This window comes from Maridesulfovibrio sp., from assembly GCF_965230075.1.
Lineage (GTDB): Bacteria > Desulfobacterota > Desulfovibrionia > Desulfovibrionales > Desulfovibrionaceae > Maridesulfovibrio.
Window position 1 is genome coordinate 1553652 of the sequence record NZ_OZ245945.1, and the last position, 57293, is coordinate 1610944.

A 57293-nucleotide genomic window follows, 5' to 3' on the forward strand; every position below is an offset into this window, starting at 1 on the left:
CCAGAATGGTTCTTGGGGATTTTGCATTCGAAGATCGTCCGCTTGAGTTTGTCAGTGCCCATTCCGGGGAAGAGTCATTAGATATACTCAAGTCTAATCCTGATTTTGCAGTGGTTCTGCTTGACGTTGTTATGGAGACAAATACAGCAGGACTTGATGTTGCGCGCAGGATCAGGAGTGACCTTAATAATCAGTTTATCAGGATTATTCTGCGTACCGGGCAGCCCGGATTTGCCCCGGAGCACAAGGTCATTACTGAGTTGGACATTAACGATTATTGGCAGAAGGCGGAGCTGACCTCCAGAAGGCTGACCACTTCCATGACCACAGCTCTGCGTTCCTACCGCGACTTGCGTAAGATTGAGCTGAATCGTGAAAGTCTGGCGCAGATGGCTAAGTCTGTGGCTCACCAAATCCGTAACCGGACCATGACTATTAACGGTTTTGCAAACCTTGCCTCCCGTAAGCTGGGACCGCATTCCGAGGCTATGGAGTATCTTGAAACCATCTCCCATGAGACTGCCAGGTTGGAAGATATTGTTAACAGTGTATCTGAATTTGCAGCGATAGACCGTTGTGATCACTGCAGTGCAGATATTAAGGAGGTTGGAGAAAAGGCGGTTGATGTTTGTAAGGGAATCGCAGATGAACTTGGCAGGGATGTCCATTTTGATATTGATTTTGTAGAGCAGGATATAGATTCTCGTCCTGATTTACTCTCGAAGGTTATGGTTGAGCTTGTTTCTAATGCTGTTGTTTTTGCGGATGCGCAGCAGCCCCGTGTCAGTATCGAGGTGAGTGTTGAGGGTGATGTTTGCAAGCTCAGAGTTTCTGATAACGGGAAGTGTATTTCAAGTGAGGATTTACCTTATATTTTCGATCCCTTTTTTACGACTCGCCCCGAAGCTGTCGGAATGGGATTAAGTATTGTAAATAGAATTGCCAGTGGTTATAACTGGGGCATAGATGTTTCCTGTTCGGACGAAGGGGGGGCTGTTTTTACGGTGGAAATCCCCTTGTGATATTCAAGCGAGGTCAGTGTATGGTAGATGGTTCTAATCCGGTTGATAATGATGAGCTTCTCTTTGCCGATGAGACTCCTGAAGAAGTAGGAGCAGTGAAAGGAAAGAGCTGGAAGATTCTTATTGTTGATGACGAAGATGACGTTCATAGCACAACCCGTCTCGTTCTTGATGATTTTTCCTTTGAAGGCGCCGGACTCGAATTCTTGAGTGCGTATTCCGCCGAAGAGGCGGTTTCCGTACTGGAGGAGCATCCTGATGTAGCGGTAATTCTTCTTGATGTGGTTATGGAAACCAACCATGCCGGATTGGAGTTGGTCAGAACCATCCGCGAAAAAATGAAGAATACTCTGGTCCGTATCATTCTGCGCACCGGGCAACCCGGACAGGCTCCGGAACGGCAGGTCATTATTGAATATGATATTAATGACTATAAGCATAAGGCTGAGCTGACAGCCCAGCGTCTGTTTACTTCTGTCCTTTCATCACTTCGGTCTTACAGGGATCTTCAGGTTATTGAGCAGAACCGCAAGGGTTTGAAGCATATTATTGAAGCCTCCGGAAGTCTTTTTCAACAGCAGTCGGTGGGACGCCTTGCGCAGGGTGTGCTCACTCAGGTTATCTCTTTGATCGGTTTGCGGGATTCGGTTTATCTGGAGGGGGACGGTGTAGCGGTTTCCAGTCCGGATAAAGAAAACATGAGGATCATTGCCTCAACTGGGAAGTATGCTGTTTGTAATTCGTCAATTGAAGAATGCAGCGTTATTTCTGAACAGACTAAGGAAGAGCTGGAAATGGTGCGTGAGAAGGGATGTGGCTGTTTTACAAATAATGACTACATCGGTTACCTGCCAACCCACCAGAAAGGTTCGCATCTTCTTTATGTGGAAAACTGTGGAAGTGAATTCAGTGAGCAGGACGAGGATTTACTTAAGATTTTTTCTGATAACGTAGGCGTAGCTTTTGATAATATCTATTTGAATCAGGAAATTCTGGATACACAAAAGGAAATTGTGCGTATGCTGGGCGAAGTTGTAGAATTTCGCTCAAAGGAAACCGCTTTTCATGTTATCCGGGTATCAGAGATAGCCAGAATTCTTGGTATGGCTGTCGGCCTTGATGCTGTTCAGGTCGATGAACTTTACTATGCCTCTCCCATGCATGATGTCGGTAAAATCGGTATTCCTGACTCCATCCTGCTTAAGCCCGGAAAGCTTAGTGCGGAAGAAATGGAAATTATGCGCAGCCATACCGAAATTGGCTATAATATACTTCGGGCCAGCAATCGAAAATTGCTGAAGGCTGCGGCTACCATTGCCCATGAACACCATGAATACTGGGATGGAACAGGTTATCCTCAAGGCTTAAAGGGTGATGAAATCAGTATAGCTGGACGTATTATCTGCATTACTGATGTCTTTGATGCTTTGTGCAGTGACCGTATTTACAAGCAGGCGTGGGAAGTTGAAAGGGCCTTGGAATTTCTCAAATCGAAACGGGAAACCATGTTTGATCCCGGATTGGTGGATCTTTTCTTTGAGAATCTAGATAAAATTATGGCGATCAGGGAAAAGTATAAAGACGAATTTTAGGTAATAAAAAAGGGGAGCCAAGCGGCTCCCCTTTTTTTGGGGTTATTTCTTTTTCTTCCAAGAATTTTCTTGGCCTTTAGCAAGGCGCCTGATGTTGTCCCGGTGGGTCCAGAACAAAAGTACGGTCATACCGCAAGCAAGCGGGACCATGCCGATGGAGCCTGTTACCAGGCTAAAGAAAGGCAGGGCCACTGCAAAGGTGAGAGAGCCCATGGATACGAATCCGGAAAGGGCGATTACAGCCAGCAGGAAGACGATGGAATAAATGGTTGCTACCGGGGCCAGCGCCAGAAATACGCCGATAGTGGTTGCAACAGCTTTACCGCCTTTCATATCAAGAAAGATGGAGAATACGTGACCGAGCACTGCTGCTGCGGCTACGAGAGAGATGAAAATCCAGTTATGGCTGTACTGGCAGGCCATGAGAACGGGAACAAAGCCCTTGGCAACATCAAGAATAAGTGCAGCCACGCCATATTTGAATCCGCAGAGGCGGGCCACGTTAGTGGCTCCGGTGCTTTTGCTGCCCTCGGTGCGGATATCGCAGTTACAGCAAATTTTACCGATGAAAAGTCCGAAGGGAATTGATCCCAGAAAATAGGCGAAAACCAGCCAGAATATCCAGAGCATGCGCTAACTCCTTTAAGTCTTTTTCCGTTTCAGGTCTGCCGGTGGTCCATCCCGTTGCTTTTCCCCATTGCGGGATGGTCCGGGCTACCTGTAAGTTTCCGTTTGATGACAGTTCTTAAAGCTTCGTGCTGCCTTAAAAACCGAAATTACATATATGCTAATTCCAGCCAAAATAACAACCGGAAATAAGCGTTACCTCTCTTTGAAATTTATTCTTCCATGGCTTCAACAACCCGCAGTTCGTTGGTCAGCGGATCGATTTTGTTAAAGCGAATCTGAAATCCTTGTCCGGGATAAAGCTTGTCTCCAAGCATAGGCCGGGGAACCCTGACATTGATCTGGATTTCAGGCATGGCCAGCGTGGCAAGAGGGCCGTTGTCGTCTACCACAACCGCATGGTGCCAGCCTTTCCGGTTCTGGGCCAGATAGAGCAGCTTCCAGTAACGGGGTCTGAATCTCTGGATCTTAATGACCGACTGCAAACGAAGTTGCAGGTTTTCCGCAAGTGATTTCAGCTCGTCGGCATCCCATTTGGGTTGGTCTTCAACAAGATAATGGCAAAGCTGAGCCATGTTGATGAAGTCCGCATAGCGACGCAGGGGCGAAGTGATAGGGCTATATCCGCTCACAGCCAGCGTTGCGTGCTTTTTGGGGGTAGTATCCATCTGCGGGGGAACCATCTGACGCACCCGCATGTAAATTTCGTGAGGCTCAGTGACGATCCCGCTCAGATCGGATGGCAGGGCAATATCCTGTGTGCGGTAGAGCAGGGGAAAATCATTTTCTTCGGCGAATTTGCCCAAACCGGAGTTGGCAAGAATCATGAACTCACTGATGATCTGATCCGCACGGGTAGTCTTCTCTTTGGCAGACATGATTACCTTGGTCTGCTGCGGCCAGTTCTTAAGGGAAAGTTCCGGTTCAGGCCTGCGAATGACAATTGCTCCGTGCTTGATACGCTCCTGCAAAAGTTTTTCAGAAAGCTCAAAAGCAAGCGCCATTTCGTCATCGCTGCCTTCTTCAAGCATCTGTTCCACCGCAAGATAGGTGGAGTTGTCGGTGATTTTTACCCAGCCGTTGTGCGGTGTCACCGATTGCAGGATTCCGTGCTCATCAAGTTCAAAAGTGGTGATCAGTGCCGGGCGTACTTCCCCGGCAAAAAGGCTGAATGCACCGATACCGAGGGCTTCCGGCATCATATGGCTGGTGCCTTCAGGAAGGTAGACACTCGTTCCGCGGTTCATGACTGCCTGATCAAGAGCAGAGCCGAAATCCCAGTCCATACAGGGACGGGCGAGAGCTATGGTTAGGGTGTATCCGCCGTCTTCCCGTCTTTTGAGGTTGAACGCATCGTCAATGTCCTTGGTGGTGGCGGAGTCAATGCTGCGCATGGGCAGGGGGCAGGGATCGCCGGCCTTTGTCTCCACTGCCTTAACCAGCCTATCCACTTCGATGTTATGCTTAGCGGACCAGCTGTCATCGAAAATATATTCAGCTTCATCCAGCAGGTAGTTGTGGTGCGGATTGACTATTCCCCAGCCTTGAGCAAGCAAAAGTGGCAGGTGAGGGTGATCAGGCAGACCTTTACGCAGGGCTGACCACATTTTGTTGGACTTATCTTCGTTCAAACCGGAAATTCTGTCCATGAGAAAGGATTTCAAGCCTTCCTCAATATCGTCAGACATCGCTGGAATCTGGTCCTGTCTGATTTTTCCGCCGGATTCGCGGGCAGTCCATATTTTCTTGAACAAGTCCTGTCCGACACTCATGATTTCTTCATGCGCTTTTTCTTCGGCCTGCTGTTTCAGACGAAGTTCGACCTTTTCCTGAGTGTAGATGATGAATTCGGGCGGCTGAAATTTGAAATGGGTCTTGGCCGCAATCATGGCCCTGCCGAGGGCGGAAATCTGGTCGGCATCCGGGTTTTCCCAGAGAAGCCCGGCGAACCAGTTCAGCGGGGCTTTTTCAACTTCCCCCTGAGCGAGATCCCAGATTTCCATGGTATCAAGTCCGGCTTGGAGTTCGCCTCTTTTTTCCTGATGGGCGACCATGTGGTCGAGCATTTCCTGCCGGGAAGCCGAAGCGGAATATTGCGGTCCGATCCAGGGAAGCACCCGTGCTGCGGGCATCTTGGTTTCGCGTTTGTTAATGGTATAGAGCTTGAGCTTTCCGGATTGCTCTTCCATGACAAAAGCCAGCTGAGGCTGATTGCCATGCATGAATTCTACAATATTTCCGGGCGCTACGTAACGTCCTTCCTTGAATAGGGACATGTAAATCCTTCCGGGAACTGCTGTGTTTGCCGATACAGTAAACGTTTCCCGCATTCCGCCTGCTCGCTATCAAGCGGAAGTAATGTTCTAACTTGCTAAGTCTTAAAAAAAATAAACCCCGAATGTCTCACCAAGACATCCGGGCATTCTTAACATAAATGTTTAATTATTGAAATGGCAGGCATCACCCAAATTTTTACAGAATAATCTTCCGAAGCGGCGAAGCCTAATAAAAGTTTTTGGGATTCTTAAACCCTTTTTACAAAAAGGGTTTAAGGCCTCCGGCAGGACCGCCGGAGGCCTTCTTGTCTTAATGCTTAAAAGAACGCTGGCCGGTGAAGACCATTGCGACCTGAGGTGAGGCTTCGTTGGTAGCCTGAATCACTTCGTGGTCACGGATGGAACCGCCGGGCTGGGCGATAGCGGTGATGCCCTGAGCCATGCACAGGTCCACGCCGTCGCGGAAGGGGAAGAAGCCGTCGGAAACCAGTACGGAACCTTTGAGTCCGCCCTTGGCTTCAACTGCGGCCTGCTCGATTTCAGCAAGATCTTTTGCAGCCTGCTCATCTTTGAGCGCTTTGAGCTTGAGTTCGAAAAGGGACATCTGGAATTTTTCAAAGCAGAGTCCGTCAGCGTACTTGATGCGGGCTTTGGTTACTGCGAGCTCAACGCAGCCTACGCGGTCCTGTTCACCGGTACCGATGGCAGTGGTTACGCCGTCTTTGGCAAAAATTACGGAGTTGGAGGTCACACCTGCTTCAACTGCCCATGCGAAGAGCATGTCGTCCATTTCCTGTTTGGAAGGAGCGCGGGAGGAGAAGGTGGAACCGTCTTTCTCTGCGGTGGCGGGGATGAAATCTTCTGAATCGAGGATGCGGTTGCGGAAAGAAAACTGCACAACCATGCCGCCGTCCATGAGGGATTTTACATCAAGGAAAGGCTGGCCGAGCATTTTTTTCAGATCGGCAATGCCGGGAATCTGGAGAATGCGTAGGTTTTTGCGCTTCTTGAGGACTTCGAGGGTTCCTTCTTCAAAAGAAGGAGCCGCAACAACTTCGAAATATGCACTGTCGACAACTTCAGCCGCTTCCATGGTGAAGGGGCGGTTGACTACGATAGCTCCGCCGAAAGCTGCGATACGGTCAGCCTGAAAAGCATTGCGAAGTGCTACGCCAACGCCTTCTTCGGACCATGCCGCGCCGCAGGGGTTGTTATGCTTGAGGATAACAGCCGCAGGCTTGGCGGTGAGGTACTGCAGGATGTTCAGGGCGTTGTCCACATCGGTCAGGTTGGTCTTGCCGGGATGCTTACCAGCCTGAATCATGTGTTCTTCGGTGAGTGCGGAAACAAGTCCCTGTCCTTCGCCGCGAAATTTGATTCCGTCGTATTCAAGACCGCCGGATACCAGCTCGTAAAGGGCTGCGGGCTGGTCAGGGTTTTCGCCGTAACGAAGGCCCTTTGTTTCACCGTCGATTTCCCAGGTCCTTTTTTTGAAGGTCAGTTTCTGGTCGCCGAGGGTGACGGTCATATCAGCGGGAAAGGGGTCCTGCTGCAGGGTTTTGTACATTTTTTTAAGATCACTCATAGTTGTTCTCCGTGAGTTGTTGCCTTGTGGTATGCCGCTCATAGCACACCCTTTTCCGGTGGGCAATTTTGAATTGCGGTACCAGCGATCTTTTTGTAGGTTAATTTTGATCAAGTGCGCGGGAAATGCTCAATTTTTCTGAGTCCCGTCGCCAGCAGTATACTGGGAGAATATATGTCAGAAGGTTATATGGAAAAGGCCCTGTTGAAATTGGCAAAGCAGCTCAACGCCTACGATGAGGCTTCCCTTACGGAATTATGGAATAAGTATGAAGCTGAAGTGGCCAATTTCGAGCCCACCCGCAAGTGGGAAGAAGCCGCGGTAGTGTTCGGAATGATACAGGCTGTGCGGCTTAAAAACCAGCTTTTTAATTATCATTGGGCTCAGACAGCCGGTCCGGAATCCATGTCTCCGCGTCCGGATTTTATTCCCGGCAAAGGTGAGGATGAACTCTTTGGCTCAAAGCCTAAGGGCTCCGGCGGATCAATCGGAAGCGGTTCCGCTGGCAGTGGCAAGGGGAGCAAGGTAATCAGACTCCAGCCCCGGAAGGATAGCTAAACCGTTCATAATATAATAGTAGTAGCGAATGCTATCGACATAATCTACGGCTTCATACCCACGTGTGTAGCCGTATTTTGTTTTTGAATGATATTTCGGTCGGGTCAGCAACGGGAAGACCTGTTTGAGTGATCTCCATGTGCCCGGATGCTTGCTCGTATATTTGGCAATGTCGATGGCATCGTAAACATGCCCTAATCCCTGATTATAAGCCGCAAGGGTGAACAGCCAGCGGTCCCAACCATCTACATCACGGCTTTCCAGTTTATCCCAGATAAATCTTAAGTAACGTGCGCCGCCGTTAATGGCCTGTTGCGGGTCAAGCCTGCTTGTCAGTCCTAAAAGTTGAGCGGTGTCATTGGTCAGTTGCATGAGCCCGCGAACTCCGGTCTTGCTGCGTGCAAGGGGGTCAAAACGAGATTCCTGATACATGACCGCAGTGAGCAGCAGCGGGTCTATGTCATATTTTTTAGCGGCCTTGAGAATGTATTTGTGGTAACGGGGCAGTTTTTCCCTGATGTCTTTGCGTAATGAGTAAAGGTCATAAAAGTCTGTTTCTTCAGGGATGAAACCGAAATATTTTTCTTGCAAGTCTTCAAGGGTTCCGTTGGTGGTTACCAGATGCCAGTAGTCTTCTGATGTCTGCCCAAGGCCATGGACGTCCTTGCGTAAATACCATCTGTATTCCTGCTCATCTCCGAAGTAGTCTGTAATGCGCAGTTTATGCAGAAATGGCCTGATAGGTTTGAAGGCGCCGTATTCCACTAGATGGAAACGGACGTTTTTGTTCTCGTTGAATTTGAGCAGCGGGCCAAGGTGGGTTGAGTTGGTTCCGCTGAGCATCGTCGGTGAACAGTCCAGCTGTGTGCTGAGGTTGTTGAATGTCTCGATAAGTCCTGAGTGGGCGGGAACAAATACTTCCTGATCGCAGAGCTCAAAAGGGGTACGCAGTTCAAACCTGAGGACATGGTGCAACATGGCTGCAGGGCTTTTTTCGTATATCGGGCCTTTGAGTAAAGGGGTGGTTGTGGCGGTTAAATCCGGATTATATCCGGTTGCCAGCATAATGTCGGCCTTACCTTTGGTCAGGGCTTCAAAGGCTTTGTCGTGGGTGGGGTAGGCTTTGATATCAAGACCTGTCCCCGCGTATTCTACGAATTCATCCACTAGCTCACGTTCAAATCCGGAGCCCCATGGGGAAAGCTTGGGAAAAACGCGCTCAATGTCCACTGCGGCGACTCTGATAGTGCCGGGCAGGGGGATCTCATATTTTACTGAATAAATGTAATAAAAAAGGGAGAATAGCGCCAAGTACACAACAATATTGAATATATGTTGTGAAAAAAGTATCAAAATGCCCATTTTGGGGTCATTTAATTTACTTTGATGTATTGACATATCCCCGAAAGATTTTTTACGCATTAAAACCCGTCTGCCGTGCTTAGTGCTGGCGTACCCTTTTTAAAGAGGGTATCAAAAGCAGGTAAGCGGATCTTCTTGAGCGGCCTTAACGGATTTATTTTTGTGAACGACTGGTTCGTTCCTGTTAATATACGTCAGACGCAGTGCCGCTATCAAGTAATCAAATTACAGCAAGAATTCCATGCCTTAAGTCAAAGGCATGCGGAAATACTGTAGAAGGAGCACATTAGTAATGGCTAATACCGTAATCGTGGGAACCCAGTGGGGGGACGAAGGCAAGGGCAAAATCGTTGATATGCTCGCCGAACAAGCAGGTGCGATTGTACGTTTCCAAGGTGGAAACAACGCAGGTCACACCCTTGTTGTGGAAGGAGAGCAGTGTATCCTGCATCTCATCCCGTCCGGGGTTCTCCATCAGGGTAAAAAGTGCCTCATCGGTAACGGTGTAGTACTCGACCCCGAGGTTTTTCTCAAGGAGATTGACGGACTTGCCGAAAAAGGCGTGGACGTTTCTCCCGAGCGCTTGATGATCAGTAAGAAAACCCAGATCATCATGCCGTACCACAAGCTGATGGACAATTGCCGCGAATCTCTCAAATCCGCTGATAGCAAGATCGGTACAACCGGTCGTGGTATCGGCCCCTGCTACGAAGATAAAATGAACCGCTGCGGTATTCGTGCCGCCGATCTCGCTGATCCTGAACTGCTGCGCGAAAAAATCGTAGCCGGACTTCAGGAAAAGAACGTTCTTTTCGAAAAACTTTTCAATGTTGAAGCTCTTGACGCTGAAAAGGTATATAAGGAAATACTGCCCATCGCTGAAAGGGTGGCACCCTACCTTGCTGATGTATCATCCGTTATTCAGGATGTGAACAAAGAAGGTCAGGATGTGCTTTTCGAGGGCGCACAGGGTGTGCACCTTGATATCGACCACGGAACCTATCCGTTCGTTACCTCTTCCAATGTTGTTTCCGGTAACGCTGCTGCCGGTGCCGGATGCGGTCCTCGTCAGCTGGAACGTATCATCGGTATCTGTAAGGCATACACCACCCGCGTCGGTGCCGGCCCTTTCCCCACCGAATTGTTCGACGAAACCGGCGAAACCCTGCAGAAAAACGGCCATGAATTCGGTGCAACCACCGGACGTAAGCGCCGCTGCGGCTGGCTGGATATGGTTGTCCTGCGCGAAACCGCAAGACTCTGCGATCTCACCGAGTTCGCCCTGACCAAGCTGGACGTCCTTTCCGGTCTGAAAGAAATCGAAATCTGCGTTGCTTATGAGTACCGCGGTGAAAAAGTCGACTATCCCCCGCAGGAACAGAACGGCATGGCTCACGTCAAGCCCGTTTACGAATCCATGCCCGGTTGGGATGAAGATATCACCAAGGCTGCTTCTTACGATGAACTGCCCGAAGCCGCGCGTAACTACATTGCACGCATTGAAGAACTCTCCGGCGTAAAAGTCGGCATAGTCTCTGTCGGTCCCGACCGCGCTCAGACTATTGTAAGATAATATTAGTTACTTTTGTCTGGTGGAAGTAGATTTTTGCAAATCTCTACTTCCACCAGACTCTATCTTTTCAGAATATTTTATCAGGCTTCGCTGTCGGCACACCATGTTCACATCTATTCAAGAAACTGCTTCCAGACAGAGTCTGGTTCTGCCAAGGTTTGCCAAATTGGCTGCCAAGCCTCCTCAATGCTTGTTAATTGAGGGCGGCAGCGCTGACGAGCGCATGGACATGGCCCGCTACTGGGCTTGCGTGCTCAACTGCGAGAATGGTCAGGACCCGTGCGGTTCTTGCCAATCCTGCCAGCAGATCGCAGAGAATGCCTTTAATGACTTTCTGCTCATCGACCGCGAAGAGAATGACAGCGGCACCGGATTGAAGCAGGACATTTCTGTAGATTCAATTCGTGAATTACTTCCTGTCTGGGGACAGCCTCCTCATGGCGGTGGAACTCGTGTCACCGTGGTCCGCGAAGCGCAGCACCTTAACGGCAATTCTGCCAACGCGCTTTTAAAGACCCTTGAGGAACCTCGTCCGGGCAATGTTTTTGTTCTTACTGCACCACAGCGAGAACGGTTGCTTGAAACCCTTGTGTCCCGCAGTTGGGTTGTCACCCTTGCCTGGCCTACAGATCAGCAGAATTCCCCTGAAGTGGCTGATTGGGTCAATGCCATGCTTAAATTTTGGAGATCAGGTCAGGGCTGGTTTGCCCGTACTTCCGCCAAGGGAGCCTTGGATAAAGAAATGGGTTTGCAGGTAGTCATGGGCTGTCAGCGTGAACTTAAAAACGCGCTCGTGAATCCTCAAGCTACTTCCGCAGCTAATGCGCTCTACGGTTTGTTCGATCCCAAAGGTTTGCGCAGGCTTGACCTTGTGCTTGGAAAGGCGCAGGAGTCCCTCAATTACAACGTAAACCCGCCTCTGGTTCTTGACTGGGTCTGCACTGCTGCAATGCCTAAAAAGCGACGGTAGGATGGGGCTGTTTTTTTCTGTCATTTAGAAGTTTTCTAGTTTATTCACCTCTGGTAAGTACGGTTAATCAAGCTGGTAGTTGGGAGGAGATGAATATGGACTCTTCAATCCATTATGATCAATTACAACCGGGTGAAGAAGACCGTGCTTCGCAACTGATTTTCAAAGTTTTCGATGAAAAGGTTGCTCCGTGTTTTACGGAGGAAGGGTGTGTAGAGTTTAAGTCTTTTGCCACACCCGAAGCCTTACGTGAACGAGTTGGAGAAGGGGCGTTTATTCTTGCTGCGCGGGATGATACTAACCTTGTAGGGCTCGCTGAAATCCGCTCTTTTGAACATCTGTGTTTGCTTTTTGTTGATTCTGCAGAGCAGGGTAGAGGCATCGGCAAGGTTTTGGTTCAGATGGTAGTTGATCACTGCCGGAATGCTGGAACCAGTGAAATTACCGTCAATTCATCGCCCAATTCCCGGACCTTCTATGAAAATTGTGGCTTTACTGCACAAAATGAAGAGCAGCTTAAGAACGGCATTCGATTTGTGCCGATGAAGTATGTGCTTAAATCGGGAATGTAAACTTGTTTACAGCGATTGCAGAAAGCTTTCGGCATAACTTAGCTCAACATCCGTTTCCATGGCATAGCTGATCATTCTAGCGGAAGTTTTGGGAATGCGGACATCAGGAGAAATTCCGCCAATCCCATTTCGGCTATCCAATTGTACTTCTCTGTACTCATTGAGTGATTGTCCGTTTGGGAAATGTATTTCGAAATCTCCCGGCATTTTCGCTTTTCCCCCTGTCAATCCAAATGATCCGTTCGTTCCGTAAAAGCCGACTATGTATCCGTTGTCGAGGTTTTGTATGGTCATAGCAACCCCTTCAGCAGAACTGATGCTTTCTGGATTCACTAGGGCGACAATCGGTCCTCCGAAATAGGGTGTTTGGGGCGCAATATTCAGGGATATATCCCAACCGATTATGTAAGAGTCATCAGCGCTTGGGAGCAGGATCTCGCGTTGACCAGTGTAGGCATTGTAAATGTTCTGGTATTCATAAAAAAAATGTCTTTGTAAAAAAAAACTGAAATTCTGGCTGCTAATTCATCAGAACCTCCACCATTGCCCCGAAGATCGATTATTAATCCCGGAACATTTTTTTCAGTCAGAAACTCCATTGCTTCTTTAAATTTATTGTAAAGCTGATCCGTTGAGATTATCGGGCTTTCCAGCGTGCCAAGTTGTATATAGCCATATCCGCTGGATAGGACTTCATACTTGATGGGCTCAAAAGGATTTATTTTATTCCAAGGCGCTGTTTTTCTGAGGATCGTCCCATTGTCATAGGTGGCAGTTAATGCGGCTACGAATGCTCCTGTGCCGTCTGATTTCATGTATGTTACATTGCTGACAGCACCGACAGGATCAAGTGCCAGTGCTCGATATTGCTCAAGGGTTGTGTGTTCATTGGTCGCTATAGAAGCAGGTTCAGGACGCCATAGGGTGGATGTTTGTGTCACAGCTGTTGAGATGGGAACTCCATCCCATTGGGTAATTTCAGCACCTAAATCTATTCCTGCAATATCAGCAGGGCCACCTGTTGTAAGGACGTTAGCGATAACTTTGCCATCATCTAATCCAATAATACCAAGTCCGTACGTCCCGTTTGTGTTTTTCATGATGAGATCTATTTCATCTGGCTCCCAAGTAACATGTCCGTCTGGTGTGGACCTTGTATATTCAAGGAGTGCAGTGATATAATCATCTGCATTACCTCCTGCCTCAGCGAGAACAATTTTAGGGCGTATAGTGTTGTTCAAAGATACCCAGTCAATGTTTTTCCACTCCCCAAACGCATATTGTTGTTGCAGTAATTCATGAAGTGAATCGTACGCTTGAGTCCAGCTTAGGGCACTAAAGTCTTCTTTTTCAGGCTTAATAAATGGATGGTGGCTGTAGCTGTATCCGCTTCCGCATCCTGTATTACCATTAAATATAAAGATCGAGAGGATGGCAAATATCAACGATGAAGTGCTATTTCGATTCCCGTTTCCATAAATTAACTTTCTCGAAGTTGACTTATTAAGCCTTTTTCATTCTATAATATGGGATCGGTGGAGTTTTTCCGTTCTGATTGTCAACGAGTGGAGATGGTTATGGATATAGGCAGCAAAAATTTCTGGAGCAAGAATTCTGATACTGTCCTACGCGAGTTAAGTACTTGTGTTGACGGCTTAATTGAAGGGGAGGCTGCTCAGAGGCTTGATCGGTTTGGTCCCAACAGTTTAAAGGAACAGGCTTCTCATTCCTCTCTTTCTCTGTTTCTCGCCCAGTTTAAAAGTCCTATTGTCATTATTCTGATTGCCGCAGCTTTGCTTTCCGTCGCTCTTGGTGACAGCACCGATGCTATAATCATCATGGTAATCATTTTTGCCAGCGGGTTGCTCGGCTTCTGGCAGGAAAAAGGAGCAGCAGGTGCCGTTGAATCATTACTGGAAACCGTGGAAACCAAGGCCGATGTGCTGCGCGGAGGTCAACACCTTCAGGTTCCCGTGGATGAGATTGTTCCGGGAGATATTATCAAACTCCATGCCGGGAAGGGGATTCCCGGTGATTGTCGTATCCTTGAATCCCGTGACCTGTTTGTCAATGAAGCTGCCCTTACCGGTGAAACTTTCCCGGTGGAAAAGGATGCTAAAGATTGTGAGTATGATACCCCTCTTTCCGGGAGGACCAATACCTTGTTTATGGGCACACATGTTGTGAGCGGCAAAGGGAAAGCGGTGGTTGTTTCAACTGCTCTGGATACCGAGTTCGGCAAGATTTCGAGGCGTTTGCGTCTTCGCCCTGCTGAAACTGAATTTGAGCGCGGTATCCGTAAATTCGGTTATTTGCTCATGGAAGTTACCCTTGTCTTGGTAGTGCTCATTTTCGGCTGTAATGTAATTTTTCATAAACCGATCCTCGACTCATTATTGTTTTCCCTTGCTTTGGCTGTGGGGCTTACTCCCCAACTCCTGCCTGCAATTATCAGTGTAAATTTAGCCAATGGCGCCAAACAGATGGCCCAGCACAAAGTTATCGTGCGCCGTCTATCATCCATTGAAAATTTTGGGAGCATGAATGTTCTCTGCTCGGATAAGACCGGGACACTTACTGACGGTACAGTAAGACTTAAGGGCGCATTTGATATTCATGGCGATGATAGTGCAGATATTCTGCAGTTGGCTTATCTTAATGCAAGCCTTGAAACAGGCTTCTTGAGTCCTATAGATGAAGCCATCCGTAATGCCGGTAAGTTTGATATTTCCAATTACACCAAGACTGATGAAATACCGTACGATTTTATTCGCAAAAGGTTGTCCGTGCTGGTCAGGAAAGATAGCGATGATCATTCTCGGCTGGTAACTAAAGGTGCGCTGAGTAATATACTGGATTGCTGTACTTCTGCTGTTGCTCCTGACGGCAGTGTGGTTGAGATCAATAAAGTAGCTGATAACGTGCAGTGTAAGTTTGAGGCGTTCAGTGCACAGGGATTTCGTATTCTTGGAGTGGCTACACGCGATTTGCCTGCTGACGCACAGGTGGGGAAGGGAGATGAGTCGGGCATGGTTTTCCGTGGCTTCCTCGCGTTTTGGGACCCACCGAAAGCCGGAATCATTGAGACTGTTGCAAAACTTAAGGATATGGGTGTAGCCCTCAAGGTTATAACCGGGGATAACCGCCATATTGCCGCTAAGGTGGGGCATGAAATCGGCTTGAAAGATCCTGTTATCCTTACCGGAACAGATATAAACCGCATGCACGATGACGCACTTGTGCAGAGAGTCCGAAGTGTGGATGTATTTGCGGAAATAGAACCTAACCAGAAGGAAGATATCGTGCTGGCCTTGAAGCATGCCGGGGATGTTGTTGGTTACATGGGCGACGGTATCAACGATGCTTCGGCCCTGCGTGCGGCTGACGTGGGCATTTCTGTGGACAGCGCGGTTGATGTTGCCAAGGAAACAGCTGATATTGTTTTGCTGGAAAAAGATCTTGGTGTACTGGAGCACGGAGTTGTCGAAGGTCGCAAGACCTTTGCCAATACCCTTAAATACGTATTTATGGCCACCAGTGCCAATTTCGGGAACATGTTTTCCATGGCCGGAGCAAGTTTATTCCTGCCTTTCCTGCCACTGCTTCCCAAGCAGGTCCTTTTGACCAACTTGTTCACCGATCTTCCGGAAATGACCATTGCCACTGACAATGTGGACCGTTCCTATATTGATCAGCCTAAACGTTGGAACATTTCCTTTATCAAGAAATTCATGATTGTTTTCGGTATAGTAAGTTCAGTTTTTGATTACATGACTTTCGGTGTTTTGCTTTTTCTTTTGAATGCTTCCCCTGAAGAATTCCGTACTGGATGGTTTCTGGAATCCATTGTTTCAGCAACGCTGATCGTGTTGGTGATTCGTACCCGTTTGCCTTTTTACAAGAGTAAGCCGGGTAAGCATCTTGTCTGGGCTACTTTGGGTGTAATCGGGCTGGTACATCTGATTCCATTCAGTCCTTTGGCTGGAATTCTTGGATTTAAGCCGTTGTCACTAAGATTTTTGATCGCAATGTGGGTGATTGTAGGTCTTTACGTGGCTGGAGCAGAGTATGCTAAGAAGGTGTTTTATCGTAGCGTGGGCGGATAAAGCGAGCATTTATTAATGCTCAGCATACCGGCTAAGCTCGGTCTCGTACTTAATCTCAAGTATGGCGGCATTGATTTTTATAATTGTTTCATCTGAAACATCTCTGGAAAAGATTAGATGGCGTGTGTTGCCTTTTATTATATCTTCCATGGACATGAAGTAGAAATCGTTTTCTTTGTAGTCTGATTGTTTAACTATTCTAACAATTTCAACCGGTGCTAGAAGACAGAAGTCAATGCGTCCGTCATGCAGCATTTTTACCAGCTGCTGAGTTGTCCCGGATAGGGCATGAAAGGATTCGGGATATTTTTCCAGTAAATAGTCAATATATCCTCCCATGGAATGTCCTGCGATATATCCTGTTTTGAATTTTTTTTGCGCCAGAATTTCTTCAAGCTTGTTGTACTTTGCGAATAGTTCACGGTTTTCTTTTTTTACGAGCACGACAATGGGTTTGTTTTCGTAAATAGGCAGGGAAAATTTAGCGTATTTCTCGCGTTGTGCTGTTTTGAACCAACCTATGGAGGCAAAAGGGCCTCCTTTTTTGATGGTGTGCAATATGCGTTTGGAAGGCATGCTGATATAACTGCATTTACATCCTGCTTTGTTCATGATTCTTTGAGTAAGATGCAGTAAAAATCCCTCTGGTTTTTGGGCGGTGTTTGTATAGTAATAGGGTGGAAGTTCTATATAGCCAATTTTTAGTTGTTCTGCATAGGCTGTATCGTGAATTAAAAATATAACTGAAAATATTACAGTAAGATGTGTGAGTATGAGATAAAGGTTCTTTGTCATATCTCTTTCAGTTATTCATCTCTTTTGTTGCTGTTAATTTGCCGTAAGTTACCAGATTAATATATTTAAGATGGGTGTAGTGATAACACGTATAGCTGTGCCTGTCTATTGGACAGTCAGAAATAGGACAAAAGAAAACCCCGGACAGAACCGAAGTTCCGTCCGGGGGCTTTAAATACATGTTGCACAGATTACTGAGTAACGTGTCCTAACCAAATGTTAACGGTTTGCTTTTAGTATTACCTAAATTACGCGTATCAACCAAGATTAGCGGTTGTTATGAAATTGTTCTCAACGCGTCTAAACCGATTTAGTGGTTTGTTACAAAGTTTCAATAATTCCGTTTTGCCGTAGAAGAGGGGGTCCATTTTCGCACTTGCCGGGATAACCGGCTATTTCCAATCTCTCCGTGGGCCCGTTGGAGGTCTTAAAAGAACTCTCGCGGTAGGCTCCCCTCGAATTGAGCCTCGACTTGAGACTCGTTTTTAGAAAGTGCAATCAAATTGATTTCACTCCCGTCTGAGGGTTGGTAACGAGTTGCCTTGGTACAACTACCTCTGCCTTTGACTTAAAGATAACTCCGCTTAAGCCACGCGTCAATACCTAAAATATATTTTTATCGTTACTCAGCAGAAGGCAAATAAATTCGGATCGATGGGCAAATAAAAAAGCGAGGTAAAGATTCCTTGGAATCTTTACCTCGTTGAGTTTCGGATAGGTTAACGATATAAAACCCTGATATCCACAAAACTTGCTTTTTCAGTTCCGGTGAGAACCATGGCTGAGGTGAGTTCTGCTTTAAGCTGGTCGATGTATTTTTCCACGCCTTCCTGCAAGCCGCCCACGGTGGCGATAGAGAAGGGGCGACCGATCATGACTGCATCTGCACCAAGGGCCAACATCTTAAGAACGTCGATGCCGGTGCGCACGCCGCCATCGACCATTACGGAGCACTGGCCTGCAACTGCACGGGAGATCTCAAATAGCACTTCTGCTGTGCCGGGACAGGAGTCGAGTACACGCCCGCCGTGGTTGGAAACTACGATACCCTTTGCGCCTGCATCTATGGCCATGCGTGCTTCGTCCGGGGTCATGATGCCCTTAAGGATGAAGTCAGCGTTTACGGACTCAATGATCTCACGCAGTTTGCGCATACATTTCGGAGTAACCGGGCGTCCCATTTTCTTGAGGGTGATCAGTCCGGCAGCATCGATGTCCATACCGATGATTTTACATCCGGTTTCTTCGGCTTTCTGGAGCTTTTCATTCAGTTCTTTGTCTTCCCACGGTTTAATAAAGGGAATGCCGTGTCCATCAACATCCTTGATCGCTGCAAAGCCGCTTTCATGGATAAAGGGCGGTACTCCGTCTCCGGTGCAGCCGATGATGCCTTTTTCTTTGCAGCCTTTAAGCTTGTTGGTGATGTAATCAAGCTCGCTGACCTTGCCCCCCATGTTGAATTCAACTCCGCCGATGGGTGCGGCAATGACCGGAATATCAAGGTCGATACCCATGACATTTACCGAGGTGTCCGGTTCGCTGAATTCATGGATGGTGCGCATGTTTAACTTGAGGTCTTCAAGGGCTTTTACATTATTTTTGAAGCTGGAAGCAGTGCCGAGTCCGCCCATGCCAGGTACTTCGCCGACACAGGCTTTACCGTTACAGACAGGGCAGACTTTGCAATAACCTTTCATTAATTCACGAGCATTATCTCGTACTTCTTTCATGTGGATTCTCCTTAAATATATTAAAAAATAGTAATCAGCATTCTGGTTGCTACGATTATGAGCAGCACTGCGAAAATTTTCTTGAGCTTATCTACAGGCAGGCTGTGTGCCAGCCGGACACCGATGGGCGCGGTAAGCATACTAGCTGAAACGATCCCGATCAAGGCGGGCAGGTAAACATAGCCGATGCAGTAGGAGGGTAGTCCTTCCACGCCGATTCCAGTCCATACGTATCCGGCAGTCCCGGCAATGGCGATGGGTAAGCCGATTGCAGCAGCAGTGCCGATGGCGGTATGGATGACGATGTTGCACATGGTCAGGAAAGGTACGGAAAGGGTTCCGCCGCCGATACCGACCAGGCTGGAAAATATACCGATCACGTTACCAGCCACGAACATTCCCTTGGAGCCGGGAACCTGCCGCGAAGCTTTGGGTTTGAGCCCGAAAAGCATCTGTGAGGCAACGTAGTACAGGAAGACTACAAATATGCCTTTCAGGAAATTTGTATTCATGAACGAGGTGGACAGAGAACCGAGAAATGTTCCGAGGATAATTCCCGGAGTGATGGTCTTGAAAATATCCCAGCGCACAGCCCCGCGTTTATTGTGCGAGCGCATGCTGGATATGGAAGTGAAGATGATACTTGCGAGGGAGGTTCCCAGTGCAATGTGCATCAGGTGTACTTCAGGGATGCCCAGCGGGGGCAAAGTGAAGACGAGGATGGGTACAATGACCAGCCCCCCGCCGATGCCGAGCAATCCGGCCAGAATTCCGGCGAAAATACCAAGTACAATGAAAATCAGTAAGGTAGAGAACATCCGTTCCTCCTCTACTTTTGCTACAGGTTATTCTGATGAACTACGGCCTGTTGCCGCTTCTTCGACTTCAGCAATATGCTTGCGCATGGTTTCACGGGCCTGAGCTGGATCACGATTCTCAAACGCTTCAAGAATTTTGAAATGCGCAGTGATGGAGGCCTGCTGGCGTTTAGGCGGTTGCAGGATTTCACTGCGGCTTTCTTCCATGATGCGATCTAATGCCTGCATCATTTCCGGAAAAATGGAGTTTCCGGTAGCTTTGGCAATTTCAAGATGCAATTGGGCGTCAAGATTGCTGGTGTTCTTGCCGCTCTGGGCTTTCATCTGTTGATCACAGACTATGACCTTTAAGCGGTTGAGCGTTTCCTCGTCCATTGAAGCAGCTGCCAGTGCGGCGATTTCCGGTTCAATGACTCTTCTGAACTGGAAAATGTCACTGATTCTTTTTTTCTGGTCGCTGAAAGCTGTGGTGAAGGCATCGAAGATATCTGCGTCCATGTCGGCAAGGATATATGTGCCATCCCCGCGGCGACTTTCAACCAGATTTTTCTGGGCCAGTGATTTGATTGCTTCCCGGATTGAGCTTCTTGAAACTTTGAACCTTTCCGCTAACGTCCTTTCCGCAGGCAGTTTGTCGCCTTTTTTCAGATTGCCCGATTCAATCAGCTCGGCAATTTGCCGTGCCACCGATTGGTGCACTGTTTTGGCTGGATTTTTTGAATCCATAATGGGTCCTACCAATTTATGATTTTGAACAATTGGTCTGACCAATATCATTGATTTAGAAATCAAGCAATATAATCAAGATCAAAAAAAAGCCGTCTACTATTGGTAGACGGCTGTTCTGCGTAGGGTTGCAGCTAAATTTTAAGTACTTAAGGTCATGAAGCGGGCCAAAGTGGCCAGACCAATGCAGATGAAAAATACAGCCAGCCCGGTGGCGAACTTGTTCAGTCTGCCACGCTGGTAATCTTTGATGAAGCCCCATTTGACCGCAATTCTGTAGAGGCCTGCCACAACGTGCATGACAACTAACGGAGCCAGCACAAGATAGAAGAAAATCCAAGGTCCGGATTGGATGCGTTCTGCTGATCGGGCCGCTGTGATAGGCAGGTCGCTGAGTACTGCCCACATGTGGATGGCACCCATAACCAGAATAAGCATGGCAGAAACGACCTGTACAACCCAAAGCCATGTGTCACGGTGTTTGAGCATCTTGGCGTGTTTCCAGATTGTTTTCTGGCCTTCAAGTCTGAAGGGGATTTTGCGTGCAGCAAGGTAGAAATGAAAGAGGAAAAGGAGAAAAAGGATAGGGCCGCCGATCTGGGCCATATAGTTTTCCTCGTAAGTGTGGGCAATAGTGTCCATGATGGACGGACTGAAAATCACACTTGAAACAAGGCTCATATGCATAAATACAAAAATGATAAGAGCCACCCCTGAAAACATCTGGAGCCAGTCCAGAATCGCGTCACTCTTGCCCCGCTTGACAGGAGCGACAGTAGCATTGAAAGACATCAGCACCTCCGTATAATAATTGAAATAAAATACCTCGCAACTGGTATTTTCCGCGCCGGAGATAATGTCCTCCAGATGTTGTTTTGTCAATCAACATAAACATTGTTTGTTGCAGGTAAGCACTTGGAATTATGGGGATGGAGGATTGGTTTACGTTTTTCGTAATTGTGTGGTGCTGGCGATGGTTTTTGGCTTCTTTTTATTCCTTTACATTGACCTTGGCGAAACCCATGCTTAATTTATTTTGCAGTGTTCATGGGATATTGTTAGTCGCCCTCTATTTTTACGATAATTTGTACTTCAAACCTGATTGACATACCGGAGTTAAAGAGACATGGTCCCTCAACAAAATGTGAAGGCTGTAGCAGCCGTTAAAGGATTTGATTTTGAAAAAATATGTATTTTCATGCTACTTTGCGGGGTGCTCCTAATGAGCTCCGGATGCAAAGTTGAAAAAATAGATGCCAATAAAAAGGAAGATGTGGCTGCCGGATTGATTGATAGTGAATCCGGGGCCGCTCCCGCAGTTCAGCCCGTTGCTGATTCCGATGCGGAAAAAGCCGCATCCGCTGAACTGAGCGATGAAATTAAGAAAGCTCTTGCTTCCGGCGAAGGGCCGCACGTGATCAAGCTCAAGAACGGTATGTCCATTCTTGTTAAAGAGGATGACCGCTTTCCGCTGGTTAATGTGCGTCTGTTCGTCCATGCCGGATCATCTTACGAAGAACCTGAGCAGGCCGGGATCAGCCATCTCTTGGAGCACATGGTATTCAAAGGTACCGAGACCCGTGGTCCCGGTGAGACTGCTCGTGAGATCGAGTCTGTGGGCGGTGATATGAATGCCGCAACCAGTTTTGACTACACTGTTTATTACGTGGAAGTCCCTGAGAATGAATGGAAGCTGGGCATGGACATCGTCACTGACATGACCTTCAACGCCAAGATTGATCCCGAAGAACTCAAGTCTGAGCGCGAAGTTGTTCTTTCCGAGCTGGAGCGGGGTGAAGACAACCCCGGTAGCAGGATTTTCAAAACTCTGCAGTCCATAGTCTGGAAGGATACCAGTTACCAGTGGCCTATCATCGGTTACCGTGACACTGTGAAAGGAATTTCATCCGAAGATATTCACGCATACATCGACCGCCTTTACCAGCCGCAGTCCATGCTGCTCAGTGTTGTCGGTAAGATTGACCCCGAGGCTGTGGTTAAGGAAGCGGAAAGACTTTGCGGCAGCCGCAAGTCCGTTAACCCTGTTGTTCCGCCAACTGTGTTCCCTGTTCCTGCTTCCGGCAAGACTACTGTTAAGGTTGTCCCCGGTAAGTGGAATAAAGTTTATATCGGTGCAGCTTTCCCCATTCCCGGCCTGAGTTCTTCTCAGATTGCCGGACTTGAAACCATGTGTGAGCTTCTTGGTGGCGGTGAAACATCCCGTTTGTACCGTAAGTTCAAGTATGAAAAACGCATGGTGGATAGCATCTCCGTGTCTTCCCTTACTCTTGAGCGGGCCGGGATGCTTTACGTCTTCGCCACTCTTGATGCTGATAAGGTTGAAGAGTTCTGGAAAGAACTCATGATTGAGCTTTCATCAGTTGATTTCAACGATTTTACTGACCGCGAAATGGACCGGGTGGTCATCAACCTTGAGGATTCCCTATTCCTGACCAAGGAAACCCTTTCCGGGCTGGCCTCCAAGCTGGGTTACTTCCAGTTCTTTGAAGGTGGGCAGCAGGCCGAGGAAAATTACCTCTACGATCTGCGCAACATCACCCGTGATCAGTTGCAGCAGCTTTATGATGAGTATTTTGATCCTACCAAGTTGGCCGCCTGCATGCTTATGCCCGAAGGCGTAGAAGCTGACGCGCAAAGTTTTGAAAAAGCCGTTGCTGCTAACTGGCCCGCAAAAGCAAAGGCCGCAGCACAGTCTGATGACGTAGGCCCGGGCGAAGCTGCAACTATTGAGTTGGCAAACGGAAGCAAGCTGGTTTTTATTCCTGACGAAACCCTGCCTTACACTGCCATGTCCATGTATTGGGTAGGTGGTGATGCTGACCTTACTTCCGAAGAGCAGGGGCTTGCGGCAATGGTTTCCCAGAGTCTGACTCGTGGAACCGAGAGTTTGAATGCCACTGAGCTGGAAGATTTTGTTTCGGATAGAGCTGCATCCCTTGGTGCAACTGCCGGACGTGAAGTTTTCGCTATCAATGCAAAGTTTCCGTCTCGTTTCACTGCGGATATGTTGCCGCTGATCAGTGAAGTGATCTCCAGCCCGCGCTTTGCTCCTGAAGAGCTGGACCGCGCAAAGCAGGATCAGGTTTCTGCCATTAAACGCAAGGAAGACCGTCCTTTGAGCCTTGCATTTAGGAATATGTTCCCCTTCCTTTATAAAGACGGCAGTTATTCCTATTTCCATCTTGGAATGCCCGAGGATGTGGAGAAGTTCTCCCGTGAAGATATTCTTGCCTATTGGAAAAAGCAGTCTTCCCGTCCTTTCGTAATTTCCATCTGCGGTGATTATGATCGTGAAGCACTTGCTGCATTTGCAAAGGAACTGGACGGCAAACTTGTCGTGAAGGATACCGCAGTGTCAGTGCCTGCCCCTCATTGGGGAGCGGAAAAGGATTTGACCATGACCCTGCCGGATCGTAATCAGGCTCATCTGATGGTTATTTTTCCGGTACCGGGTATGGAGGATGAAGAGGCCACCGCAGGGCTTTCTTTGCTTCGTGCATCCCTTGCAGGGCAGAGCGGACTGCTTTTTCGTGATCTGCGCGACAAGCAGGGGCTTGGTTACACCGTGACCGCCTTCCTCTGGCAGGCACCCAAGACCGGATTCATGGCTTTCTACATCGGTACCAAGCCGGAACAGCTTGAACAGGCCATGGCTGGCTTCGACAAGACTGTGAAAATGCTTAAGGAGAAGGATTTGCCGGAAGATGAAATCCTGCGCGCTCGCAATATCCTGCGCGGTGAGTACTATCAGGAACACCAGAGCCTGCTTTCCCGCAGCCGGGAAGCTGCCAGCCTGATCGTAAAGGGATTTGAGCCGAACCTTGATCAAAAGATAATCGAGAAGGCCTCCAAGACTGATGCCGCTCAGGTCCGCGAGTTGATTAACAAATACATCGACTGGGACAATAAATATACTTTGACCGTAAAGCCGTAAGGTAAATTAAAACCCCCTCACTTCATGAAGTGAGGGGGTTTTAATTTACCTCCAAATATCTTCCTCTTCTACCAATATCTCAGCTGTGCCGTTGGTATCTTCCACAATCCGTGCGCAAAAATCTTCCACCTGATCTGAGGGCATGATCAGCGTAAACATCAGGCTGGCTCCGAAGGATTGCTCTTCGATCTCTGCCCGGTATTCGCCAAGCATGCGTCTCAGCATTCCTTCCTGCGCATACGAAATTTCAAGTGTCAGTATGCGCATGGGCACTTTCATGACTACTTCGAGTTCTTCCAATCCCTGTTGCACTGCACCTGAATAGGCTCGCACAAGCCCTCCGGTTCCGAGTTTAATTCCTCCGAAGTACCTTGTCACCACAGCGGCGATGTCCCCGATGCCGCTTCCTTGTAATACTTGCAGCATGGGTTTACCAGCTGTGCCTTGCGGTTCGCCGTCGTCGCTCATGCCCATGTCCCCGGTCTGGGGAGGTCCGGCTATGAAAGCGGAGCAGTGGTGACGGGCGTCAGGAAATTCGCTTTTTATGGCTGCTATGAATTCTTTTGCTTCTTCACGAGTCTGTACAGGCTTGAGGTCACATATAAATCGACTTTTTTTAATCGTTTCCTCAGTGCGGATGCTTTTTTTGGGGACAGGATATGCTTGATTAGCCATGTTAGATTACTGCTTGATATAATTGATTTTGTCTTGTTTGTTATCCGTAAGGTTAATTCATACAGCACAGAAATTTAAATTTAAAGGAATTTATCTCTTGACTCAGTAATAGGAATTGTTATTATTTAATCAAGGTTGATGGGAAAACAACTAATTTGGATATTTTAGACAGTAAGGAGATAATTATGGGAAGCCTTAGAGATTACAAGAATTGGGACATTGATTGGGAAATGACTCCTGAAGATGCCGTAACCCTGTACCTTGAGTGGGGAAACCATCCTTGGGATTCCAAGTTTGCTCCGGTAACTTCCAAGAATGACTATACAAACTATTTCACCGTTTATCTGTGGGACGATAAGCCGAGAGTGCTCTTCGTACGCAGGAACTCGGAAGAGGCTCGTGAACTGATGAGCATTGAACTGCCCAAGGACATTGCTGAAAGGTTCAGGAAGTCGGTCGGCGACCTTAAGGGTAACTATCCCGTAAACGCCGAAGTAAGAGAATGGATCGAATCGCAGATGAATAATTAGTTCCCATCTCCTTATCATCTAACCCGCAGGGGGACAGGCTACCAGTCTGTCCCCCTCACTTTTTGTTGTGTGTTAATTGTCCTCTTGTGGTATTATTCTTAATAAGGGGTACTGAAGGCAATTGTATTGTTTTTGATGGGAAGGGACATATGCCTGAAATGAATAACCACCAAGAGTTTGGTGAACTTCTGCCTGCAATGATTTGCGAGTTTTTGCCGGATAGTACCCTTACGTATGTAAACAGGGCATATTGTGAGTATTTTGGAAAAAATGAAGATGAGCTAGTAGGCTACAAATTCTTAGAGTTCCTACCTGAAGATGCTGTAGATGCTGTCAAAAGCCGATATCTGACCCTTACTCCTGAAAATCCGATTCAAACCCATGTGCATGAAGTGGTCAGGGATGGAGAGATCTATTGGCATGAATGGACGAATCGAGCTTTTTTTGATGATCAGGGGCAGGCGGTCCGTTTTCAAGCCGTTGGTCAGGACACAACAGAACGCAAACTGATGGAGCAGTTACTTCAGTCACGGCTTATGCTGCGTGAATATGCCATTGAACACAGCGTAGATAGTATTATAAGCCGTACTCTTAAAGATGTAGAAAAGTTTACCTGCAGTAATTATGCGTTTTTCCGTTTTGCAGAGTCCAATGATTTTATTCTTGACGCTGAAGATCTGTTTAAACTGAATTATTCGTTACGAAAAAAGTATGAAAGAAAGATTCAGAATATTTACATGCTGGATAGCTGGTGCTTTGAGTGTTACCAAAAATGTTGTTCAATATATAATGGAACAATTGAGGAAGGTGTTTTGCGTAAAGATTTACAAGATGATTTTATGCAATACTTTTTAATCACCCCTCTAATGTATCAAGGTAAAGTTTTTGCTGTTCTGGGTTTATGCAAACAGGATCGGCCTTTTTCTAAAAAAGATACGGAAGTAATTAATCAGTTGGCACCTACTGTCGCTGATGCTGTTGTTCATAAAATTATGTGCAATGCTCTGCTAAAAAGCAAAGAGCAGGCTGAGGCGGCAAGCAAGGTTAAATCTGAGTTTCTCGCAAATATGAGTCACGAAATACGTACGCCCATTAATGGAATAATGGGTATGCTTCAACTTTTGAAAACAACTGACCTTGATGCTGAGCAGTTGGAGTATACTGACTATGCCTTGAAATCCAGCAGCAGGCTGAGTTCATTGCTTACAGATATTCTCGATCTTACTATGGTTGAAGCGGGGCAGCTTGAATTGCAGATTGCGCCTTTTGAAATAGCGGAGACTTTAGATTCGGTTAATCAGTTGTTCGGGCAGGAGGCTCGTGACAAAGGGTTGGTCCTGAATTTTGATATCAGTCCTGAGGTTCCGAAAACAGTAGATGGCGATGCTCTGCGGTTGCAGCAAGTCCTTGTTAATCTTGTAGGTAATGCCTTAAAATTTACCGAACAGGGTAGAGTAGATGTTGGAGTAGCTCTGGCGGAAGACTATTCAAAAGGACTTCTTTTTGAAGTCCGCGATACTGGAATCGGTATCTCAGATGACATGCAGGAGAAGCTTTTTGAGCCATTCATTCAGGGAGATGGTAGTTATAAGCGGAGCTTTCAAGGGGCCGGCTTGGGGCTGTCGATTTGTAAGCGTGTTTTAAAGGTTATGGGCGGTGAAATTTGTGTCTCCAGTGTTCTGGGAGAAGGTGCTGTCTTTTCGTTTACAATGCCCCTGATTACCGGGGATTCCATTTTGAAAGCTCTAGCTTAAGCTGCATTTTTTGTACTGCATTAAAAAAACTGTTTTGCTACTTGTGTTCTAAATAAAAATCAGTATGCTTTCTTCCATTCCAACGTTCGCATCCCTTTATTTTATCCGAAAATAAGCAACGAACTGCCGAAAATCCATTGCTATATTTGGCCGTGGCGTAATTCCTTATGTATTTCTTTCGGCATCACATATTCTCAAGGAGGCTCATATGCCCGTTAAGTTTGCAGACCGCATGTCTACAGTGCACAGGTCTTTTATTCGTGAAATTCTGAAAGTAACTGAAGATGCTTCAATTATTTCTTTTGCCGGTGGTTTACCCAATCCTGAACTTTTCCCTGTTTCCGACCTTGAGGAAGCTGCGGTTAAAGTTATGCGGGAGAGCGGACCGCAGTCCATGCAGTATTCCACAACAGAAGGTTTCCAGCCCTTGCGGCAGTATATTGCAGATCGTTATAAGGAGAAAAAAGGCATCGAGGTTGATGCTGATGAAATCTTGATAACTTCTGGTTCACAGCAGTGTCTGGACTTGCTGGGCAAGGTTTTTCTTAATGCTGGGGATAACGTTGTTATCGAACGGCCCGGTTATCTTGGCGCGATCCAGTCTTTCTCGGTTTTCCAGTCAAATTTCCTTACTGTAGGTCTTGAGCACGACGGTCCTGATCTTGACGAACTGGAAAAAGTGCTGGATGAGAACGAAGCTAAGATGTTTTACGCTGTAACAAATTTTCAGAATCCTTCAGGGCTGACTTACAGTGCGGAAAAACGTCAGGGCGTGGCAGATATTCTTAAAGATCGTGATATCCTTTTTGTGGAGGATGATCCTTACGGTGAACTCAGGTTTATGGGTGATTTTGAGAAACCTGTTGTGCGCGGTTACCTTGAAGATAACGGCATTCTGCTCGGTTCTTTCTCAAAGGTTGCTGCTCCGGGATTCCGCCTTGGCTGGATGGTCTGTGGCGGGGAAATGCGGGATAAGCTGATCATCGCCAAGCAGGCTTCCGACCTGCATACCAGTACATTTGCTCAGCGGGTTATGCATCAGTATGTTATTGATAATCCGCTGGATAACCATATTGAAAAGATCCGTGAACGGTACGGAAATCAGCGTGCGGCAATGGTTAAGGCCATTGAAGAGTATTTTCCTGCCGAGGCAAAAGTTACCCGTCCTGAGGGCGGTATGTTCCTCTGGGTAACACTCCCGGAAGGAATGTCTTCCATGGATCTCTTTGATGAGGCCATTAAGAACAAGGTGGCTTTCGTTCCCGGACGTCCTTTCTATGTGGATGGCAGCGGCGAGAATACCTTTCGCCTTAACTTCTCCAACTCTGACGAAGAGCACATTGTAGAAGGAATCAAGCGTCTTGGTGCTGGCATCAAGGATTTTCTGAGTAAAGAATAGTTGTTAATTCCATTTAAAATTAAAGGCCCTGAAACCTAGGTTTCAGGGCCTTTTTCAGTATCTGTGGCTGGCTGATTTTAATGGTAGCCATTCTCATGCATGAAGTCGGTGTACTTGGCGTCAACAACCATGATGTGCTTGATGAGCCAGTCCTTGAGGAAGCGGATAATGTCGGTAGAGGCGGTAACTTTGCCTGCAGCAACATCGTCTCTAAATTCAGCGATTTTATCGATGAAAGTCTTATGCAGCTTCTTGTGCGGTGCTGTTTCCGGGTAGCCATGCTTGTCGAAAATCTTTTCTTCGTATCCAAAGTGGTAAATGGTGTACTCAAGGAGTCTTTCAGCCACTTCGCCAATTACTGTGTCGGCCTTGCGCTGGCGCATGGCTCCGTAAAGTTCGTTAATCAGGTCCAGAAGTGTCATGTGATGTTCATCAATGGTGCGCACGTCAACTGAAAGATCATCTGACCACTCAACGATTTTGCCGGAGCTGGTGTCCACAATTCTTCCGGTTGAAATTCCCTGTACAATTGAATCAAGTTCTTCGACAACACTGGCGATTTCAGTGAGTGCGTGGGCGGATGCGGACATGCCTTCCGAGGTCTCGGATGCAACCCTTGCCACATCACTGATGGCCATGTTGATTTCTTCGGATGCTGCGGACTGTTCTTCACTTGCTGCAGCAATGGATTCAACCTGAGTGTTTGTCTCGTCAACGATTCCCACAATTGCTTCCATGAGTTCACCAGACTTGGCTGCGGACTCAGTGGAGTTAACAATATCCTCTGCAGCAGATTCAACAGCAGCGATATTTTCGCGTGCATTGTCCTGAATTTTGGAGACAGCCTCGCCAACGCCCTTGGTGGCGTCCATGGTTTTTTCAGCAAGCTTACGGACTTCGTCAGCAACAACTGCGAATCCTCGTCCAGCTTCACCGGCACGGGCTGCTTCAATTGCTGCGTTCAGGGCCAGCAGGTTGGTCTGGTCAGCGATATCAGTAATTACGGTCATGATCTGGCCGATGTTGTCAGCCTGTTCACCCAGAGTAGCCATGGTTTCCTTGAGGTTGAGGATAGTGTCCTTGATCTGTTCAAAGGACTGGATGGCTTCTGTTACGCCTTTTGCGCCATGGACTGCATTGTCCTTGGACTGGGCAGAGCTGTTAGCGGCAAGGCTGGCGTTCTGGGCGACTTCCAGAACTGTACTGTTCATTTCTTCCATTGCAGTTGCGGTTTCGGTTACACGATCGCGCTGCAGGTCCATACCGGCGCTTACCTGGTTGACCTGCGCACTGAGTTCTTCAATCCCTGCGAAAAGTTTTCCGGAAATGCCGCCGGCATTTACAGCGGATTTGTTGATAGCTTCAAGTGCTTCTTTCTGATCAGCAAGTTCCTTGCGGGCATTTTCAGCTTCTGACTCTGCTTTATTTACCCTGCTGCGCAGATTGTCTGCTTCCTCTTCTGCCTTGCTGAAGTTTTCAGCCAGCTCATGGATTGTTTTTCCGGCTTTTTGGGCTGTTTCATTAACCTCGTCATCAAGGCCGGCAGGAATGGAAGCCTTTGTTTTGCCTTTGCTCAGGTCAACAAGATAGTTACACAGAGTTTCCTGCTGATTGCTGAGTCCTGAATTAAGGGAGATAAACGCCAGCACAGTTGCAACAATGGCAACACAGAGAATAATTATTTGGGAGAGGGAAATTCCAGATTCAGCAGCCGGGAAAAAAGCAGCCATGACAACCGAAGCAACGGCCATCAGGAATATCACAACTATGGATAAGGTCAGTTTCAGTTTCTCAGGCATGTTTTCTCCTTTTGCGGGAAATTCTTGTTCTGGTTCGTTAACTATTCTTATAAAATAAAAAAAGTTTATTGCGCAAGCATGTTACAGACAAAAACTGCTTTCCATTGAAAAAAATAACATCATTTTCGCAGAGTTGTAAATTAAATGACTGTTTTTCCTCATCACGTCAGTCCCAGCGGAGGTAGGGCTGTTGCAACTTCCTTAATTACCGAGCGTATCCATTGCTGTGCCGGATCACTGTCATTCAAGGAATGCCAGTGCTGAGACACTTCGAATTCTGTGTTTTCCAACGGCATCCTGACTATGCGTAATCGTCCCTTTGCTGCATATATTTCTGCCAGACGTTGGGCCATACTGCCGACAAGATCAGAATTTTCTACCAGTGCAGGAATAACTGTCTCCTGTTGCAATACAATCTTGATTTTTCTCTGCACTCCTTTGCGGTAAAGGTAGTCCTCAAGAAAGCCCAGTCCTGATTCTGAAAGGGAAAGAGCCGCAAATTCACTATCGGCCATTTCTTCTTCATTCATTACCCTGCCTTGTATTGGGTGGTCTTTGCGGACAACGCAAACCTCCCTATCTTCAAACAGCTTCTCCTTGAGTACCCCGGCTCCGTAATCTCTGGGGCAGCCAAGAAACAGATCCAACTTGCCATTTTGAAGCATTTCTGTCCGTTTTTCATAGGTGGTTTGCATTATGCGAATGGAAATTTCCGGAGCTTTGGCTTCAATGATCTTTAGTATGCCTGGGAGTAGCAGCTGACAAAGATAGTCGCTGAGTCCAAGGTTGAATGTCCGTTTGGATGAAGAGGGATCAAATTCTCCCCGGTCGGCAAGTGACTGGTTTATTGTTTTCAGGCTGGGAGCGATGTTTCGGTGTATTGTTTTGCAGAGGGGAGTAGGTTCCATGATATTGCCCCTGCGGACGAATAGCCGGTCATCAAAGTGGTGGCGAAGCTTGGAAAGAGCATGGCTTACCGCAGATTGGGTCATGAACAGCTTGTTCCCGGCAAGGGTCAGGCTTCGTTCGGTAAATATCGTATCGAGTATGACCAGCAGGTTCAGGTCAAGATTGGACGGATTAGTTTTGCTCATACAGGGAATGAATAGTTTTCAGTGGTAAAAGTTAATAAGCGGGAGTAGTTATGCCTTCACATACATCTCTAATACTTTATTTCAGGGGAAATTTAAATGTTTGCTTTCTATGGTTCTATCGCGGTTGTTGTGGCTTCTTCCGTGATTTATCACCTTGCTCAAAAAAGTATTGCCGGGGGCGGTTCTATCTTCGGTTCTCTTGCTTTTGCTTATGCTATAGCCATGGTGTTTAGTCTGGCGGGAATGTTTTTCCAGACCGGAAAGATAGAAGTGTTGGATATTATAAGCTTTAAGAACTGGCCGGTTTTGCTATTGGGATTAGCGGTCTTCGGTATCGAAATCGGTGTACTGCTGACTTACAAAGCCGGAGCCAATGTAAACACCTTGCCGATTCTGGTTAACGGGGTGGTTATGGCATGTCTTATCCCTCTTGGAGCTTTGATTTACAGGGAGCACATATCAATTACATCCGTTTTTGGGATATTGTTGATCGGTTCCGGAGTATGGCTTTTGTGTTCGTCAGGGCATGCTTGATAGGTTATGTGTCATTATCAATAGCACGGAGTGAGCATGTTCATTTTAATGCCAATTCGGTGCATGGCTTCTTCGCATTCATCTGATTCTTTGAATTCTTTTAATAAGCGTGAAAATTTCTGGCTAATTTTTCCACTGCCCGGTTTGCGGGTGAATCCGATATAAAGTGGGGTCACGTGAATCGCAACAGGGCTGGCTACAATCTTATCTTCCAGATTCATGCCATCTAAAATATGGTTGCCCACCGTAAGGTATCCGGCAACAAGATCAACTCGTCCGGCCATGAGTTTCAGGAAATTCTGACGTAAATTTTTAACCTCATCCCTATGAAACATTGTGCTGTTGTCGAATTCTTTTCCGTATGTATAACCTTTTATTGTACCGATGTGTTTGCCATTAAGTGAAGGGACTCCGGTGTACACAAAAGGATCATCAAAGCGTTTGAATATTACAGATGTTATGAACATGAGCGGCTCATCGGGATAGATCAGCCAGCGTTGCCTTTCTTTGGTTTTGCGCAGGCCGAAAATACCATCCACTTTGCCCGATTCAGCCATGAGTAGTGCTCTTTTCCAAGGAAGGAATTGGACTTCGAACCGCGTATGCATCTTACCAAAAGCCACTTTTGCTAATTCAACTTGCAATCCTTTAGCCGTTCCATCTTCTTCATAGTAGTATGGAGGGAAGGGGTCGGTTGCAAAAGTCAGCTGTCTGGCTGCAAATCCATATGCAGGGGACAATAGTATAGCCATCAAAATGACTATGATCGATTTTGATAAGTTTTTCATGCTCCCCCTTTTTCGACCGTTGCCTTTACAGCATTTATTTTATCAGCTTACAGAGCCTGTCTCCATAAATAAGCTCACTTTCCCGAAAGATAGCAGGCCAGTGCTATGGAATGGAATTTTGAGCTGTCGGAATCGCCCCTTGATGAGACAACAATGGGGACTTCACTGCCTACAACCACGCTGGCCATGGTTTTTCCGGCAATGGTAGCCAGTGCTTTGTATAGGATATTGCCGCTCTCAATTTCAGGGGTGAGCAGGATGTCAGCACATCCGGCTACAGGATCGTCGATTCCTTTGCAGGTTGCCGCTGTTGTGGAAATGGCCAGGTCCAGAGCCAGCGGTCCGGCAACGAGGGCATCACCGAAAGCGCCTTCTGCTGCCATTTTCGAAAGGATATCGGCATCTAGTGTGGCGGGCATGGCCGGATAGTTCACTTTTTCTGTGGCCGCGAGGATGGCCGCTTTTGGCTTTTCCATACCGAGGCTGCGCGCAACATCGAGGGCGTTGCGCAGGATATCCGCCTTGCGCTGCAGGTTCGGTTTAATATTGACCCCGGCATCAGTCAGCAGGATAAGTCTTTGCTGGGAGGATGCTTCGAATACAGTTACGTGGCTGATGATACCTTTTGTAGGTACTCCGGTCTGTTTGTTGAGGATGGCTTTGAGTACTGTGCTGGTGCTGACCAGCCCTTTCATGATCAGGTCGGCCTTGCCTTCTTTGAAGTATGATACTGCGACAGCTACTGCTTCGACATCATCACTTTCATCGTGGAATTCAAATCCGTCAATGTTCAATCCGTGTTCTTCCGCTACAGCAATGGATTTTTTCTTGTTGCCGATGAATATCGGCTCGGCAATACCTTCTTTATGCGCTGTGAGGGCGGAGCGGATAACAAATTCTTCAGCGCATGGGGCAATTGCCACTCGCGCAGGCCGTTCATGATTACGAACTGCTGTAATGATTTCATCTAAGGATGTTATGGTCATGTGCGCACCTTTTTACGGTCTGGAAGTTCCGTCTGGTTTTAGATCAATCCCGCAATAGTTAAGCGTTATTCATCACCACGTTTGAGTGCGATCATGCCGGTACGGCAGAGGCTTTTTATGCCAAAAGGCTGCAATATCTTTATAAGGCCTTCAACCCTTTCCTGGTCCCCGCTGAGTTCTACAGTAATGGTTTTCTGGCCCATACCGACAACATCGGCCCGGAAGACTTCGAAAATCTGCATCACCTGTGACATGGTATCTTTGTTTACTTCAACCTTTATAAGCACAAGCTCGCGGTCTACAAATTCCTTGCGGGCGAGGTCGTCCAGTTGAATGACAAAGTCCATGGCTTTGAGTTCTTCAGTGACCTTGGTTATTTCTTCCCGGCTGCCTTCGGCGCAGATGACCATGCGTGACACATCCATGTTCTCTGTTTCACCGCAGGAAATGGAAGTGATGTTGATTTTATTATCTTGAAAGGCGGCTGATGATTCGGCAAGAACCCCGGTTTTGTTTTTTACAAGTGCGGATATGGTATGTTTCATCTTTACTCCTGAAAATGACAGTTCTTTTTCTTGGAGCATACACGCAAAACTATCCGTGAACAAGGCGGGACAGCAAAAGAGGAGGAGGGGGTGGCGGTATTAAATTGTAGTTAATCCGGGAGGGCAGAAGCCTTCAGAGCGCATCTTGACCAGTTTTTCCGCGTCTTCTTTGGTCTGGGGTTTGTCAAAGTAATAACCCTGAACGTAGTCGCAGCCGATATCTTTGAGCAGAATAAGCTGCTGCCTTGTTTCAACACCTTCTGCAATGACATCCATGCTCAGGCTGTGCCCCAGGGCATTTACTGCACGGACAATTTCAAGTGATTCGTGGTCTCCGGCCATGTGGCTGACAAAGGAACGGTCAATCTTAACAGTGGAAGCAGGGAAGCGTTGCAACTGGGCCAATGATGAATATCCGGTACCGAAGTCATCAACAGCCAGTCTGATTCCCATTTCACCTATTTTTTTCAAGTTTAGGGAGGAGGCTGCATTGCGCTCCATGATCGCGGATTCAGTTATTTCCAGTTTGAGGTTGTCAGCTGGAATCTCGGTTTCCCGCACAATTGTCTGAATCGTCTCAGCCAGATCCGGTTTGGAAAGCTGGCTGGGAGAAAGGTTCGCGGTCAGGAAAAGGTCACTGGCATTGGGGTAGCGCCTGATCCAAGAAGACATGAATCTGCATGCTTCAAAAAGTATGATCCGGTCGAGTTCAACGATCAATCCTGTTTCTTCTGCAACAGGAATAATCTGGTCCGGAGTCAGGAAGCCACGTTCCGGATGGTTCCAGCGCACAAGTGCTTCGAAACCGGCCAGATTGCGGTTCTGCATGCTGTAAACAGGCTGAAAATAAGGGAAAAATTCATTCTCAGGAATGCCCTGCCTTATTTCGGTCTCTATCAGCAGGCTCTGCAGGGCTTTTTCGTGCATGGTTTTGTTGAAGACCTTGAACTTGTTCACCCCTTGTTCCTTGGCCTTGTACATACTGATGTCGGCATCACGGATGATGTGTTCGGGGTGCTCATAACTGGAGGTCTTAAAAACAATGCCGATACTGGAGCTGATGACTACTTCCCGCGAAGATATATTCATCGGCTTGCGGATTTCATTGCGAATGTCGCGGATTATCTGGATGACCATCTGGGGAGTGGAAAAATCATCAATCAGTACCGCGAATTCATCACCGCCCATCCTTGCCACGGTATCAACCGGACGCAGGCAATGCTTGATTCTTTTACCTACTTCAATGAGCAGTTCGTCACCTGCCTGATGGCCGAGGCTGTCATTAATGCGTTTGAACATATCGATATCGAGCATCAGGACAGCAAAAGTCCTTTCAGGTATTTTGCGGGACATGTCCAGTGTTTCTTCCAGGCGTTCAAGGAAAAACGTGCGGTTGGGCAGCCCGGTCAGGGAGTCATGCAGGGACTGGTAAGAAAGCCTGCGTTCATATTCTTTACGTTGGGAAATATCATCGTAGATTATGAATGTTCCGGAAATTTCATCATTGTAGAGAAAGGGGTACCCAAGAATTGAAACCGGGATCAGTCTGCCGTTTTTATGGCGACGCATATCTTCGGTCCGGTATGTCTCTCCGCCGAGGATTTTTTTCAGGTTTGCTCTGATCTTACCTGTGTTGGTCGGAGAAAGGTTCTCACAGCAGGGTGCCATTTCTTCAGTGGAGTAGCCGAACAGTTTGTTGAAGGCCCTGTTTGTGTCCACCACATTACCTTTAGAGTCAGTTAATGCTATGGCCTGCGGAGAGCTTTCAAATAGCTGCATGAACCGGGATTTGTGTCTGAAAATTTTGCGCTCGGCTACAATTTCCAATGTGGAATCGAAGGCGGTGCCTGTGTACAGGACGGGATTTCCTTGAGCATCATAGGAAGTGCGGGCGTTAACGGTAACCCATTTTTCTTTCCCGTGGCGGTGGTTTACACGTAGCAGCATGCCATTGACCGCTCCATCGGAGAGTAGCCTTTTCAGGAATTTTCGACGTCCTTCATGATTATAGAGAAATCTTGAGGCCTGATCGTTTTCGACCAGCATTTCGTCTACGCTGTCATATCCCATGATTGCAGCCAATGCCGGATTGGCTACTGTAACTTTTCCAGAAGCAGATATCTGGAAAATGGCAACGGTGGCGTTTTCAAAGATTGAGCGGAATTTCTTTTCGCTTTCCAGCAGGGCTTCCTCTGCTTGTCTGCGCAACAGAGCTGCTGCGACCTGTTCGGATATAGCCACCATCAGGTCAATGTCCCTAGAGTTGTAGACTCCGCTACGTTCGTAGGACTGGATTGCCATTACACCCATTATTTTCCCCCCGAATTTCAGGGGGATGCCCATCCATGATTTCGCAGGGGAGCCGACATGGTTAATGCTGTTGGTCCTCTGGTCACGGAAGTCATTTTCATCAAGCAACAGAGGATGTTCTGCCTTGATCACTTCTACGCTCAGGCTTTTACCTTCTATCATCGGCAGGACTGTATAAGGTGCCATGAAATCTTTTTCGTCAGCGTAGTAGGGAAAAGTTAATGTCTTTTGTTCTTCGTCGTATAGTCCGACAAAGAAGTTTTCAGCTTCAATGAACGGCTTGAGGCTTTCGTGAACCTGCTTGAGGAAGATGGGTGTGTCTGCAGTCGAATTTAGAGCAGATGAAATTTTGTATAAAATCAGGTTGATATTTTCAGTCTGTTTTCGTGCTGAAATATCGCGAAGGGATTCAATTGCGCCGATTGTGTTACCGTTTGCATCCTGTATAGGTGCAGCCTGAACCCATAGGTTGGTGCTTTTACGGTTGCCAAGGTTCTGAATACAGATTTCAGCGGCAAGAGCTTTTCCCCTGCGACTGATGGCACCGTATTCAATTTCCCCCAGCTCATCACAGCCGCTGACAAGATCAATCAGGCCGGGAGTCCTTTTTCCGTGAATGAGTTTGATGTGCTCGAAATCGCCTTTGCCTATGACTTTTTCAGCCTTAGTGCCCGTGAGTTTTTCAAGTGCAGGGTTCCAAGCAACGACGATCCCGTTTTCATTAATTATGAACGCAGGATCCGGAATGAACTGCAAAATGCTTACGGCGGGAGAGTTCGGTATGAGAGTCGATGCATCAAGGCCGGAGTAAGTTTTTTCGACCAGATTTATGAAGTCATTCAACTCATCGGCCAAATCCGTAGACTGACTTCCGATGGTGTCTTTTAGTTGTTTTTCCAGCAATTCGTGCATCGTAGTATGGGGATACGTTAATAATTGTTGAGTTGCAAGTCAGCTTGTCTCATTTTTGAAATATCATAACCTTGCGCCATAGTAACCTTATTTTCCGATTTTGTGGACAGAAATAGTCGGTTCGTTCTGTTTGTTACGTTGCACGCTGATCAAATAATATTCTCCATGTGGTGTTGCTATTTCCCATGTTTTACTGTTGGGAACCATTTTACCCCGAACAGTCTTTTCAATAATTTGGAATTTAGTCTTGTCTATTAGTCTGGATATTGAAAAATCTTTGAAGTATTGCGGGCTGCGCTTCATTTTTTCAAAAGAAGGAAGGCTAAATTTAATGCTCTGCCATTTTGAATAGACAGCCTGAGTTTCTGCTGTTGCGTTTCTATTTCCAGTCTGTCCCGGAAGTTGCGGGTAAAACGGCTGCCATTTTTCGCCATCATGGAATTCTATCCAGCCCAGTTCATCTAGGTAACGGGCCGGGACTCCGGCACTACGCATGATTGCGGTATTTAATATACAGATGTCTGCAAATGAGCATGCTTTGCGGGTATCCAGTACTTGGATAGGAGTGAGTGCATTCCCCATTGTGCCACTTTTTACTGATGATATTCCGGTATTTAATGTCTCAATTTTTTTGAATAGTTTTTTCAGTCCACCCACTTTATTAAGGTTGAATTTTTCATACAGGATTTTACGCCAATTGCTTTGTTGTTCGTACATTATGCGCGGGTTGAGGATGTATTCTTCAAAAATGCTGTCAGCGTATTTTAGACCTATTGATTCAGTCTCTTTTCTTGCCAGATCAGCGAATTGAGCATTCTCAATCAATTCAGAACCATTAACAGTCAACAAGTCTGCCACAGGCAGTATGGAAATTAATTTAAGCAGTGAGTCGCTGTTTTTAGGCGGACAGGTGGCAATTGCCTGCAATACTTGCGGGGTGTTCAGCCCGGATTTTGCAATGTCAGAGACATTATCAGGGGCTGCGATTTCAGCTCCGTTTTTCATGCCTGCCAGCATTTGTAGGCGTTTGTTTTTTATAGAATCAAATTCCGCCTTCTTGGTTCCTTCTGAGTTTTTGGGCGGTGTTGGGATATTCAAGGTGTCCTTGTAGGCAAATTTAAAGCTGATTGTGCCTTCTGGTCTGTTGTTAGGCTGCATCCTGAGCAATACAGAAGGACGCGTGGGTTGTTCTCCCGGAATCCAGATTGATCCTGTGTATGCGGAATCTTCACCGTTTGATGCAGAGATAAGTACAGACCCCGGCCCCAATGTGATTTCCGCTTTGCCTTCAGCGTCGGTAGTTTTTCCGGCAACAGGGCGAAACGAGGCATAGTTCAGGACTGAAAAAAATATTCGTGTTTCAGGCAGAGGGTTGCCCTTGGAATCGGTGACCAGAATTTTAGCTCTGCTTGCCGGGGCATAACGGGCAGTGGTGTTAATCAGAGTGCAGCCGAACGCACGGCCCAGAATCGGGTAATCTGTTGAGCTTGCATTGCCGTATGCATAGGAAACCACCAGCGGAGCCTTGCGGACAGAACCGCTGAACCATGCATGGTCAAGTCCGTAATCAGGGTTGGCTGATTCAATGTAATGCCATTTCCCATCTACCTGAACTTCTGTCCAAGTGTGGTTGTCATTGGAGTGTTGCCATGCCGGAACCATGGCCTGTCTTGCGGGGATGCCTACACTGCGCAGTGCGCTGACGGTGAGAATTACTGCTTCTTCGCATCTTCCCCAGCCTCTATTAATGGTCATAAGCGGGTTTTGGTCCCAGCGCTGAGTGGACTTGAACCCTGTTTTGGAAAAACACCATTGGTTTACGGCGAGTACAGCCTCTTCCATTGATGTGCACTCAGTAACCAGAGGGAGAAGCTCAGAATAAAATTGTTTGCGCCAGCTGACCGCTTTTTCCTGACTCACGCGGTGAGGCAATACATAGTGCAGGAAATCGTTCCAAGAAACGTTTCTCCCCCACGGGGTAGATCTGCGGGCAAGGAAGGCATAGTCGAGGTTTTCGGCTAGCTCATCAGCAGAAAGGCCGGCCCGGTCTGAAGGGGGCAGGTTGGCGACTAGAAATTGCGCGGCCTGACGTCTTTCCGGTTTCTCATCATATCTGGAAATGAAGTCTTCTAATTCAGCATGGTTGCTGCCTGATGTTTCAAGTATGGTTTTTATTGAGTCGGAGTAGGGCGAAAGTTGCTCTTGAAAATTCTTAGTTGAACAGGCGCACAGGGAAATGCAGAGAAAAGTCGCGGTGATAATATATGGTAAGTTCTTGAGTGCCAGCATGAGGATTGGTTTAGCATATAGTCCGTGGCATGTAAAAATGGTTCATCCGGTTAATCAGTGTCAAAGCCATATTTAAGGATAAGTAGTCTTCTGTTTTTCAGATAAGCATTAATTCCTGTGTTTTCTTGCTGTATTAATGTGTCTTTATTGACATTAATATTGGATATATAATACCGAAGATAGTATTGATGACTGTTCGCAAAATTATCAGATCATTATTACTGTCGGAGGATTTATTGTGAATAAAAATGCAATGTACAATGAGGATTTATTGCGTTGTGCCCATATTATAGGTAGCAGTTTTAGGGATATGCATGATTTGGTGTTAAGTGTGCAGGAGTTTGTGCATTTTAATTCAGTACATGGCAGAGATCCAGATAATGAATATCACTTTAGGCATGATCTCAATGTTAAGAAACTTTTGCTGGCTGCACTTTCGTCTGATAAACAAAAGCCTCTTTTAACATGTGGACCTAGAGCGCGGCTGATGTATGATATTTTGAGAATGTATAATATTACATCTAAATTGCTCCAAGTTTATACTAGCGATTATGAAATAGTGAAAGGACATCAAATAATAGAAGTGTGGAATGACCATGAAAGCAAGTGGGAATCTTGGGATCCAGATTTTAATGTATATTACCTTGATAAAAAAACAGGGCGCCACATTGCCTATGATGATTTAGTATTTGGTGATCTTGAAGATGTGTTGCCGTTTAATCGAAATTCTAAAGGCTGGAGTGATACAGGGACAACTGTCTTAAAGGAGCATTACTTTCAAGCAATAATGTACGATTTCCCTGATTTTCACATGGATCACTCTATCCTTGTAAATAAAGATAGATTGAATCTTAGTAAGAGATTCAAATATGGAACTAAATACATGACCTTCCGAGAGTGGGCTCATGATAGCTATGGTTTTCCTAAGATTGTTTCGTTTTAACTCTCAGTAATTTTGATTTTTGGTTCATGTACTCTTTGTGCATAAAAAAGACCGGAACCATAAAGGTCCCGGTCTTTTTAGTACAAATGGTGTGTTATTGGCGTCATGATTAGCCGCAACCGCCGCAGCAGCTACCGCAACCACCTTCGGCTTCTTCGAAGACGAGGGAGGAAGAGATTTCAATGCCCATGGGGGAAAGGTCGATTACCATGGGCTTAGCCTGTTCGAAAAGCTCCTGATCAACTACAAAGTCGTAGCCTTCAAGATTGATGGTTTCATCACCTTCTTTTGCGGAATCAATTCCAAGTGCCAGACGTGTGCCGCTGCATGCGGAGGCGATGTATATGCGAATCGGCTCTTTGTCTTTTTCTTCAAAGTGCTGATCAAGAACTTCTTTCGCTTTCTCTGTGATCTTAAGCATTATTTTCTCCTTTTGAGGTTGGTTTTCTAACAGAATAGCCCTCATACAAGGTAAGTCAACCTGAATAGAGCAAAAAAAAGTTCACTATTTGCTCTGCTTCTGAATGCGCATGTTTTGTATTTAAAAATCCTATTTGCTGGTAGGCTTTAAGCTATCTGTTCTCCCGGTGAAAACGTCCGGGTGAAATACCTATTACCCTTTTGAAGTGGCGGGAAAAATGACTTTGGTCAGAAAAACCGGAATTAAGTGCTGCTTCGATAAGTGTTTCCCCGGCCTGAATCCGGGCTTTGGCTCCGTGAATACGGCGGGAGATGATGTGTTCTTGCGGTGATAGTCCGAATTTTTTTACAAATAGTTTCTGAAGATGAAACGGACTGAGGCAACTTGTTTCCGCTAGCTTGTTCAAAGTTATTTTGTGTCTGAAATTGTTGTCGATGTATTCTTTTACCCTGCTTAAGGCTTCATGTTGAGGTCCGGTTTTTTCCGGAATGATTCGCTTACTGCTGAAATTTTCCAGAGCATGATAGAGAAATGTGTTCAGGGCTGCTTGTTTTTCAAGTGTTGTTCCTGTTGTTTTCGATAGTGAGAACAGCTCGTTAAATGAAGACCTGTCAAAATCTTTGTAAACAACAGCAGGGTCAAAATGCGGGTCGGCACATGCTTTACCGCTAATCTCTTCAGCAATACTTTTCATATATGAAGGGGTGACGCATAGGGCGCGGTATGAGTGGGGGCCGAATTCATCTTCGCAGATAGATTCACAACTGTGAGATGTGCCGGGGGGAAGTATGCACATCTCCCCGGCACGATATGTTTTGGTTTGGGAATTAATACAGACCCTACGTTCACCCTGATCTATCAGGCTGAATATGTAACTGGAATGAACGTGACGCGGAAAGCGGTTTGCGATTTTGCTCGCCTTCACAAGTACTGCCTCAGGCAGTTCTTCCAGTTCATGGAAGGTTAGTTTTGTATTTTGCTTCGTCATTTGTTTAAGTTCATATCAAAGCCGGGAAAAACTTGGCAAGCAGAGTCAGACCTTCCGGTCCGGCCTTTACACTATGTTCTTTCCCTTTGGGGATAACGGCGAATTTACCGGGATGATAAGCGGTGGATTTATCTGCAAGGCTGGCATTTCCGCTTCCGCCAATGATTTCGTGTAATTCCCATTGGGTTTCATGGATATGTGTTTCAAGGGTGCAGCCGGGATCAATTCTGACAATGTGGCAGCTCAATTGTCCTTCTGTTTTGTCTCCGGTGATAAGGTGCTTAAGGTAAACTCCTTCGAATGCGGGATGCGGGTTCCAGTCGAGATTTGAGCACTGGATAGAACCGGTTGCGGTTTCAATTGTGCCGTTTGCGGCAAGGATGGGGAATTCTTCAGTAGTCATTATGTCCTCCTGTATGTTGGTGTTGGCCGTTTTATAAGCGGGATCAGGAGGAGCAGTATTGTACGATCTTGTGAATGTATTTTGTGCAATAAAAAAGCGGACAAGATTTAACTCTTATCCGCTAGCGTTGAATCAATGTGTTCGCAAAATTTGTTTAAACTATTTCAAGCTGAAAAGCCGGTGGACTCAGAAGCAGTTTCTTGATGGGACAGAGGTCCAGTGCCCGGAGCAGGGCGGCTTTGTATTTTTCAGGAAAACCTTCGGGGATGGTCAGTTCATAGGTGAACTTGGCTATCTGGTTTCCTTGTTCATTGTATTTGTATCTGACTTTCAGTCCCAGACCCTCCATGGGCAGGGATTTTGACTCACAGAATTTGCGGGCATAGTGTGCCGCACAGGTTGCCAGTGAAGCCAGAAAAAGATGTGTAGGTTCCGGTGCAGAACCTTCCCCACCTTCATTTACAGGCATATCAACATCAATACAGTAATCATCACTGACAGCTGAAAGCTTCTGGCCTGAGCCGAATTCAATTTTGATTTCATTATTCATCATGACTCCAATTCGTCATAAATGTTGAGAAAAATCACAGTGCTGCGGTAGCGATGTAAGTTAGCCCGTTACGCAGGGAAAAATCAATGCTTTTTGTGCAGGTAAAACGGGGAAATACGTCTTCAGGTTTTATTTGCCGTCCGGGATGTGGCCCGATTTTATACTGTCATCGTCCTGCATTGCATCATGCAATACTTTTTCAAAATCGACTTCAGTGGACATACGGAAACCGCAGCTAGCGGGTAGTTCTCCAAATTGCATGAAAATTGAGGGGTTTGGAAAGTTGCGACAAAGTTGAGGCCGATTTTCATAGTCGCTGCAAGTGCCGTCTTCGGTAAGGCTGGTGCAGGAAAATTTAAGGTAACCTTCTTCAGTTTTTCCGCATATCTCAAAACGGGACAAAAGCTCGTCTTCTTCAATGGCTTTCAGAAATTGTTTTTCACTTTTCAGCCATTTACCACCAACATGAAGGCATATGGAACGGCAGCAGCTTCCACATAATTTACAGGAACCGCGAATAACTACCGCTTGTCTTTTCCGTTTTAAACGCCATTTGCGATATTGAAATTCTAGATATTCAAATAGATTCATCCGGGGAAAATAGTCCGCTATGGTGCTGAATGCAAGGGGCTTATAGCAAGGGCTTACCGGCAACGCGGAAATTTACATATAGATTGAGCAGGTAATTCCAAAGACCGGTGATTAGAGAGACGAGGATTCTTGAAATGAGATACTGCCATTGTAGGATATCGACCATTATGTACATCCCACCGGTAACAATGACCAGTCCGGTTCCGGCTATGAGCAGAAAGCCGAGGTAACCTTGCTTGAATTCACGGGTGGTACCTTTGAAAACCAGTCTGCGGCTGATGAGATAGTTTATGGAAACAGCAATAAAAAAGGCGAGAGCTGCCGCGAAAACCGGGGACCAGCCGAAACCATCGGTAAACAGATAGAGCATAGCCAGATCAAAGAGAAATGTTCCGCCGCCTACGCAGGTATAGCGCAGAAAACGCATAACCCTCTTAACATCCCATGAGGAGAGTTGTTTGCCGTGTCTGTTTCTGGATTTGGATTGCACTATCATATGCGAGCAGAAGGCCAGCCAATAATGGAAAAGTCAAGGCTGACCAGCAAAGGTGACCTATTTGTAATATTTCAGCTATAAAAAAGGCCCCGCTGATTGAGGGAGCGGGGCTTACGGGGGTAGCTGTGGCTAATACGAAATTATCCCGTCTTTTGAAATAGTTCATCGTTAGTTGGGCTTGGTTGCCGGATGGCTATCAAGGCTAAGGGTTGGAAAATAGCCAGTATGATTGCAAGCAGGCCTACCCATTTCATGCCGACCAGTTTACCTGTGGGGCCGGTGCTTAGAATTACCGAAGCCACAAGTGCGCCGATTCCGTTACCTATGTGCTGGACGGATGAGTAGAGGGACATGAATCCTGCCCGTTCATGAGGGGCCGGAAGCTTTGAAGCTTCGGTGGTTGCCGAAACATTCCTGAAGCAGACCATACCCATAAACATAATAAAGATGACCAGTAGGGGAGAGCTGGGGGAGCGCATAAAGCCGTCATAGAGAAAGATAAGCAGTAAAACAGTGCCTATAATATTGGTCGGGATAGGACCTATTTTGTCTGAGGCTCTGCCGCCTATCTGGATAAGAATCAGGCTGAAAACGCCTCCTACAAGGTACAGGAAGCCAAGCGAGGATCTTGGATAACCTAGATTAATTTGAAAGTAAGCGGAAATATTGGGAATGATGGCGTATGATGATATCATTGCAGTTATCATCATGAAGAATGCCAGCAGGTATTTTTTATTGGATAACAGTTGTCCGAGTGAAAGTTCTGTGGTTTTAGCCTGAAGATGTTCCTTCATGGATGGTGTGTATCTAGCGATCAGGAAAAGAAGGATAAAGCCAAGGATTGAGATGGCGTAAAAAGGAGTTTTCCAAGTACCCCATTCTGCCAATTCCAGACCGAAAGGGATCGCGGCGATTGCGGAGACGGAAAATGTTCCCATAACAATTGCCATTGCTTTTCCCCGCCTTTCCGGTGGGACTGCATCGCAGACCATGGAAAATGCAATTGCCGCCGCAGGGCCACCGAATAATCCGGCCAGAATACGTGCTCCGATCAGGCTTGAAAGGTTCCAGCAGAAAGTTGCGCATAGGGTTGCGAATGCGAGTCCGAATACAGTGACAACAGCAACATTTTTGCGGTCAAATCTATCCAGAAATTTTGCGCAGGCAAGTCCTGAAAAGCCTACTGCAAGTGTGTAGCAGCCGCAAATAAGACCGATGTCGGGGTTGGTCACAGGTAGGTCTTTGGATATGTCCGGTCCTAAGGGCATGACCATCATAAAATCGATAACATTAAGCAGCTGGATCATTGCCGCTACCCAGATAATTCTATTTTCCTGTTTCATTTTAATTTCTCCGAATAGACGTATGGTGTCCATACGTTTAGATTAAAAAAATTACAAATGATCTTCGATCATATCGTATGCCTTATCAAGAAAACCTTCGAGAATTGTTTTATTTTCGGCGCTTAAAGAGGCTAAGAAGTTTTCCATCTCTTTATGCTTATGTTGATGGTATTCCACGTGAGCCTGATAAGCGGTCATGCCTTTTTCTGTGAGAGTGGCAATTTGACGGGTATTGTTGCTTTCGTCTGTTCTTTTCTCAACCAACCCCTTGTTTTCCAGTCTCCTTACAATTTGAGAAACCGTACCTTTTGTTACGCCTACCAGCCGGGATATCTCTGAAATATAGACGCCCCGACGGTCTCCAATCAACTGAATGATGTGGATTTCGCTGCGGTAAATGTTCACGTCAGTGCCAAAAGATTTGTACGTCTTTGTAGTGTTGGAGATCTTTTCAACCAGCATCATGTATTTTTCTACTATCGGATTCATGTTTGCTTCATCGTATGGACACCATACGTTTGTCAAGTGGAAAAGTGATACAAAATAGAAAGGCCCCGCTGAATGAGGGGGTGAAATCCTCGTCAGCGGGGCTTGCGGCGTTCGGGTCAGGTTGCGCCAAACCTCCCTTGTGCCGTCTGGAAGAAAGGGTGTTTGTCCGGTGAAGAACAAAGAGTGAAAGTAAAATTTTGTTGAGGAGGAATCCTTCCCGTGCCTCGTTGATCCGTTTATATGGAACGGCTTTCTATATGTCTAATATATAATTTATGCCTATTTGATACTTTTACAGTATCAATTGACGAGGGTTCGGGCTTTGCTGTTGATAATTATCTTTCAAGATAATTTTCAGAATTAAATTTGCTTTTGAAGGGGATTGAGTTTGTAGTGTTCAGTGAATTGTTTCTGTTTTGTTTTTTCTGATCTTATGGGTTTTATAAAATTTCATTTTGTATTAATTGGTTGAAGCATGGAAAATAGCCTGAAAATATTGCTGGTGGACGATAATGCCGTCAACCTGACTCTTCTGGAGCGGTTGCTCATCAATGAAGGGGCTGAGTTGTACAAGGCTATGGATGGGGAGGAGGCAATAGGGCTTTGCCGAGAGAATGATTTTGCCCTGATTCTGCTCGATGTGCAGATGCCCGGGATGGATGGTTATGAAACGGCTCGTATGATTAAAGGCATAGAGTCTTGCCGTCTTATCCCGATCATTTTTCTGACTGCAATCTATAAAGATCCTGCTTATGCCCGCATGGGCTATGAGGCCGGTGCAGTTGACTTTCTCACACAGCCTATTGATCCGCCGACGTTAAGGGGAAAGGTCGGTGTTTTTCTGGAGTTGAAAAGACAGAAGGACAGGCTGGAGCGGGAGATCGCGCAACGGATCAAAACCGAAAAGGCATTGCGAGCTGCGGAGGAGAAGTACCGCAACATATTTGAACGGGCAGTAGAAGGTATCTTCAGGTCTACCCTTGATGGTGATTTTGAGGAAATCAATCCGGCCTTAGCGCGCATTCTGGGTTATGATACCCCTGAAGAGGCTGTGGCAAAGGTTCACACGGATCGGCTTTATAAAAATCCGGGTGATAGGAAAGCTTTTCTGCAGAAACTTATGCAGGAAAAGTCACTTAGCGACTATGAGCTTCGCTTCAGACGCAAGGACGGTTCTGTGATCTGGGTATCGGAAAGCTGTCGTTTGTTTGAAGAAGGCGGTGAATTTTATATTGAGGGTGTTGTTGAAGACATTACGCATCGTAAGCTGTGCGAGCTTGAGCTTCAGGAAAAGGCTACCCTTGATGCCTTAACGGGAATCCCAAATCGTTATCTTTTCTTTGACCGCTTAGGAAAATCCATTGCCAATGCTGGGCGGTACGGTGAAAAATTGGCTCTTTTATTTATCGATTTGAATGACTTCAAACGGGTGAATGATTTGTATGGCCACCATACCGGGGATATGTTGCTTTCCAAGGTTGCAGCAAGGCTGAAATCGCGCCTGCGGTCCTCAGACACATTCGCACGTCTGGGTGGTGATGAATTTTGTGTTCTGCTTGAACGCCCAGCGGACAGGGAGAGTATCGCACGGGTTGCTGAGGATTTTATCAATTGTCTTACTGCATCATTCGATTTCGATGAAATTAGTTGTTCGATCGGTGCTTCTATCGGCATCAGCATATATCCTGAAAATGGGGTTAAAGCTGATGACTTAGTGAAAAAGGCAGATGAAGCTATGTACCGGGTTAAAGAACAAAAGGATCGTAAATACTGTTTTTATTGCTGAGAATTGATCCGCTGAACTGTGATTGTAGCTTTTTTGTCACGGATGAGTTTTAGCAGAGAGGTGTTTTCGCTCGCTTGGAGCGGAAACACCTTCTTTTTTGTCAAGTAGTTATGTGTTGCTAGTTGGTAAGATTTGCTCTGTGTCATTTTGATACTATATGTGGCTGTGGTTTTAGTTTGTGAAATATATTTCTTTCTCTACTTCCTTATGTTCTCTAGTTTTATGTGCCATGCGGATTTGTGTGTCGAAATATTTTATAAAAACTGTATTGAATATGTTGTAGTTTGTGTTATTACTAAGCGAAAATTTTGTTTTACATCATTGTTTTCTTTTCAACTCTTTGAAATTAAAGTTGATTATTTTGTGATTAATTTAACTATCTAAGCTTTAATAGTAGTTTAAACCTGCAAAACGCATAGGCTTCCTTGACACAGGAATGGTCGGGTGAGATAGATTTAGTAAAAAACTATCTTCAGAATTTTTTTAGACTTTTTCCAACGTACTCTTTGCAATTTAACAAAAAAACAATTAGTGTCCGCTCTGTGTTACTAATTTTAAAAACGTAAGAGAGGTGCGAGAATGGTTTTTTCCTGGCTCCAGTTCGCCATCTTCCTGTTTTTGATAGGGGGGCTTCTTTTTGCTGGCGGGCCCCTTATCCTGTCCGCCCTTATTCATCCTCGGGCTAAAGGCGGGGATATGGGCATCCCTTACGAGTGTGGGATGAAACCGCACGGCAGGGCATGGAATCAGTTCGGTATCAGTTACTATGTTTATGCCTTGCTGTTTTTAGCTTTTGACGTTGACGTTCTCTACCTCTTCCCGGTTTCTGTCTGGTATCCCCACACCGAAGGGATGTTCTATTTTATAGAAGTTGCCGGGTTCCTGTCTGTTCTTGCTATCGCGATTATCTATTTTTGGAAGAAAGGAGTGTTCACATGGCCGAGAAAAATCTCCTGACCCCTGGCGGGCATGTAGTAGAGGACGGCCTTGTCCGCCTCGAACTTGCCGAAGACGCCATGAACATCTGCCGATCCATGTCGCTTTGGCCTATGACTTTCGGGCTGGCCTGCTGCGCTATTGAAATGATGGCTGTAGGGATGGCCCGTTATGATATGGCCCGGTTCGGAGCTGAGGTCTTCCGTCCTTCTGCCCGTCAGGCGGACCTGATGATTGTAGCCGGGACGGTTACCAAGAAAATGGCTCCTGCGGTTGTGCGTCTTTATGAGCAGATGCCTGCGCCTAAATGGGTGCTTGCTCTTGGGAACTGCGCTATCTCCGGTGGACCATTCAAATTCAAAGGGCAATACGGAATTGTTGAAGGCGTGGATAACCTTATTCCGGTTGATGTCTATGTGCCCGGATGTCCGCCGCGCCCGGAAGCTTTGCTTGAAGGGCTGTTCCAGATTCAGGAAAAGGTGACTGGTAAACGTTGGTGGCCTGTGCCTGAGGATTTAGAGAAGGAGCGTGCCTTATGATGGGTGCCAAAGTTATGGATGGTCAATTGAGTCTACCGGTAACCCCGCTTATGGTCGGCAAGGGAAGTGTCCAGACCTCAGGGGTGACCATGAATGTCTTCCTCACATCCGATGACATCATACAGGCTGCTGAGGCTATGCTTAAGCAGGCCTATCATTTGGAAAACATAGATGCCCTTGATGTGGCTGAAGGTTTTTTAATCTCCTACCATTACGCTCATTTCAGCAAGCCGGGACGTATTGCCCACCGAGTGTTGGTCTGCCGGGACGAAGCAGAACTGCCGTCTATCTCTTCCATATATCAGGGAGCGGATTGGCATGAGCGTGAATGCCATGATTTTCACGGGGTAAAGTTTGCAGGGCATCCCAATTTGTTGCCCCTTTTGCTTGATCCCGAAACACCCAATGGGGTGCTGCTCAAAGATGAAAAGAGCCGCAAGCCGTTGCGTGAGATTCTCAACCCCGGCGAGATTGTTTTCAAAGGTGAAGGGTTTACCCTCTTTGATGAAGAGCAACCGGAACCGGAAGAGGAGTCTGCATCATGAACACATTTCCCGAAGGTGATTACTACACCAATCATTTTGAGAAGGGTGCAGATGACCACACCATGATTCTGAACATGGGACCGCAGCATCCTTCCACCCATGGCGTTCTGCGGGTCATCCTTGAGCTGGACGGTGAATATATCGTTCGCGCAGAGCCAGTACTTGGTTATCTGCACCGTATGCACGAAAAAATGGCCGAGGTGAAAACCTGGGTGCAGTTCATCCCCAATATGGGGCGTGTGGATTACCTGCATCCGCTTGCTTGGAACCATGCTTATGTGGGGGCGGTAGAAAAACTGGCCGGGATCGAAGTCCCTGAACGGGCTGAATATATCCGGGTTATCCTCACCGAGCTTAACCGTATTTCTTCGCACCTGCTTTGGTGGGGCGCATATCTTTTGGACCTCGGCGCATTTACCCCGATTATGTATGGCTTTGATGACCGTGAAATCCTCATGGACATGATGCAGAAGGTAACCGGAGCACGGCTTACCTATAGTAATTTCCGTTTCGGTGGGGTTGTTCATGATCTTGATGACGGTTTCGCGGACAAGTGTACTGAATTTATCAAACGTCTACGTGATCGCTTGCCCATGTATAAGGATCTGGTCACTGACAACATTATCTTGCGCAAACGTATTGAGGAAATCGGCTATATGGATGCGGACATGTGTAACCGCTACGGCGCGACCGGTCCCCTGATTCGTGGTGCCGGTGTTGAGCATGATACCCGCAGGGCTGAGCCTTACTCCATTTATGATCGTTTCGACTGGAAGGTTCCGGTTTATTACGAAGCTGATGCCATGGCCCGTTACATGGTGCGTATGGAAGAGATCGAGCAGAGCCTGAACATTGTGGAGCAGGCCCTTGAGCAGATTCCCGAAGGTGAGCACATCATCAAGAAAGCTCCTAAACCTACGTGGAAAGCTCCGGCAGGTGAAGCATACTTCAGTACTGAAGGTGCGCGCGGTAAGGTCGGAATTCATATCGTCAGTGATGGCAGCAAGACCCCGTACCGGATCAAGCTGCGCGCACCGGGATTCTCCAACCTTTCCCTGTTTGCAGAGTGTGCGCAGGGGACAATGCTGGCAGATGCGGTCGCGATTCTTGGTAGTCTGGACATGGTAATCCCGGAAATTGACAGGTAGTCAGGAGCTTCATATGTCTCAAATTCCTGTAGAACTCGTAAAATTAATCATCGCATTGGTGGCGATAGCTGCTTTTGTGGGATTGAACGGGCTGGTGCTGGTTTACCTTGAACGTAAGGTAGCCGGATTTGTTCAGCGCAGGCCCGGTCCCTATGAAGTCGGTCCGCAGGGGCTGTTACAGCCGCTGGCTGATGCCGTAAAGCTCATAGGTAAACAGCTTTTCACTCCCAGCGGTGCGGATAAACTGCTTTTTTGGACCGCTCCGGTCTTATCTTTTTTGCCCGTACTTTTACTCTTCCTGCCTATTCCTTTCGGTCCAGTTGCTACCGGAATGGAAATGGACCTCGGCCTGCTGCTCATTCTGGCTTTTGCCGGCCTTAATGTCCTCGCCCTGTGTCTGGCCGGCTGGGGTTCGAATAACAAATGGGGCATCCTCGGTGCGGCAAGGGCAGTGGCCCAGTCCGTGGCCTATGAAATCCCGCTTTTGCTCTCAGTACTGGCAATTGCCTTTATGACCGGAAGCCTGAACCTGACCACAGTGGTGGAAGGGCAGGGCGGTTGGCCTTGGCAGTGGAATGTGTTTTTGCAGCCGTTGGCTTTCATCATTTATTTTGTCAGTGCGCTTGGCGAAACCAACCGCGCGCCCTTTGACCTGCCGGAAGCGGAAAGTGAACTTACCGCCGGATTCCACACCGAATATTCGGGCATGGGGTTCGGGCTGTTCTTTCTCGCTGAATACGCCAACATGATCGTGGTCTGCTCTGTGGCTGCGGCCCTGTTTCTCGGCGGCTGGCAGGGACCGTTCTTTGACGGCGCATGGTGGTTTCTTGCCAAGGTCTACACTCTGTTGCTGGTCATGATCTGGCTGCGCTGGACTTATCCCCGTGTACGTTTCGATCAGCTCCTGAATATTAACTGGAAATGGCTCATGCCCTTAGCGTTGTTGAACCTGTTTATCACCGCTTTTGTGATGAAGTTGTAGGAGGGCGTTTTAATGAGTGTAATCAAAAAAATATGGGACGACGTGACTTCGCTCTGGTCCTTGATCGTAGGGCTGAAAGTCACGGGTAAAAATTTTGTCGATAAAAACGTGACCCTCCATTACCCGCGCGAGACAGTGACTTCCGGGCAGCTGGAAGGGTTCCGGGGGCCGTTGGAACTCATCGGTAAACCCAAGGACCCGGCTAAACCTAAATGTATCGCCTGCATGATGTGCGTCACCGCCTGTCCTAGTAAGTGCATTACCGTGGTTAAGGCCAAGGCTCCCAAGCCCACCGAGGCTGAACTTCAGGCCATGAAGGAAGCGGAAGAGCGCGGCGAAAAGGTCAAGAAGCCCAAGGCACCTAAAGAGCCTGCTAAATTTTTGTACGACTTCTCGCTTTGTTCGCTATGCGGGTCATGCGTTGAGAATTGCCCCGCAAAGGCATTGCGTTACTCTTCAAATGTGTACCTGACCGTCACTGACCGCAAGGAACTTAAGATGGACCTGTTGGCACGTCTTAGTGCTCAGGCCAAGGTTGTTGCGGAGGAAGCGGCGGTGGAAGTTCCCGAAAATGTTGAAGCTGAAACCACTGAAAAAGAGGCAGGTGCTGAATCATGATGGAAACGCTCGCTAAAATCGCTTTCGCTGTCTACACGCTGCTGATTCTCGGCGGCGGGTGCATAGCCGTGGGCGCACACAGTCTGGTCCGGGCCATGGTGGGGTTGATCTCATCCCTGCTGGGCGTGGCCGGAATGTACATGCTGATGGCCGCACCGTTTATGGCTTTCATGCAGATTCTTATCTACGTGGGTGCGGTTTGTGTGCTCATCTTCTTCGCCATCATGCTTACTCAAGCAGATGACCATGGGGTGGAAGCCGGAAGCCGCAGGCCTGCTAAGTCCGCACTGGCGGCCCTGACCTTCATCACTCCGGTGTTTCTGATCGGATTCATTCTGGTCAAATTCCAGCCTGCTTCAATTAACATTCCGGTTGAGGTTCCGCTAGTCCAGATCGGTAAAGGTTTGCTGGAAGATTACCCGGTGGCCTTCGAGCTTATTTCGGTGGTCCTGCTGGCCGCAATGGCCGGGGCTGTGCTGCTGGCTTTTGAAAAGAAAGGGGGGAAAGCATAATGAGTCCTCTTTTAATGTACCAACTGGTGGCGCTCCTGCTGCTGGCTATAGGGCTGTATGGCATTGTCTGGCGTAAATCGCTGGTAGGCATGCTCATTTCCGTGGAGCTGATGCTTAACGGCGCAGGGCTGTCCATTGTCTCCGCCACACAGCTTACCGAAGCCGGAAGCGCAGTGGGACAGATCGCCGCACTTTTTGTCATGGGACTGGCCGCTGCTGAAGCGACCCTTGTGCTGGCAATAATCATTGTGGTGGCAAAACGGTTTAAGTCCGTTGAGACCGACGCAATAACAAGGCTGAAAGGGTAAATGTATGACAGTTAGCACTGAATTCATCACCAGCGCGCGAATCCTGATCCCGCTCGGCATCACCCTTGTGGCACCGTTCTTCATCTGGTTCTTCCGGGAGAACATCAATCGCCGCGAGGCCGTATCCATCTGGGCCGGTATACTGACCTTTCTTTCGGTAGCCTCCATGGTCCCGGATGTAATGGAAGGCAAGATTGTACAGTACACATTGTTCACCCTTTTTCCGGGTGTGAATGTTTCATTCGCTGCGGACGGGCTGGCTTTTATCTTCGCCCTAATCGCATCATTCCTCTGGGTTTTCGCCACCTGCTATAACATCGGCTACATGCGCACCCTCAACGAGCATGCCCAGACCAGATATTATTTCTGTTTTGCTGTAGCCATATTCGGCGCCGTGGGTGTTGCCTTCTCGGCGAATATTTTCACCCTCTATCTTTTTTATGAAATCATTTCCGTATTCACTTATCCGCTGGTTGCGCACCATCAGGATGATGAGGCTTTCAGCGGAGCACGGAAATATATGGTTTACCTGATGGGTACTTCCAAACTGTTCCTGCTACCGGCCATGGTCATGACCTATGTGCTCTGCGGAACCTTGGATTTTCACCTTGGCGATGTGGCGCAGGGAATCTTCCCGGCAGACGCCGACCCCACTCTGGTGACCATCACCTACATTCTTTACATTGCAGGTCTGGCAAAAGCGGCTCTCATGCCCTTCCACAACTGGCTGCCTTCAGCAATGGTCGCGCCTACTCCGGTTTCCGCGCTGCTGCATGCGGTGGCTGTTGTTAAGGCCGGGGTATTCTCCGTCTCTCGTGTGATTCTTTCCGGTTTCGGTGTAGATCTCATGGACAAGTTGGGATTGGGATTGCCGACGGCCTATCTTGCGGCATTTACCATTGTCGTCGCCTCGCTCATCGCTTTGACCAAGGATGATATTAAGGCAAGGCTGGCATATTCCACGGTCTCCCAGCTGTCCTACATCATCATCGGTGTAGCCATGCTGACCCCGGATGCAGTGCAGGGCGGCTTGATGCATATCGCTCACCACGCCTTCTCCAAGATTACCTTGTTCTTCGGGGCCGGGGCTATTTATGTGGCAACCCACCTTAAGAAGATCAGCCTCATGGACGGGCTGGGCAGGCGCATGCCTTGGACCTTCGGGGCCTTTGCCATTGCTTCGCTGTCCATGATCGGGGTTCCTCCGGTCTGCGGATTTGCTACCAAATGGTATCTGGTCAAGGGGGCAGTAAGTATAGGGCAATGGGGACTGCTGATCGCTTTGCTGGCAAGTACCTTGCTTAATGCCGGATACTTTGGCCCCATCGTCTATCGGGCTTTCTTCAAAGCTCCGGCAGAGGGAGCTAATATTGAGCAATATAACGAGGCTCCGTTGTGCATGGTTATTCCGCTCTTTACCACGGCCCTGATCTCAGTCTGGCTTGGACTTTATCCCCAGACTTTCCTGAACTTCATCAACGTGTTCGGTAAATTCTAAGGAGAACCACCATGATAGAAAAACTTGGAAACTGGTTCGAAACCCAGCGCACGCAGAATATGAAGTTCTGGAAACTGCTTTTCGCAGGATTCCTTGTGCTGCTGGTGGTGTTGAATTTCTTCATCCATCCGCATCATGTGGAATATCACTATGACGGTTACCCCGGATTCTGGGAAATCTTCGCCCTTGTTGCTTCTGTGGGCATGGTCTTCCTGATGAAGGTACTCATTCAGCCTTTTCTGGTAGGACCGGAAGAAGGCGAGGATTATACAGAAGGAGGAAACAATGACCATTAACGGTTTTCTCCATCCGGCACTGGCTTTTATAGCCTTGGCAATGGCTTTGCCTTTCTTCCGCGGCAAGCAGTGGAAATGGTTTCTTCTCATTCCGCCTGTGATTGCCATTGCGGTGGTTTTTACTGCTACACTTGGTAATTTCGGGGTCATCCCATATCTCGGCAATGTGCTGGTTCTGGGCAGGGTGGATAAGCTCTCGCTGGTTTTTGCCAACGTCTTCGCCATCCAGTCGCTTATAGGTATGATCTACGCCCTGCATATGGACGATAAGGCGCACCATGCTTCGGCTGCCCTCTACGTTGCCGGATCATTCGGTTGTGTTTTTGCCGGTGATTACCTGACCCTGTTTATCTTCTGGGAACTCATGGCTGTGGCCTCAACCTTTCTGGTTTGGCTGCATCGCACCAAGACTTCCAGCGCAGCTGGTTTCAGGTACTTTCTGTTTCACATGCTCGGCGGTTTGTTCCTGCTCGGTGGGTTGCTGCTTCGCTATTCCGAGATCGGTACCTTCGCCTTCCTGCCTGTGGACCCGCAAGGTATGCAATATTACGACTGGTTGATCCTGATCGGCTTCTGCGTAAACGCCGCTGTGGTGCCTCTACATGCATGGCTGCCTGATGCCTATCCCGAAGCAACCATTCCCGGCGCAGTTTTCATGTGTGCCTTTACCACCAAGACTGCGGTTTACGTTTTGGCCCGCGGATTCTCCGGAGTCTATGCGCTGGCTGTGGCCGGAACAATCATGGCTGTCTACGGCGTACTCTACGCGTCCATGGAGAACAATGCGCGCAGGATTCTGTCCTACCACATTGTCTCGCAGGTCGGTTACATGGTCGCCGGGATCGGAATTGGTACTGCCATGTGTATCAACGGTGCTGTGGCACATGCCTACGCCCATATCCTTTATAAAGGCTTGCTCTTTATGAGTGTGGGTACCGTGCTTTATGCTGTCGGAACTGCCGATTTGGATCGCCTCGGCGGGCTGGTCGGAAAGATGCCGGTGGTCATGCTTCTCTACATGGTCGGGGCTGTCTCCATTTCCGGTATGCCGTTCTTTAACGGATTCATTTCCAAGACCATGACCATCACCGGGGCTGCGGAATCGCACCACACTTTGCTAGCCGTTGGTCTTGAAATCGCCGCCGTGGGTACGTTTCTTTCGGTTGGTATCAAGCTTCCTTACTTTGCCTTCTGGAATAAACCCGCAAAGACGGACATCAAGCTTAATCCCATTCCCAAGAATATGTATGTAGCCATGGGTATCGCGGCTTTCCTCTGCTTTGCGCAGGGTGTTTATCCGCAGATGCTTTATAAGCTGTTGCCGTTCCCGGTGGAATACCATCCCTACACCCCGTGGCACCTCTTGCAGGCTTCCATGCTGCTGGCATTTACCGGGGCCGGGTTCTGGCTCATGCGCAAGGTCATCGTGCCGCATCACGGACGTAACCTTGATTTCGATAAGCTTTACCGTTTCATCGGTAACATGGGTTTGCTTTTTGTCTGCCGTCCCATAGCTTGGGCGGATTCTGTCTGGACTACGGTTTACCGGGTGATCGGCCTCAAGTGGCTGATGGATTCCGCTGCCGGGTCATCATGGTTCGACCGTAAAGGTATTGATACCGTGGTGGATGGTACTGCCTACACCGTGCGTAATATCGGGCGAACCGGGGCCAAGATTCAGACCGGACGTTTACAGGATTACCTTGGGCTGGCTGTGTTTATCGCGCTCTGCGTCTACGGTTTAGTCTGGTACTTCGGATAAAGGGGAGAGAATACAATGCAAGAATTCGCTTATCCTGTTCTGACTGTCCTCGTGTTCTTCCCGTTGCTGGCGGCTGTTGGTCTTTTCTTTCTGAGAGGCGACAACACCATCAGGATGTATACACTGGGCGTGTCGATTGTAGAGCTGGCACTCTCGTTCCCGCTCTTTGCCGGATTCAAACTTGAATCCGCAGCTTTCCAGTTTGTGGAACGCATGGACTGGGTAAAACAGTGGGGTGTTGAATATTATCTCGGTAC

53 protein-coding genes (2 of these 53 cut by a window edge) are annotated in these 57293 nt (G+C 47.4%); 26 read left to right on the forward strand and 27 right to left on the reverse strand.

Features of this window, described 5'->3' with window-relative positions; all coding sequences use genetic code 11:
* Both ACO05Z_RS07020 and ACO05Z_RS07025 read left to right on the forward strand, forming a co-directional pair.
* Window positions 1-1022: the 3' portion of a hybrid sensor histidine kinase/response regulator gene (locus ACO05Z_RS07020; protein WP_421901448.1), read on the forward strand. Its footprint begins 133 nt before the window's first position; only the last 1022 of its 1155 coding nucleotides appear in the window; its start codon lies beyond the left edge, outside the window; its stop codon occupies window positions 1020-1022.
* Window positions 1023-1042: 20 nt separating this feature from the next.
* Window positions 1043-2614, forward strand: coding sequence for a DUF3369 domain-containing protein (locus tag ACO05Z_RS07025; RefSeq protein WP_421901449.1), 1572 nt, complete (start codon window positions 1043-1045; stop codon window positions 2612-2614).
* Between the two features lie 42 nt (window positions 2615-2656).
* On the opposite strand, the gene plsY is transcribed toward ACO05Z_RS07025, so the two are convergent.
* The 3 genes from plsY to ACO05Z_RS07040 all read right to left on the reverse strand — a co-directional run bounded on the left by plsY (window position 2657) and on the right by ACO05Z_RS07040 (window position 7102).
* Window positions 2657-3244, reverse strand: coding sequence for a glycerol-3-phosphate 1-O-acyltransferase PlsY (gene plsY / locus ACO05Z_RS07030; RefSeq protein WP_421901450.1), 588 nt, complete (start codon window positions 3242-3244; stop codon window positions 2657-2659).
* Window positions 3245-3453: 209 nt separating this feature from the next.
* Window positions 3454-5571: a ribonuclease catalytic domain-containing protein gene (locus tag ACO05Z_RS07035; RefSeq protein ID WP_421901451.1), complete on the reverse strand. Its 2118-nt coding sequence runs from the start codon at window positions 5569-5571 to the stop codon at window positions 3454-3456.
* Window positions 5572-5827: 256 nt separating this feature from the next.
* Window positions 5828-7102: an IMP cyclohydrolase gene (locus tag ACO05Z_RS07040; protein WP_421901452.1), complete on the reverse strand. Its 1275-nt coding sequence runs from the start codon at window positions 7100-7102 to the stop codon at window positions 5828-5830.
* A gap of 174 nt (window positions 7103-7276) precedes the next feature.
* On the opposite strand from ACO05Z_RS07040, the gene ACO05Z_RS07045 reads away from it, so the two are divergent.
* Window positions 7277-7660: a hypothetical protein gene (locus ACO05Z_RS07045; RefSeq protein ID WP_421901453.1), complete on the forward strand. Its 384-nt coding sequence runs from the start codon at window positions 7277-7279 to the stop codon at window positions 7658-7660.
* Here the strand turns inward: ACO05Z_RS07045 and ACO05Z_RS07050 are convergent.
* Window positions 7586-8890: a transglycosylase SLT domain-containing protein gene (locus ACO05Z_RS07050; RefSeq protein ID WP_421901454.1), complete on the reverse strand. Its 1305-nt coding sequence runs from the start codon at window positions 8888-8890 to the stop codon at window positions 7586-7588. The two genes, ACO05Z_RS07045 and ACO05Z_RS07050, sit on opposite strands and share 75 nt — an antisense overlap.
* Window positions 8891-9314: 424 nt before the next feature.
* On the opposite strand from ACO05Z_RS07050, the gene ACO05Z_RS07055 reads away from it, so the two are divergent.
* The 3 genes from ACO05Z_RS07055 (at window position 9315) to ACO05Z_RS07065 (ending at window position 12137) form a co-directional block, all read left to right on the forward strand.
* Window positions 9315-10595, forward strand: a complete 1281-nt coding sequence (locus tag ACO05Z_RS07055) for an adenylosuccinate synthase (protein WP_421901455.1) — start codon at window positions 9315-9317, stop codon at window positions 10593-10595.
* 103 nt (window positions 10596-10698) lie between these two features.
* Complete coding sequence (locus ACO05Z_RS07060) at window positions 10699-11565, forward strand: DNA polymerase III subunit delta' (protein WP_421901456.1); 867 nt, start codon at window positions 10699-10701, stop codon at window positions 11563-11565.
* Window positions 11566-11660: 95 nt separating this feature from the next.
* Entirely contained in the window at window positions 11661-12137 is a 477-nt protein-coding gene (locus ACO05Z_RS07065; protein WP_421901457.1) for a GNAT family N-acetyltransferase, read from the forward strand.
* Between the two features lie 6 nt (window positions 12138-12143).
* Here ACO05Z_RS07065 and ACO05Z_RS07070 read toward each other — a convergent pair whose 3' ends face one another.
* Window positions 12144-12470 carry a hypothetical protein gene (locus ACO05Z_RS07070; protein ID WP_421901459.1) on the reverse strand — a complete coding sequence of 109 codons (327 nt, stop codon included), beginning with the start codon at window positions 12468-12470 and terminating at the stop codon, window positions 12144-12146.
* A 68-nt stretch (window positions 12471-12538) separates the two neighbouring features.
* A complete protein-coding gene (locus ACO05Z_RS07075; protein WP_421901460.1) occupies window positions 12539-13582 on the reverse strand; it encodes a S41 family peptidase in 1044 nt (347 codons plus the stop codon).
* A gap of 132 nt (window positions 13583-13714) precedes the next feature.
* On the opposite strand from ACO05Z_RS07075, the gene mgtA reads away from it, so the two are divergent.
* Window positions 13715-16243, forward strand: a complete 2529-nt coding sequence (gene mgtA, locus ACO05Z_RS07080) for a magnesium-translocating P-type ATPase (RefSeq protein WP_421901461.1) — start codon at window positions 13715-13717, stop codon at window positions 16241-16243.
* A gap of 12 nt (window positions 16244-16255) precedes the next feature.
* Here mgtA and ACO05Z_RS07085 read toward each other — a convergent pair whose 3' ends face one another.
* The 5 genes from ACO05Z_RS07085 to ACO05Z_RS07105 all read right to left on the reverse strand — a co-directional run bounded on the left by ACO05Z_RS07085 (window position 16256) and on the right by ACO05Z_RS07105 (window position 21104).
* Complete coding sequence (locus tag ACO05Z_RS07085) at window positions 16256-17038, reverse strand: substrate-binding periplasmic protein (RefSeq protein WP_421901462.1); 783 nt, start codon at window positions 17036-17038, stop codon at window positions 16256-16258.
* 719 nt (window positions 17039-17757) lie between these two features.
* Window positions 17758-18768 carry an alpha-hydroxy-acid oxidizing protein gene (locus tag ACO05Z_RS07090; RefSeq protein ID WP_421901463.1) on the reverse strand — a complete coding sequence of 337 codons (1011 nt, stop codon included), beginning with the start codon at window positions 18766-18768 and terminating at the stop codon, window positions 17758-17760.
* A 20-nt stretch (window positions 18769-18788) separates the two neighbouring features.
* The gene (locus ACO05Z_RS07095) at window positions 18789-19586 is read right to left on the reverse strand and encodes a sulfite exporter TauE/SafE family protein (RefSeq protein ID WP_421901464.1); all 798 of its coding nucleotides are present in this window, start codon (window positions 19584-19586) and stop codon (window positions 18789-18791) included.
* A 27-nt stretch (window positions 19587-19613) separates the two neighbouring features.
* A complete protein-coding gene (locus tag ACO05Z_RS07100; RefSeq protein ID WP_421901465.1) occupies window positions 19614-20312 on the reverse strand; it encodes a FadR/GntR family transcriptional regulator in 699 nt (232 codons plus the stop codon).
* A 141-nt stretch (window positions 20313-20453) separates the two neighbouring features.
* Window positions 20454-21104 (reverse strand): succinate dehydrogenase/fumarate reductase cytochrome b subunit, encoded by a 651-nt coding sequence (locus tag ACO05Z_RS07105; RefSeq protein WP_421901466.1) that lies wholly within the window; start codon window positions 21102-21104, stop codon window positions 20454-20456.
* 334 nt (window positions 21105-21438) lie between these two features.
* Here ACO05Z_RS07105 and ACO05Z_RS07110 point away from each other — a divergent pair, with 334 nt between their 5' ends.
* Window positions 21439-24267 carry a M16 family metallopeptidase gene (locus ACO05Z_RS07110; protein WP_421901467.1) on the forward strand — a complete coding sequence of 943 codons (2829 nt, stop codon included), beginning with the start codon at window positions 21439-21441 and terminating at the stop codon, window positions 24265-24267.
* A gap of 45 nt (window positions 24268-24312) precedes the next feature.
* Here ACO05Z_RS07110 and ACO05Z_RS07115 read toward each other — a convergent pair whose 3' ends face one another.
* Window positions 24313-24942 (reverse strand): YigZ family protein, encoded by a 630-nt coding sequence (locus ACO05Z_RS07115; RefSeq protein WP_421901468.1) that lies wholly within the window; start codon window positions 24940-24942, stop codon window positions 24313-24315.
* Window positions 24943-25127: 185 nt separating this feature from the next.
* Between ACO05Z_RS07115 and ACO05Z_RS07120 the strand changes: the two genes are divergently transcribed.
* The 3 genes from ACO05Z_RS07120 to ACO05Z_RS07130 all read left to right on the forward strand — a co-directional run bounded on the left by ACO05Z_RS07120 (window position 25128) and on the right by ACO05Z_RS07130 (window position 28625).
* Window positions 25128-25472: a DVU0772 family protein gene (locus tag ACO05Z_RS07120; RefSeq protein WP_421901469.1), complete on the forward strand. Its 345-nt coding sequence runs from the start codon at window positions 25128-25130 to the stop codon at window positions 25470-25472.
* Between the two features lie 149 nt (window positions 25473-25621).
* Window positions 25622-27226, forward strand: coding sequence for an ATP-binding protein (locus ACO05Z_RS07125; RefSeq protein WP_421901470.1), 1605 nt, complete (start codon window positions 25622-25624; stop codon window positions 27224-27226).
* A gap of 208 nt (window positions 27227-27434) precedes the next feature.
* The gene (locus tag ACO05Z_RS07130; RefSeq protein WP_421901471.1) at window positions 27435-28625 is read left to right on the forward strand and encodes a PLP-dependent aminotransferase family protein; all 1191 of its coding nucleotides are present in this window, start codon (window positions 27435-27437) and stop codon (window positions 28623-28625) included.
* Between the two features lie 77 nt (window positions 28626-28702).
* On the opposite strand, the gene ACO05Z_RS07135 is transcribed toward ACO05Z_RS07130, so the two are convergent.
* Together ACO05Z_RS07135 and ACO05Z_RS07140 are read right to left on the reverse strand one after the other, a co-directional pair.
* Entirely contained in the window at window positions 28703-30424 is a 1722-nt protein-coding gene (locus ACO05Z_RS07135; RefSeq protein WP_421901472.1) for a bacteriohemerythrin, read from the reverse strand.
* A 161-nt stretch (window positions 30425-30585) separates the two neighbouring features.
* Window positions 30586-31518: a LysR family transcriptional regulator gene (locus ACO05Z_RS07140; protein WP_421901473.1), complete on the reverse strand. Its 933-nt coding sequence runs from the start codon at window positions 31516-31518 to the stop codon at window positions 30586-30588.
* A 96-nt stretch (window positions 31519-31614) separates the two neighbouring features.
* Between ACO05Z_RS07140 and ACO05Z_RS07145 the strand changes: the two genes are divergently transcribed.
* Window positions 31615-32052, forward strand: a complete 438-nt coding sequence (locus ACO05Z_RS07145) for a hypothetical protein (RefSeq protein WP_421901474.1) — start codon at window positions 31615-31617, stop codon at window positions 32050-32052.
* 17 nt (window positions 32053-32069) lie between these two features.
* Here the strand turns inward: ACO05Z_RS07145 and ACO05Z_RS07150 are convergent, their stop codons facing one another.
* The 5 genes from ACO05Z_RS07150 to ACO05Z_RS07170 form a co-directional block, all read right to left on the reverse strand.
* On the reverse strand, window positions 32070-32840 hold the full coding sequence (locus ACO05Z_RS07150) for a substrate-binding periplasmic protein (protein WP_421901475.1): 771 nt from the start codon (window positions 32838-32840) through the stop codon (window positions 32070-32072).
* 74 nt (window positions 32841-32914) lie between these two features.
* The gene (locus ACO05Z_RS07155; RefSeq protein WP_421901476.1) at window positions 32915-33826 is read right to left on the reverse strand and encodes a bifunctional enoyl-CoA hydratase/phosphate acetyltransferase; all 912 of its coding nucleotides are present in this window, start codon (window positions 33824-33826) and stop codon (window positions 32915-32917) included.
* 65 nt (window positions 33827-33891) lie between these two features.
* Window positions 33892-34371, reverse strand: a complete 480-nt coding sequence (gene ilvN, locus ACO05Z_RS07160) for an acetolactate synthase small subunit (RefSeq protein ID WP_421901477.1) — start codon at window positions 34369-34371, stop codon at window positions 33892-33894.
* Window positions 34372-34470: 99 nt separating this feature from the next.
* Complete coding sequence (locus tag ACO05Z_RS07165; RefSeq protein ID WP_421901478.1) at window positions 34471-37593, reverse strand: EAL domain-containing protein; 3123 nt, start codon at window positions 37591-37593, stop codon at window positions 34471-34473.
* 87 nt (window positions 37594-37680) lie between these two features.
* Complete coding sequence (locus ACO05Z_RS07170) at window positions 37681-39882, reverse strand: transglutaminase domain-containing protein (protein WP_421901479.1); 2202 nt, start codon at window positions 39880-39882, stop codon at window positions 37681-37683.
* Window positions 39883-40120: 238 nt separating this feature from the next.
* Here ACO05Z_RS07170 and ACO05Z_RS07175 point away from each other — a divergent pair, with 238 nt between their 5' ends.
* Window positions 40121-40825, forward strand: a complete 705-nt coding sequence (locus tag ACO05Z_RS07175) for a hypothetical protein (protein ID WP_421901480.1) — start codon at window positions 40121-40123, stop codon at window positions 40823-40825.
* 109 nt (window positions 40826-40934) lie between these two features.
* Here the strand turns inward: ACO05Z_RS07175 and ACO05Z_RS07180 are convergent, their stop codons facing one another.
* The 8 genes from ACO05Z_RS07180 to ACO05Z_RS07215 form a co-directional block, all read right to left on the reverse strand.
* Window positions 40935-41246 carry an iron-sulfur cluster biosynthesis family protein gene (locus tag ACO05Z_RS07180; protein ID WP_421901481.1) on the reverse strand — a complete coding sequence of 104 codons (312 nt, stop codon included), beginning with the start codon at window positions 41244-41246 and terminating at the stop codon, window positions 40935-40937.
* Window positions 41247-41397: 151 nt separating this feature from the next.
* Window positions 41398-42234, reverse strand: coding sequence for an AraC family transcriptional regulator (locus ACO05Z_RS07185; RefSeq protein ID WP_421901482.1), 837 nt, complete (start codon window positions 42232-42234; stop codon window positions 41398-41400).
* 10 nt (window positions 42235-42244) lie between these two features.
* A complete protein-coding gene (locus tag ACO05Z_RS07190; RefSeq protein WP_421901483.1) occupies window positions 42245-42637 on the reverse strand; it encodes a cupin domain-containing protein in 393 nt (130 codons plus the stop codon).
* Window positions 42638-42791: 154 nt separating this feature from the next.
* On the reverse strand, window positions 42792-43187 hold the full coding sequence (locus ACO05Z_RS07195) for an OsmC family protein (protein WP_421901484.1): 396 nt from the start codon (window positions 43185-43187) through the stop codon (window positions 42792-42794).
* 129 nt (window positions 43188-43316) lie between these two features.
* Window positions 43317-43778, reverse strand: coding sequence for a YkgJ family cysteine cluster protein (locus ACO05Z_RS07200; RefSeq protein WP_421901485.1), 462 nt, complete (start codon window positions 43776-43778; stop codon window positions 43317-43319).
* A gap of 40 nt (window positions 43779-43818) precedes the next feature.
* A complete protein-coding gene (locus ACO05Z_RS07205) occupies window positions 43819-44268 on the reverse strand; it encodes a GtrA family protein (RefSeq protein WP_421901486.1) in 450 nt (149 codons plus the stop codon).
* Window positions 44269-44414: 146 nt separating this feature from the next.
* A complete protein-coding gene (locus ACO05Z_RS07210) occupies window positions 44415-45617 on the reverse strand; it encodes an MFS transporter (RefSeq protein ID WP_421901487.1) in 1203 nt (400 codons plus the stop codon).
* A 51-nt stretch (window positions 45618-45668) separates the two neighbouring features.
* Window positions 45669-46106 (reverse strand): MarR family winged helix-turn-helix transcriptional regulator, encoded by a 438-nt coding sequence (locus ACO05Z_RS07215; protein ID WP_421901488.1) that lies wholly within the window; start codon window positions 46104-46106, stop codon window positions 45669-45671.
* A gap of 475 nt (window positions 46107-46581) precedes the next feature.
* On the opposite strand from ACO05Z_RS07215, the gene ACO05Z_RS07220 reads away from it, so the two are divergent.
* From ACO05Z_RS07220 to ACO05Z_RS07280, 13 genes are all read left to right on the forward strand, one after another.
* Window positions 46582-47892: a diguanylate cyclase domain-containing protein gene (locus tag ACO05Z_RS07220; RefSeq protein WP_421901489.1), complete on the forward strand. Its 1311-nt coding sequence runs from the start codon at window positions 46582-46584 to the stop codon at window positions 47890-47892.
* 579 nt (window positions 47893-48471) lie between these two features.
* Window positions 48472-48849, forward strand: coding sequence for an NADH-quinone oxidoreductase subunit A (locus ACO05Z_RS07225; protein WP_421901490.1), 378 nt, complete (start codon window positions 48472-48474; stop codon window positions 48847-48849).
* Window positions 48828-49367: an NADH-quinone oxidoreductase subunit B gene (locus ACO05Z_RS07230; RefSeq protein WP_421901491.1), complete on the forward strand. Its 540-nt coding sequence runs from the start codon at window positions 48828-48830 to the stop codon at window positions 49365-49367. The genes ACO05Z_RS07225 and ACO05Z_RS07230 overlap by 22 nt, the downstream gene beginning before the upstream one ends.
* Window positions 49364-49912: an NADH-quinone oxidoreductase subunit C gene (locus ACO05Z_RS07235; protein WP_421901493.1), complete on the forward strand. Its 549-nt coding sequence runs from the start codon at window positions 49364-49366 to the stop codon at window positions 49910-49912. Before ACO05Z_RS07230 ends, ACO05Z_RS07235 begins: the two co-directional genes overlap by 4 nt.
* The gene (locus tag ACO05Z_RS07240; protein ID WP_421901494.1) at window positions 49909-51060 is read left to right on the forward strand and encodes an NADH-quinone oxidoreductase subunit D; all 1152 of its coding nucleotides are present in this window, start codon (window positions 49909-49911) and stop codon (window positions 51058-51060) included. Before ACO05Z_RS07235 ends, ACO05Z_RS07240 begins: the two co-directional genes overlap by 4 nt.
* A 13-nt stretch (window positions 51061-51073) precedes the next feature.
* Window positions 51074-52042 (forward strand): NADH-quinone oxidoreductase subunit NuoH, encoded by a 969-nt coding sequence (gene nuoH / locus ACO05Z_RS07245; protein ID WP_421901495.1) that lies wholly within the window; start codon window positions 51074-51076, stop codon window positions 52040-52042.
* Between the two features lie 12 nt (window positions 52043-52054).
* Window positions 52055-52660 (forward strand): 4Fe-4S binding protein, encoded by a 606-nt coding sequence (locus ACO05Z_RS07250; RefSeq protein WP_421901496.1) that lies wholly within the window; start codon window positions 52055-52057, stop codon window positions 52658-52660.
* A complete protein-coding gene (locus tag ACO05Z_RS07255) occupies window positions 52657-53172 on the forward strand; it encodes an NADH-quinone oxidoreductase subunit J (RefSeq protein WP_421901497.1) in 516 nt (171 codons plus the stop codon). The genes ACO05Z_RS07250 and ACO05Z_RS07255 overlap by 4 nt, the downstream gene beginning before the upstream one ends.
* Window positions 53172-53480, forward strand: coding sequence for an NADH-quinone oxidoreductase subunit NuoK (gene nuoK / locus ACO05Z_RS07260; RefSeq protein WP_421901498.1), 309 nt, complete (start codon window positions 53172-53174; stop codon window positions 53478-53480). The genes ACO05Z_RS07255 and nuoK overlap by 1 nt, the downstream gene beginning before the upstream one ends.
* A 4-nt stretch (window positions 53481-53484) precedes the next feature.
* Window positions 53485-54978: a monovalent cation/H+ antiporter subunit D family protein gene (locus tag ACO05Z_RS07265; protein ID WP_421901499.1), complete on the forward strand. Its 1494-nt coding sequence runs from the start codon at window positions 53485-53487 to the stop codon at window positions 54976-54978.
* 11 nt (window positions 54979-54989) lie between these two features.
* The gene (locus tag ACO05Z_RS07270) at window positions 54990-55274 is read left to right on the forward strand and encodes a hypothetical protein (RefSeq protein WP_421901500.1); all 285 of its coding nucleotides are present in this window, start codon (window positions 54990-54992) and stop codon (window positions 55272-55274) included.
* Entirely contained in the window at window positions 55264-57036 is a 1773-nt protein-coding gene (locus ACO05Z_RS07275) for a Na(+)/H(+) antiporter subunit D (RefSeq protein WP_421901501.1), read from the forward strand. Before ACO05Z_RS07270 ends, ACO05Z_RS07275 begins: the two co-directional genes overlap by 11 nt.
* A gap of 15 nt (window positions 57037-57051) precedes the next feature.
* On the forward strand, window positions 57052-57293 hold the beginning of the coding sequence (locus tag ACO05Z_RS07280) for a complex I subunit 4 family protein (RefSeq protein ID WP_421901502.1). The gene runs 1294 nt beyond the window's last position; only the first 242 of its 1536 coding nucleotides appear in the window; the start codon lies at window positions 57052-57054; the stop codon falls past the right edge of the window.

What these genes read in the sequence shown, in the direction of transcription:
- ACO05Z_RS07215 (WP_421901488.1), bottom strand. Translation starts at nt 46,106, where the DNA reads ATGAATCCGATAGTAGAAAAATACATGATGCTGGTTGAAAAGATCTCC.
- plsY (WP_421901450.1), bottom strand. Translation starts at nt 3,244, where the DNA reads ATGCTCTGGATATTCTGGCTGGTTTTCGCCTATTTTCTGGGATCAATT.
- ACO05Z_RS07200 (WP_421901485.1), bottom strand. Translation starts at nt 43,778, where the DNA reads ATGAATCTATTTGAATATCTAGAATTTCAATATCGCAAATGGCGTTTA.
- ACO05Z_RS07235 (WP_421901493.1), top strand. Translation starts at nt 49,364, where the DNA reads ATGATGGGTGCCAAAGTTATGGATGGTCAATTGAGTCTACCGGTAACC.
- ACO05Z_RS07135 (WP_421901472.1), bottom strand. Translation starts at nt 30,424, where the DNA reads ATGCCTGAGAAACTGAAACTGACCTTATCCATAGTTGTGATATTCCTG.
- ACO05Z_RS07085 (WP_421901462.1), bottom strand. Translation starts at nt 17,038, where the DNA reads ATGACAAAGAACCTTTATCTCATACTCACACATCTTACTGTAATATTT.
- ACO05Z_RS07265 (WP_421901499.1), top strand. Translation starts at nt 53,485, where the DNA reads ATGACAGTTAGCACTGAATTCATCACCAGCGCGCGAATCCTGATCCCG.
- ACO05Z_RS07100 (WP_421901465.1), bottom strand. Translation starts at nt 20,312, where the DNA reads ATGGATTCAAAAAATCCAGCCAAAACAGTGCACCAATCGGTGGCACGG.
- ACO05Z_RS07090 (WP_421901463.1), bottom strand. Translation starts at nt 18,768, where the DNA reads ATGAAAGAAGTACGAGATAATGCTCGTGAATTAATGAAAGGTTATTGC.
- ACO05Z_RS07190 (WP_421901483.1), bottom strand. Translation starts at nt 42,637, where the DNA reads ATGACTACTGAAGAATTCCCCATCCTTGCCGCAAACGGCACAATTGAA.
- ACO05Z_RS07155 (WP_421901476.1), bottom strand. Translation starts at nt 33,826, where the DNA reads ATGACCATAACATCCTTAGATGAAATCATTACAGCAGTTCGTAATCAT.
- ACO05Z_RS07150 (WP_421901475.1), bottom strand. Translation starts at nt 32,840, where the DNA reads ATGAAAAACTTATCAAAATCGATCATAGTCATTTTGATGGCTATACTA.
- ACO05Z_RS07220 (WP_421901489.1), top strand. Translation starts at nt 46,582, where the DNA reads ATGGAAAATAGCCTGAAAATATTGCTGGTGGACGATAATGCCGTCAAC.
- ACO05Z_RS07035 (WP_421901451.1), bottom strand. Translation starts at nt 5,571, where the DNA reads ATGCGGGAAACGTTTACTGTATCGGCAAACACAGCAGTTCCCGGAAGG.
- ACO05Z_RS07095 (WP_421901464.1), bottom strand. Translation starts at nt 19,586, where the DNA reads ATGTTCTCTACCTTACTGATTTTCATTGTACTTGGTATTTTCGCCGGA.
- ACO05Z_RS07120 (WP_421901469.1), top strand. Translation starts at nt 25,128, where the DNA reads ATGGGAAGCCTTAGAGATTACAAGAATTGGGACATTGATTGGGAAATG.
- ACO05Z_RS07165 (WP_421901478.1), bottom strand. Translation starts at nt 37,593, where the DNA reads ATGCACGAATTGCTGGAAAAACAACTAAAAGACACCATCGGAAGTCAG.
- ACO05Z_RS07230 (WP_421901491.1), top strand. Translation starts at nt 48,828, where the DNA reads ATGGCCGAGAAAAATCTCCTGACCCCTGGCGGGCATGTAGTAGAGGAC.
- ACO05Z_RS07195 (WP_421901484.1), bottom strand. Translation starts at nt 43,187, where the DNA reads ATGAATAATGAAATCAAAATTGAATTCGGCTCAGGCCAGAAGCTTTCA.
- ACO05Z_RS07145 (WP_421901474.1), top strand. Translation starts at nt 31,615, where the DNA reads ATGTTTGCTTTCTATGGTTCTATCGCGGTTGTTGTGGCTTCTTCCGTG.
- ACO05Z_RS07065 (WP_421901457.1), top strand. Translation starts at nt 11,661, where the DNA reads ATGGACTCTTCAATCCATTATGATCAATTACAACCGGGTGAAGAAGAC.
- ACO05Z_RS07055 (WP_421901455.1), top strand. Translation starts at nt 9,315, where the DNA reads ATGGCTAATACCGTAATCGTGGGAACCCAGTGGGGGGACGAAGGCAAG.
- nuoH (WP_421901495.1), top strand. Translation starts at nt 51,074, where the DNA reads ATGTCTCAAATTCCTGTAGAACTCGTAAAATTAATCATCGCATTGGTG.
- ACO05Z_RS07250 (WP_421901496.1), top strand. Translation starts at nt 52,055, where the DNA reads ATGAGTGTAATCAAAAAAATATGGGACGACGTGACTTCGCTCTGGTCC.
- ACO05Z_RS07185 (WP_421901482.1), bottom strand. Translation starts at nt 42,234, where the DNA reads ATGACGAAGCAAAATACAAAACTAACCTTCCATGAACTGGAAGAACTG.
- ACO05Z_RS07240 (WP_421901494.1), top strand. Translation starts at nt 49,909, where the DNA reads ATGAACACATTTCCCGAAGGTGATTACTACACCAATCATTTTGAGAAG.
- ACO05Z_RS07115 (WP_421901468.1), bottom strand. Translation starts at nt 24,942, where the DNA reads ATGGCTAATCAAGCATATCCTGTCCCCAAAAAAAGCATCCGCACTGAG.
- nuoK (WP_421901498.1), top strand. Translation starts at nt 53,172, where the DNA reads ATGAGTCCTCTTTTAATGTACCAACTGGTGGCGCTCCTGCTGCTGGCT.
- ACO05Z_RS07140 (WP_421901473.1), bottom strand. Translation starts at nt 31,518, where the DNA reads ATGAGCAAAACTAATCCGTCCAATCTTGACCTGAACCTGCTGGTCATA.
- ACO05Z_RS07270 (WP_421901500.1), top strand. Translation starts at nt 54,990, where the DNA reads ATGATAGAAAAACTTGGAAACTGGTTCGAAACCCAGCGCACGCAGAAT.
- ACO05Z_RS07060 (WP_421901456.1), top strand. Translation starts at nt 10,699, where the DNA reads ATGTTCACATCTATTCAAGAAACTGCTTCCAGACAGAGTCTGGTTCTG.
- ACO05Z_RS07210 (WP_421901487.1), bottom strand. Translation starts at nt 45,617, where the DNA reads ATGAAACAGGAAAATAGAATTATCTGGGTAGCGGCAATGATCCAGCTG.
- ACO05Z_RS07045 (WP_421901453.1), top strand. Translation starts at nt 7,277, where the DNA reads ATGTCAGAAGGTTATATGGAAAAGGCCCTGTTGAAATTGGCAAAGCAG.
- ACO05Z_RS07110 (WP_421901467.1), top strand. Translation starts at nt 21,439, where the DNA reads ATGGTCCCTCAACAAAATGTGAAGGCTGTAGCAGCCGTTAAAGGATTT.
- ACO05Z_RS07040 (WP_421901452.1), bottom strand. Translation starts at nt 7,102, where the DNA reads ATGAGTGATCTTAAAAAAATGTACAAAACCCTGCAGCAGGACCCCTTT.
- ilvN (WP_421901477.1), bottom strand. Translation starts at nt 34,371, where the DNA reads ATGAAACATACCATATCCGCACTTGTAAAAAACAAAACCGGGGTTCTT.
- ACO05Z_RS07130 (WP_421901471.1), top strand. Translation starts at nt 27,435, where the DNA reads ATGCCCGTTAAGTTTGCAGACCGCATGTCTACAGTGCACAGGTCTTTT.
- ACO05Z_RS07180 (WP_421901481.1), bottom strand. Translation starts at nt 41,246, where the DNA reads ATGCTTAAGATCACAGAGAAAGCGAAAGAAGTTCTTGATCAGCACTTT.
- ACO05Z_RS07105 (WP_421901466.1), bottom strand. Translation starts at nt 21,104, where the DNA reads ATGTCTTTCAATGCTACTGTCGCTCCTGTCAAGCGGGGCAAGAGTGAC.
- ACO05Z_RS07255 (WP_421901497.1), top strand. Translation starts at nt 52,657, where the DNA reads ATGATGGAAACGCTCGCTAAAATCGCTTTCGCTGTCTACACGCTGCTG.
- ACO05Z_RS07170 (WP_421901479.1), bottom strand. Translation starts at nt 39,882, where the DNA reads ATGCTGGCACTCAAGAACTTACCATATATTATCACCGCGACTTTTCTC.
- ACO05Z_RS07225 (WP_421901490.1), top strand. Translation starts at nt 48,472, where the DNA reads ATGGTTTTTTCCTGGCTCCAGTTCGCCATCTTCCTGTTTTTGATAGGG.
- ACO05Z_RS07025 (WP_421901449.1), top strand. Translation starts at nt 1,043, where the DNA reads ATGGTAGATGGTTCTAATCCGGTTGATAATGATGAGCTTCTCTTTGCC.
- ACO05Z_RS07275 (WP_421901501.1), top strand. Translation starts at nt 55,264, where the DNA reads ATGACCATTAACGGTTTTCTCCATCCGGCACTGGCTTTTATAGCCTTG.
- mgtA (WP_421901461.1), top strand. Translation starts at nt 13,715, where the DNA reads ATGGATATAGGCAGCAAAAATTTCTGGAGCAAGAATTCTGATACTGTC.
- ACO05Z_RS07125 (WP_421901470.1), top strand. Translation starts at nt 25,622, where the DNA reads ATGCCTGAAATGAATAACCACCAAGAGTTTGGTGAACTTCTGCCTGCA.